Source organism: Streptomyces sp. NPDC058685, assembly GCF_042714725.1.
GTDB lineage: Bacteria > Actinomycetota > Actinomycetes > Streptomycetales > Streptomycetaceae > Streptomyces.
In genome coordinates, this window is record NZ_JBHXSL010000001.1 from 1 (window position 1) to 56,424 (window position 56,424).

The 56,424-nt window shown below is 70.5% G+C and carries 52 protein-coding genes (1 of these 52 only partly in view); 32 read left to right on the plus strand and 20 right to left on the minus strand.

Annotation, left to right across the window (positions count from 1 at the left end):
* Positions 1–389: 389 nt before the first annotated feature.
* On the minus strand, positions 390–1,184 hold the full coding sequence (locus ACFWU3_RS00005; RefSeq protein ID WP_384428824.1) for a C40 family peptidase: 795 nt from the start codon (positions 1,182–1,184) through the stop codon (positions 390–392).
* A gap of 688 nt (positions 1,185–1,872) precedes the next feature.
* Here ACFWU3_RS00005 and ACFWU3_RS00010 point away from each other — a divergent pair.
* The 14 genes from ACFWU3_RS00010 (at position 1,873) to nuoN (ending at position 18,037) form a co-directional block, all read left to right on the plus strand.
* Positions 1,873–2,232, plus strand: coding sequence for an NADH-quinone oxidoreductase subunit A (locus ACFWU3_RS00010; RefSeq protein WP_313944764.1), 360 nt, complete (start codon positions 1,873–1,875; stop codon positions 2,230–2,232).
* Positions 2,233–2,249: 17 nt separating this feature from the next.
* On the plus strand, positions 2,250–2,804 hold the full coding sequence (locus ACFWU3_RS00015) for an NADH-quinone oxidoreductase subunit B family protein (RefSeq protein WP_313944763.1): 555 nt from the start codon (positions 2,250–2,252) through the stop codon (positions 2,802–2,804).
* A 91-nt stretch (positions 2,805–2,895) separates the two neighbouring features.
* Complete coding sequence (locus ACFWU3_RS00020) at positions 2,896–3,624, plus strand: NADH-quinone oxidoreductase subunit C (RefSeq protein ID WP_313944762.1); 729 nt, start codon at positions 2,896–2,898, stop codon at positions 3,622–3,624.
* Complete coding sequence (locus ACFWU3_RS00025; protein WP_384428828.1) at positions 3,621–4,997, plus strand: NADH-quinone oxidoreductase subunit D; 1,377 nt, start codon at positions 3,621–3,623, stop codon at positions 4,995–4,997. The genes ACFWU3_RS00020 and ACFWU3_RS00025 overlap by 4 nt, the downstream gene beginning before the upstream one ends.
* A gap of 26 nt (positions 4,998–5,023) precedes the next feature.
* A complete protein-coding gene (nuoE, locus tag ACFWU3_RS00030) occupies positions 5,024–5,836 on the plus strand; it encodes an NADH-quinone oxidoreductase subunit NuoE (RefSeq protein ID WP_384429543.1) in 813 nt (270 codons plus the stop codon).
* Positions 5,836–7,206 (plus strand): NADH-quinone oxidoreductase subunit NuoF, encoded by a 1,371-nt coding sequence (gene nuoF / locus ACFWU3_RS00035; protein WP_313944760.1) that lies wholly within the window; start codon positions 5,836–5,838, stop codon positions 7,204–7,206. Before nuoE ends, nuoF begins: the two co-directional genes overlap by 1 nt.
* Positions 7,203–9,716, plus strand: coding sequence for an NADH-quinone oxidoreductase subunit G (locus ACFWU3_RS00040; protein WP_384428832.1), 2,514 nt, complete (start codon positions 7,203–7,205; stop codon positions 9,714–9,716). Before nuoF ends, ACFWU3_RS00040 begins: the two co-directional genes overlap by 4 nt.
* Positions 9,717–9,775: 59 nt before the next feature.
* A complete protein-coding gene (gene nuoH / locus ACFWU3_RS00045) occupies positions 9,776–11,116 on the plus strand; it encodes an NADH-quinone oxidoreductase subunit NuoH (RefSeq protein ID WP_384429546.1) in 1,341 nt (446 codons plus the stop codon).
* The gene (gene nuoI / locus ACFWU3_RS00050) at positions 11,109–11,741 is read left to right on the plus strand and encodes an NADH-quinone oxidoreductase subunit NuoI (RefSeq protein ID WP_313944758.1); all 633 of its coding nucleotides are present in this window, start codon (positions 11,109–11,111) and stop codon (positions 11,739–11,741) included. The genes nuoH and nuoI overlap by 8 nt, the downstream gene beginning before the upstream one ends.
* Positions 11,738–12,568 (plus strand): NADH-quinone oxidoreductase subunit J, encoded by an 831-nt coding sequence (locus ACFWU3_RS00055; protein ID WP_313944757.1) that lies wholly within the window; start codon positions 11,738–11,740, stop codon positions 12,566–12,568. The genes nuoI and ACFWU3_RS00055 overlap by 4 nt, the downstream gene beginning before the upstream one ends.
* Positions 12,565–12,864, plus strand: a complete 300-nt coding sequence (gene nuoK, locus ACFWU3_RS00060; RefSeq protein WP_069927518.1) for an NADH-quinone oxidoreductase subunit NuoK — start codon at positions 12,565–12,567, stop codon at positions 12,862–12,864. Before ACFWU3_RS00055 ends, nuoK (ACFWU3_RS00060) begins: the two co-directional genes overlap by 4 nt.
* Positions 12,865–12,876: 12 nt before the next feature.
* The gene (gene nuoL / locus ACFWU3_RS00065; RefSeq protein ID WP_384428837.1) at positions 12,877–14,799 is read left to right on the plus strand and encodes an NADH-quinone oxidoreductase subunit L; all 1,923 of its coding nucleotides are present in this window, start codon (positions 12,877–12,879) and stop codon (positions 14,797–14,799) included.
* A gap of 5 nt (positions 14,800–14,804) precedes the next feature.
* Positions 14,805–16,376, plus strand: a complete 1,572-nt coding sequence (locus ACFWU3_RS00070; RefSeq protein ID WP_384428840.1) for an NADH-quinone oxidoreductase subunit M — start codon at positions 14,805–14,807, stop codon at positions 16,374–16,376.
* Entirely contained in the window at positions 16,373–18,037 is a 1,665-nt protein-coding gene (gene nuoN, locus ACFWU3_RS00075) for an NADH-quinone oxidoreductase subunit NuoN (protein ID WP_384428843.1), read from the plus strand. The genes ACFWU3_RS00070 and nuoN overlap by 4 nt, the downstream gene beginning before the upstream one ends.
* Positions 18,038–18,134: 97 nt before the next feature.
* On the opposite strand, the gene ACFWU3_RS00080 is transcribed toward nuoN, so the two are convergent.
* The 8 genes from ACFWU3_RS00080 to ACFWU3_RS00115 all read right to left on the minus strand — a co-directional run bounded on the left by ACFWU3_RS00080 (position 18,135) and on the right by ACFWU3_RS00115 (position 28,517).
* Positions 18,135–20,840 (minus strand): fumarate reductase/succinate dehydrogenase flavoprotein subunit, encoded by a 2,706-nt coding sequence (locus ACFWU3_RS00080; RefSeq protein WP_384428846.1) that lies wholly within the window; start codon positions 20,838–20,840, stop codon positions 18,135–18,137.
* Between the two features lie 11 nt (positions 20,841–20,851).
* Positions 20,852–21,634 (minus strand): ABC transporter ATP-binding protein, encoded by a 783-nt coding sequence (locus tag ACFWU3_RS00085; RefSeq protein ID WP_384428849.1) that lies wholly within the window; start codon positions 21,632–21,634, stop codon positions 20,852–20,854.
* Entirely contained in the window at positions 21,631–22,482 is an 852-nt protein-coding gene (locus ACFWU3_RS00090; RefSeq protein WP_384428852.1) for an ABC transporter permease, read from the minus strand. Before ACFWU3_RS00090 ends, ACFWU3_RS00085 begins: the two co-directional genes overlap by 4 nt.
* Entirely contained in the window at positions 22,479–23,849 is a 1,371-nt protein-coding gene (locus ACFWU3_RS00095) for an ABC transporter substrate-binding protein (RefSeq protein WP_384428855.1), read from the minus strand. The genes ACFWU3_RS00090 and ACFWU3_RS00095 overlap by 4 nt, the downstream gene beginning before the upstream one ends.
* Before the next feature lie 29 nt (positions 23,850–23,878).
* Positions 23,879–24,106, minus strand: coding sequence for a ferredoxin family protein (locus tag ACFWU3_RS00100; RefSeq protein ID WP_266533934.1), 228 nt, complete (start codon positions 24,104–24,106; stop codon positions 23,879–23,881).
* Positions 24,107–24,147: 41 nt separating this feature from the next.
* Entirely contained in the window at positions 24,148–24,918 is a 771-nt protein-coding gene (locus ACFWU3_RS00105) for a GntR family transcriptional regulator (protein WP_384428859.1), read from the minus strand.
* 258 nt (positions 24,919–25,176) lie between these two features.
* Positions 25,177–26,403, minus strand: coding sequence for a fumarylacetoacetase (gene fahA, locus ACFWU3_RS00110; RefSeq protein WP_384428862.1), 1,227 nt, complete (start codon positions 26,401–26,403; stop codon positions 25,177–25,179).
* A gap of 38 nt (positions 26,404–26,441) precedes the next feature.
* Entirely contained in the window at positions 26,442–28,517 is a 2,076-nt protein-coding gene (locus ACFWU3_RS00115) for a CocE/NonD family hydrolase (protein WP_384428865.1), read from the minus strand.
* Between the two features lie 219 nt (positions 28,518–28,736).
* Here ACFWU3_RS00115 and ACFWU3_RS00120 point away from each other — a divergent pair, with 219 nt between their 5' ends.
* The 5 genes from ACFWU3_RS00120 (at position 28,737) to ACFWU3_RS00140 (ending at position 34,398) form a co-directional block, all read left to right on the plus strand.
* Positions 28,737–29,747 (plus strand): polyprenyl synthetase family protein, encoded by a 1,011-nt coding sequence (locus ACFWU3_RS00120; protein WP_327681387.1) that lies wholly within the window; start codon positions 28,737–28,739, stop codon positions 29,745–29,747.
* Positions 29,748–30,005: 258 nt separating this feature from the next.
* Positions 30,006–31,007 (plus strand): CHRD domain-containing protein, encoded by a 1,002-nt coding sequence (locus tag ACFWU3_RS00125; protein WP_384428868.1) that lies wholly within the window; start codon positions 30,006–30,008, stop codon positions 31,005–31,007.
* 211 nt (positions 31,008–31,218) lie between these two features.
* Positions 31,219–32,451 (plus strand): outer membrane lipoprotein carrier protein LolA, encoded by a 1,233-nt coding sequence (locus ACFWU3_RS00130; protein ID WP_384428871.1) that lies wholly within the window; start codon positions 31,219–31,221, stop codon positions 32,449–32,451.
* A gap of 98 nt (positions 32,452–32,549) precedes the next feature.
* A complete protein-coding gene (locus ACFWU3_RS00135) occupies positions 32,550–33,488 on the plus strand; it encodes an ABC transporter ATP-binding protein (RefSeq protein WP_384428874.1) in 939 nt (312 codons plus the stop codon).
* Positions 33,475–34,398, plus strand: coding sequence for an ABC transporter permease (locus tag ACFWU3_RS00140; protein WP_384428877.1), 924 nt, complete (start codon positions 33,475–33,477; stop codon positions 34,396–34,398). The genes ACFWU3_RS00135 and ACFWU3_RS00140 overlap by 14 nt, the downstream gene beginning before the upstream one ends.
* A gap of 36 nt (positions 34,399–34,434) precedes the next feature.
* Here the strand turns inward: ACFWU3_RS00140 and ACFWU3_RS00145 are convergent, their stop codons facing one another.
* On the minus strand, positions 34,435–34,995 hold the full coding sequence (locus ACFWU3_RS00145) for a flavodoxin family protein (protein WP_384428880.1): 561 nt from the start codon (positions 34,993–34,995) through the stop codon (positions 34,435–34,437).
* 121 nt (positions 34,996–35,116) lie between these two features.
* Positions 35,117–36,445, minus strand: coding sequence for a M28 family metallopeptidase (locus ACFWU3_RS00150; RefSeq protein ID WP_384428883.1), 1,329 nt, complete (start codon positions 36,443–36,445; stop codon positions 35,117–35,119).
* Between the two features lie 354 nt (positions 36,446–36,799).
* Here ACFWU3_RS00150 and ACFWU3_RS00155 point away from each other — a divergent pair, with 354 nt between their 5' ends.
* Positions 36,800–37,006 carry a hypothetical protein gene (locus tag ACFWU3_RS00155; protein ID WP_384428886.1) on the plus strand — a complete coding sequence of 69 codons (207 nt, stop codon included), beginning with the start codon at positions 36,800–36,802 and terminating at the stop codon, positions 37,004–37,006.
* A 29-nt stretch (positions 37,007–37,035) separates the two neighbouring features.
* Here ACFWU3_RS00155 and ACFWU3_RS00160 read toward each other — a convergent pair whose 3' ends face one another.
* Positions 37,036–37,485 carry a VOC family protein gene (locus ACFWU3_RS00160; RefSeq protein WP_384428889.1) on the minus strand — a complete coding sequence of 150 codons (450 nt, stop codon included), beginning with the start codon at positions 37,483–37,485 and terminating at the stop codon, positions 37,036–37,038.
* A 21-nt stretch (positions 37,486–37,506) separates the two neighbouring features.
* Here ACFWU3_RS00160 and ACFWU3_RS00165 point away from each other — a divergent pair, with 21 nt between their 5' ends.
* Together ACFWU3_RS00165 and ACFWU3_RS00170 are read left to right on the plus strand one after the other, a co-directional pair.
* Positions 37,507–38,115: a CGNR zinc finger domain-containing protein gene (locus ACFWU3_RS00165; RefSeq protein ID WP_384428892.1), complete on the plus strand. Its 609-nt coding sequence runs from the start codon at positions 37,507–37,509 to the stop codon at positions 38,113–38,115.
* Positions 38,115–38,540, plus strand: coding sequence for an SRPBCC domain-containing protein (locus ACFWU3_RS00170; RefSeq protein ID WP_384428895.1), 426 nt, complete (start codon positions 38,115–38,117; stop codon positions 38,538–38,540). Before ACFWU3_RS00165 ends, ACFWU3_RS00170 begins: the two co-directional genes overlap by 1 nt.
* Positions 38,541–38,556: 16 nt before the next feature.
* Here ACFWU3_RS00170 and ACFWU3_RS00175 read toward each other — a convergent pair whose 3' ends face one another.
* The gene (locus tag ACFWU3_RS00175; RefSeq protein WP_384428898.1) at positions 38,557–39,018 is read right to left on the minus strand and encodes a winged helix-turn-helix transcriptional regulator; all 462 of its coding nucleotides are present in this window, start codon (positions 39,016–39,018) and stop codon (positions 38,557–38,559) included.
* 105 nt (positions 39,019–39,123) lie between these two features.
* Here ACFWU3_RS00175 and ACFWU3_RS00180 point away from each other — a divergent pair, with 105 nt between their 5' ends.
* A complete protein-coding gene (locus tag ACFWU3_RS00180) occupies positions 39,124–40,530 on the plus strand; it encodes an MFS transporter (RefSeq protein ID WP_384429549.1) in 1,407 nt (468 codons plus the stop codon).
* Between the two features lie 479 nt (positions 40,531–41,009).
* On the opposite strand, the gene rarD is transcribed toward ACFWU3_RS00180, so the two are convergent.
* On the minus strand, positions 41,010–42,062 hold the full coding sequence (gene rarD / locus ACFWU3_RS00185; RefSeq protein WP_384428901.1) for an EamA family transporter RarD: 1,053 nt from the start codon (positions 42,060–42,062) through the stop codon (positions 41,010–41,012).
* Positions 42,063–42,316: 254 nt separating this feature from the next.
* Positions 42,317–43,177 carry an SDR family oxidoreductase gene (locus tag ACFWU3_RS00190; RefSeq protein ID WP_384428904.1) on the minus strand — a complete coding sequence of 287 codons (861 nt, stop codon included), beginning with the start codon at positions 43,175–43,177 and terminating at the stop codon, positions 42,317–42,319.
* Positions 43,178–43,272: 95 nt separating this feature from the next.
* On the opposite strand from ACFWU3_RS00190, the gene ACFWU3_RS00195 reads away from it, so the two are divergent.
* A complete protein-coding gene (locus ACFWU3_RS00195; protein ID WP_384428907.1) occupies positions 43,273–43,665 on the plus strand; it encodes a winged helix-turn-helix transcriptional regulator in 393 nt (130 codons plus the stop codon).
* A 182-nt stretch (positions 43,666–43,847) separates the two neighbouring features.
* On the opposite strand, the gene ACFWU3_RS00200 is transcribed toward ACFWU3_RS00195, so the two are convergent.
* The 5 genes from ACFWU3_RS00200 to ACFWU3_RS00220 form a co-directional block, all read right to left on the minus strand.
* A complete protein-coding gene (locus ACFWU3_RS00200) occupies positions 43,848–44,909 on the minus strand; it encodes a 2-oxoacid:ferredoxin oxidoreductase subunit beta (protein WP_384428910.1) in 1,062 nt (353 codons plus the stop codon).
* Entirely contained in the window at positions 44,902–46,848 is a 1,947-nt protein-coding gene (locus ACFWU3_RS00205) for a 2-oxoacid:acceptor oxidoreductase subunit alpha (RefSeq protein ID WP_384428913.1), read from the minus strand. The genes ACFWU3_RS00200 and ACFWU3_RS00205 overlap by 8 nt, the downstream gene beginning before the upstream one ends.
* A gap of 249 nt (positions 46,849–47,097) precedes the next feature.
* On the minus strand, positions 47,098–47,757 hold the full coding sequence (locus tag ACFWU3_RS00210; protein WP_384429552.1) for a LuxR C-terminal-related transcriptional regulator: 660 nt from the start codon (positions 47,755–47,757) through the stop codon (positions 47,098–47,100).
* A gap of 188 nt (positions 47,758–47,945) precedes the next feature.
* On the minus strand, positions 47,946–49,280 hold the full coding sequence (locus ACFWU3_RS00215; RefSeq protein WP_384429555.1) for a sensor histidine kinase: 1,335 nt from the start codon (positions 49,278–49,280) through the stop codon (positions 47,946–47,948).
* An 831-nt stretch (positions 49,281–50,111) separates the two neighbouring features.
* Positions 50,112–51,296, minus strand: coding sequence for a sensor histidine kinase (locus ACFWU3_RS00220; protein ID WP_384428916.1), 1,185 nt, complete (start codon positions 51,294–51,296; stop codon positions 50,112–50,114).
* 179 nt (positions 51,297–51,475) lie between these two features.
* On the opposite strand from ACFWU3_RS00220, the gene ACFWU3_RS00225 reads away from it, so the two are divergent.
* The 8 genes in view from ACFWU3_RS00225 to ACFWU3_RS00260 are tightly spaced (each overlapping or abutting the next) and all read left to right on the plus strand, a layout consistent with a single transcriptional unit that may run on beyond the window.
* Positions 51,476–51,874 carry an NADH-quinone oxidoreductase subunit A gene (locus ACFWU3_RS00225; RefSeq protein WP_384428919.1) on the plus strand — a complete coding sequence of 133 codons (399 nt, stop codon included), beginning with the start codon at positions 51,476–51,478 and terminating at the stop codon, positions 51,872–51,874.
* Positions 51,865–52,485, plus strand: coding sequence for an NADH-quinone oxidoreductase subunit B (locus tag ACFWU3_RS00230; RefSeq protein ID WP_384428921.1), 621 nt, complete (start codon positions 51,865–51,867; stop codon positions 52,483–52,485). Before ACFWU3_RS00225 ends, ACFWU3_RS00230 begins: the two co-directional genes overlap by 10 nt.
* The gene (locus tag ACFWU3_RS00235; RefSeq protein WP_384428924.1) at positions 52,482–53,858 is read left to right on the plus strand and encodes an NADH-quinone oxidoreductase subunit C; all 1,377 of its coding nucleotides are present in this window, start codon (positions 52,482–52,484) and stop codon (positions 53,856–53,858) included. The genes ACFWU3_RS00230 and ACFWU3_RS00235 overlap by 4 nt, the downstream gene beginning before the upstream one ends.
* Positions 53,855–54,823 carry a complex I subunit 1 family protein gene (locus ACFWU3_RS00240; RefSeq protein WP_313944727.1) on the plus strand — a complete coding sequence of 323 codons (969 nt, stop codon included), beginning with the start codon at positions 53,855–53,857 and terminating at the stop codon, positions 54,821–54,823. Before ACFWU3_RS00235 ends, ACFWU3_RS00240 begins: the two co-directional genes overlap by 4 nt.
* Entirely contained in the window at positions 54,823–55,494 is a 672-nt protein-coding gene (locus ACFWU3_RS00245) for a NuoI/complex I 23 kDa subunit family protein (RefSeq protein WP_384428926.1), read from the plus strand. The genes ACFWU3_RS00240 and ACFWU3_RS00245 overlap by 1 nt, the downstream gene beginning before the upstream one ends.
* The gene (locus ACFWU3_RS00250; protein ID WP_384428929.1) at positions 55,491–56,048 is read left to right on the plus strand and encodes an NADH-quinone oxidoreductase subunit J; all 558 of its coding nucleotides are present in this window, start codon (positions 55,491–55,493) and stop codon (positions 56,046–56,048) included. Before ACFWU3_RS00245 ends, ACFWU3_RS00250 begins: the two co-directional genes overlap by 4 nt.
* Positions 56,048–56,419, plus strand: a complete 372-nt coding sequence (gene nuoK / locus ACFWU3_RS00255; protein WP_313944724.1) for an NADH-quinone oxidoreductase subunit NuoK — start codon at positions 56,048–56,050, stop codon at positions 56,417–56,419. The genes ACFWU3_RS00250 and nuoK (ACFWU3_RS00255) overlap by 1 nt, the downstream gene beginning before the upstream one ends.
* Positions 56,416–56,424: the start of an NADH-quinone oxidoreductase subunit L gene (locus tag ACFWU3_RS00260; RefSeq protein ID WP_384428932.1), read on the plus strand. The gene runs 1,998 nt beyond the window's last position; only the first 9 of its 2,007 coding nucleotides appear in the window; its start codon is at positions 56,416–56,418; its stop codon lies off the right edge, out of view. Before nuoK (ACFWU3_RS00255) ends, ACFWU3_RS00260 begins: the two co-directional genes overlap by 4 nt.

The following is a 56,424-nucleotide window of genomic DNA, read 5'->3' on the forward strand; positions in this document are numbered from 1 at the left end:
GGGGGCCGGGGGCCGGGCCCCGCCCCCCCCGGCCGTTGACCGTCAGGCGTTGACGATCTTCACCGCGTCACTGCCGCGCCTCGTCGATCGCCCCGCTGTGGCCGCGGGTCCGCGCCGACGGACCGGCGGACCGGGCGCCGCGCTCCGAGGTGCTGCCGCACGGCGGCGTGGGCGCTCACCGCGCTGGGCCCGAACTGGCGCCGACAACCGCCCACTTTGCGCCTTTTGTCATCGTCCACGCTGGACGCGGTCCGGACCGGGATGGCGGTGCCGCACAGCCTGACCCCTCTGGGACGGGCCCTGCTGGGCGCCTGAGGGCCGGAGACGGGATCGCCGAAGGGCCGTGGCTCCGGCGGGAGCCACGGCCCTTCAGAAGGCTGGTGCAGGTGTCAGAGAACCCGGACCGCACCGCTCGCCGGGTAGCCCGACAGGTCCTGGATGACGACGCCCTTGCTGGGGTTGGCGGCGTCGAGGTACTGGCCGTCGCCGATGTAGACGCCGACGTGGTACGCGCTGCCGGCGCCACCCCAGTACAGGATGTCGCCGATCTGGAGGTTGCTGGTGCCCACCTGGGTGCCCGCCACCGACTGGTCCTGCGAGACGCGGGGGAGGTCGACGCCGACCTGCCGGAACGCGGCCTGGACGAGGCTGGAGCAGTCCCACGAGTTGGGGCCGGTGGCGCCCATGACGTACGCGTCGCCGAGCTGGGCCTTGAGGAAGCTCACCACGGTCGCGGCGGAGCCGGTCGCGTTCGAGCTGTTGCTGCTGTACGCGGCGAGCGTGGAACGCTCGCTGGTACGGGAGGCGCGCTCCTGGGACGCGGCCTCGGCGCGCTGCTTCGCCTCGGCCTTCTCGGCCTCGGCCTTGCGGACCGCCTCGGCCTTGGCCTTCTTGGCGGCCTGCGCGGCCTTCGTGGCGGCAGCGTCCTCCTGGGCCTGCAACTCCTGGTCGAGAGCGACCTGCTGGGTCGCCTCGGCGGACTGCGCCACGGCTTGGGAGAGACCGGCGGTCAGGGTGGGCATCTCAATGGTCTCGGTGACCGGGTCGGCGTTGGCCGGTCCGGCGGCTCCGGCCACTGCGATCGTGCTGAGGACGCCACCGGCAACTCCGGCCCGGAGCGCCATCGTCGAGGCGCTGCGCCGGCGGGGCTTCCGGTGGCTGGGTATGTGAGCGGTGTGGGACATGGGACAACCGCTATCAGGGGGAGCCGGTTCCCTTCAAGAAACGTGTGTTGCGCCACAGTTACGACCGGAACCTTTCAATCCGCTCCAGTCGCCGCCTTATTGACGCCCTAACGGACAAACCGGGCATGCGTGATCACAGCTGTGATCATGGGCTTTCCGTAAAAGGTCCGAATTGCCTGGCGCTTACCACCGCTTCACACCGATGGCCAAGCCCGCTTTTGTTGAGAGTTTGAGCGAGTGGCGCAGGTCACAGAAAGGTCACCTCCCGGGCCCCCGGAAGTTCGTGAACGCGTGCACGCGTCCACCTTCGTCCGCGGAGGCGCTCGCCCGGGTGACGCGACGTCCTCTATCACCCGATGCGGTCCATCGCCAATTTGCCCGAAGAGGCCCCGCCTTGCTATGCCCGCACCCCTTCCACCAGCGGTAACGCATACAGATGTCACTTCTCGTGACCGCTCGGGCGCTTCGCGTATGAAGATCACCGCTCATCCGGCTTCATGATCCTTCGCCTGGTGGTGGAGATCACAAAGGCGTTGTCGTACCCCGTGTCGCAGATCACAGACCGGCAGGCATAGGATGCGGGGCAGTCGGGCTTGTGAACTGCCTCACATACACGCGATCTTCGAGGCGGCGAGACGAATGCCCGGTGCGGTCCAACGGTCAAGGACGACTGGAAGGAGCGAGGAGGGTGAATGCTTACGCGCCCATCCTTGTGCTCGGCGCCCTCGGGGCAGGGTTTGCGATCTTCTCCGTGGTCATGGCCACGCTTATCGGCCCGAAGCGCTACAACAGGGCGAAACAAGAGGCGTACGAGTGCGGCATCGAACCCACTCCCACGCCGGCCGGCGGCGGCCGCTTTCCCATCAAGTACTACCTGACGGCGATGCTCTTCATCGTCTTCGACATCGAGATCGTCTTCCTCTACCCCTGGGCGGTCACCTTCGACGCCCTGGGGCTTTTCGGGCTCGTGGAGATGTTGCTCTTCGTGCTCACCGTCTTCGTCGCCTATGCGTATGTGTGGCGGCGCGGCGGCCTGGAATGGGACTGAGGGGCTGAGGGGCACCAATGGGACTCGAAGAGAAACTGCCGAGCGGTTTCCTGCTGACCACCGTCGAACAGGCCTCGGGCTGGGTGCGCAAGTCATCCGTCTTCCCGGCCACGTTCGGTCTGGCCTGCTGCGCCATCGAGATGATGACGACCGGTGCCGGACGGTACGACCTGGCCCGGTTCGGCATGGAGGTCTTCCGCGGCTCGCCGCGCCAGGCCGACCTGATGATCGTGGCGGGCCGGGTGAGCCAGAAGATGGCGCCCGTCCTGCGGCAGGTCTACGACCAGATGCCCAACCCCAAGTGGGTCATCTCCATGGGCGTGTGCGCTTCGTCGGGCGGAATGTTCAACAATTACGCCATTGTGCAGGGCGTCGACCATGTCGTCCCTGTTGATATCTATTTGCCCGGGTGCCCGCCGCGTCCGGAGATGCTGATGGACGCCATTCTCAAGCTCCACCAGAAGATCCAGTCCTCCAAGCTCGGCGTGAACGCGGAGGAAGCGGCCCGCGAGGCGGAGGAAGCGGCGCTCAAGGCGCTTCCCCTGATCGAGATGAAGGGGCTGCTCCGGTGAGCGACGTACGCACGGCCGCCGTGCCGCAGATGACGAGCGAATCCGCACCCCCGAGCCGCACGGGCGGAGAAGCGATCCAGGGGGTGCAGCGATGACGGACCAGCCGAACCCCGAGAAGGAGCTCAGCGAGCAGAACCTTCCGGGGCAGCGTGGTGAGGGCGGCGAGGAGATCCGCGTCCAGCGCGGCATGTTCGGTGCCAACAACGGCGGCGACACCTCGGGCTACGGCGGCCTCGTCCGCTCCGTCCGGCTGCCCGGCCCGACGAACCGTCCCTACGGCGGCTACTTCGACGAGGTCGCCGACGAGCTCGAGGGCGCACTGGAGGAACAGGGTCTCGTCCCCGAGAACGTCATCGAGAAGACGGTCGTCGACCGCGGGGAGCTCACCTTCCACGTCGCGCGCGAGCTGCTGACGCAGGTGGCCCGCACCCTGAGGGACGACCCGGCCCTGCGCTTCGAGCTCTGCACCGGTGTCAGCGGTGTCCACTATCCCGAGGACAAGGGCCGCGAGCTGCACGCCGTCTACCACCTGCGCTCGCTCACCCACGGCCGGCTGATCCGCCTCGAGGTCTCCGCCCCGGACAGCGACCCGCACGTGCCCTCCCTCGTCGCCGTCTATCCGACCAACGACTGGCACGAGCGCGAGACCTACGACTTCTTCGGGCTCGTCTTCGACGGTCACCCCGCCCTCACCCGGATCATGATGCCGGACGACTGGCAGGGCTACCCGCAGCGCAAGGACTATCCGCTCGGCGGCATCGCCGTCGAGTACAAAGGCGCCCAGATCCCGGCTCCTGACCAGCGGAGGTCGTACTCGTGAGTACATCGCACCCCCACCCGTCGCCCGGCCACCACCCCTCACCGGATCCCTTCGGGACGCCCCTTGCAGATCCCCGCGAGACCACCGAGGGGACTGTATATACAGTCACCGGCGGCGACTGGGACGAGGTCGTGCAGAGCGCGGCCAAGGCCGACGACGAGCGCATCGTCGTCAACATGGGCCCGCAGCACCCCTCGACCCACGGCGTGCTCCGGCTGATCCTGGAGATCGACGGCGAGACGGTCACCGAGGCCCGCTGCGGCATCGGGTATCTGCACACCGGCATCGAGAAGAACCTCGAGTACCGGACCTGGACACAGGGCACCACCTTCGTCACGCGCATGGATTACCTGACGCCGTTCTTCAACGAGACGGCGTACTGCCTCGGCGTGGAGAAGCTGCTCGGCATCGAGGACCAGATCCCGGACCGCGCGACGGTCATCCGCGTCCTGCTGATGGAGCTGAACCGGCTCTCCTCGCACCTGGTGTGCATCGCCACCGGCGGCATGGAGCTCGGCGCCACCACGATCATGATCTACGGCTTCCGCGATCGTGAACTGATTCTCGACATCTACGAACTGATCACCGGCCTGCGGATGAACCACGCGTACATCCGCCCCGGAGGCCTCGCCCAGGACCTGCCGCCGGGCGCCGTGGACCAGCTCCGCGAGTTCGTGAAGACGATGAAGAAGAACCTGCCGGAATACGACAAGCTCGCCACCGGCAACCCGATCTTCAAGGCCCGTATGCAGGACATCGGGTACCTCGACCTCACCGGCTGCATGGCGCTGGGCGCCACCGGACCGATCCTGCGATCGGCGGGCCTCGCCCACGACCTGCGCAAGACCGACCCGTACTGCGGCTACGAGACGTACGACTTCGACGTCCCGACCGCCGACACCTGCGACTCCTACGGCCGCTTCCTCATCCGGCTGGAGGAGATGCGGCAGTCGCTGCGCATCGTCGAGCAGTGCCTGGACCGGCTGGAGCCGGGCCCGGTCATGGTCGCGGACAAGAAGATCGCCTGGCCCGCGCAGCTCGCGCTCGGGCCCGACGGACTCGGCAACTCCCTCGACCACATCAAGCAGATCATGGGCACCTCGATGGAGGCCCTGATCCACCACTTCAAGCTGGTGACCGAGGGCTTCCGGGTCCCCGCCGGTCAGGCGTACGCGGCTGTCGAGTCCCCCAAGGGCGAGCTCGGTGTCCATGTCGTCTCCGACGGCGGCACCCGCCCCTACCGGGTCCACTTCCGTGACCCGTCCTTCACCAACCTTCAGGCCATGGCGGCGATGTGCGAGGGCGGCCAGGTCGCCGACGTCATCGTCGCCGTCGCGTCCATCGACCCCGTGATGGGAGGCGTCGACCGGTGACCGCAAATCAAGAGGTGAGCCTGGGTATGCCCCAGCTCCCCGCCCCCGACTACCCGGCCGATGTGCGCGCCAGGCTCGAAGCGGACGCGAAGGAGATCGTCGCCCGCTACCCCGACAGCCGGTCCGCCCTGCTGCCGCTGCTGCACCTGGTGCAGTCCGAGGAAGGCCATGTCACCCGTACCGGCGTGCGGTTCTGCTCCGAGGTCCTGGAGCTGACCACCGCCGAGGTCACCGCGGTGTCGACCTTCTACTCGATGTACCGGCGCAAGCCCTCCGGCGACTACCAGGTCGGGGTGTGCACCAACACGCTCTGCGCGGTGATGGGCGGCGACGCCATCTTCGACGACCTGAAGGAACACCTCGGGGTCGGCAACGGCGAGACAACCGCGGACGGCAAGGTCACCCTCGAACACATCGAGTGCAACGCGGCCTGCGACTTCGCCCCCGTCGTGATGGTCAACTGGGAGTTCTTCGACAACCAGACGCCCGAGTCCGCCCGCCGGCTCGTCGACGACCTGCGCGAAGGACGGACCGTCGAGCCGACCCGCGGTGCGCCGCTGTGCACCTACAAGGAGACCGCGCGCATCCTCGCCGGCTTCCCCGACGAGCGCCCCGGCGCCGTCGAGGCCACCGGCGGAGCGGGTCCCGCCTCGCTGATCGGACTGCGCCTCGCCAAGGGCGAGACGACGGCGGCCCGGGTGGTCTCGCCGCGCGCCGAGTCCCGCCAGGACGCACCCCAGCCCGGTTCCGAGCACCTCAGCTCGCACGACGCACCGCAGAAGACCTCGGACTCCGACCCGGAGCACCCGGCCGGCCCGGTGACCGAGGAGGGGGAGTGATGACCGTGTCCACCGAATTCGGGGGCAGCGCCCAGGGCGAGAGCAGCCCCGAGAAGCTGCTCGCGCCGGTGCTGTCCGCCTTCTGGGACGAGCCCGAGTCCTGGACGCTGGAGACCTACCGGCGGCACGACGGCTACCAGGGTCTGCGCAAGGCGCTGGCCATGTCGCCCGACGACCTCATCGCCTACGTCAAGGACTCCGGTCTGCGCGGCCGCGGCGGCGCCGGCTTCCCCACCGGAATGAAGTGGCAGTTCATTCCGCAGGGCGACGGCAAGCCGCACTACCTCGTCGTCAACGCCGACGAGTCGGAGCCGGGCACCTGCAAGGACATCCCACTTCTCTTCGCCAACCCGCACTCCCTCATCGAGGGCATCGTGATCGCCTGTTACGCGATCCGCTCGAACCATGCCTTCATCTATCTGCGCGGTGAGGTCGTGCCCGTACTGCGGCGGCTGCACGAGGCCGTGCGCGAGGCGTACGAAGCGGGCTTCCTCGGCACGGACATTCTCGGCAGCGGACTCGACCTCGAACTCACCGTGCACGCGGGCGCGGGCGCCTACATCTGCGGTGAGGAGACCGCGCTGCTGGACTCCCTGGAGGGCCGGCGCGGCCAGCCCCGGCTGCGGCCGCCCTTCCCCGCGGTCGCCGGTCTGTACGCCTGCCCCACTGTGGTGAACAACGTCGAGTCCATCGCGTCCGTTCCCGCGATCCTCAACAAGGGCAAGGACTGGTTCAAGTCGATGGGCAGCGAGAAGTCCCCGGGCTTCACGCTGTACTCGCTCAGCGGGCACGTCACGAGTCCCGGCCAGTACGAGGCCCCGCTCGGGATCACCCTGCGCCAACTGCTCGACATGAGCGGCGGCATGCGGGCGGGCCACCGCCTCAAGTTCTGGACTCCGGGCGGCTCCTCCACCCCGATGTTCACCGACGAGCACCTCGACGTCCCGCTGGACTACGAGGGCGTCGGAGCGGCCGGCTCGATGCTCGGCACCAAGGCCCTCCAGTGCTTCGACGAGACCACCTGCGTCGTCAGGGCGGTGACCCGCTGGACCGAGTTCTACGCGCACGAGTCCTGCGGCAAGTGCACGCCGTGCCGTGAAGGCACCTACTGGCTGGTCCAGTTGCTGCGCGACATCGAGGCGGGCAAGGGCGAGATGGCCGACCTCGACAAGCTCAACGACATCGCCGACAACATCAACGGCAAGTCGTTCTGCGCGCTCGGTGACGGCGCCGCGTCCCCGATCTTCTCCTCGCTCAAGTACTTCCGCGAGGAGTACGAGCAGCACATCACCGGCAAGGGCTGCCCCTTCGACCCCGCCAGGTCGACCCTCTGGGCCGACCGGCACACCACTACGGAGGTGAACGCATGACGGTCACTACAAGCGCTCCCTCCGGGGGCGGGGAGGCGGCTGTGCCGCCCGAGGACCTCGTCTCGCTGACGATCGACGGCGTGGAGATCTCCGTCCCCAAGGGGACGCTGGTCATCCGCGCCGCCGAACTGCTCGGCATCGAGATCCCGCGGTTCTGCGACCACCCCCTGCTCGACCCGGCCGGCGCCTGCCGGCAGTGCATCGTCGAGGTCGAGGGCCAGCGCAAGCCGATGGCCTCCTGCACCATCACCTGCACCGACGGCATGGTCGTCAAGTCGCAGCTCACCTCGCCCGTCGCCGAGAAGGCGCAGAAGGGCGTGATGGAGCTGCTGCTGATCAACCATCCGCTCGACTGCCCGGTCTGCGACAAGGGCGGCGAGTGCCCGCTGCAGAACCAGGCGATGTCGCACGGCGGCGCCGAGTCCCGCTTCGAGGGAAAGAAGCGGACGTTCGAGAAGCCGGTGCCGATCTCCACCCAGGTGCTGCTGGACCGCGAGCGGTGCGTGCTCTGCGCGCGCTGCACCCGCTTCTCCAACCAGGTCGCCGGCGACCCGATGATCGAACTCCTGGAGCGCGGCGCGCTCCAGCAGGTCGGCACCGGCGAGGGCGACCCCTTCGAGTCGTACTTCTCCGGCAACACCATCCAGATCTGCCCGGTGGGCGCGCTGACCTCGGCGGCGTACCGATTCCGCTCCCGCCCCTTCGACCTGGTCTCCTCGCCGAGCGTGTGCGAGCACTGCTCGAGCGGCTGTGCGACCCGCACCGACCACCGGCGCGGCAAGGTCATGCGGCGGCTCGCGGCCGACGACCCCGAGGTCAACGAGGAGTGGATCTGCGACAAGGGGCGCTTCGGCTTCCGTTACGCGCAGCGCCACGACCGCCTGACCACCCCGCTCGTGCGCAACCCCGAGACCCGCGAGCTGGAACCGGCGAGCTGGCCCGAGGCACTGGCCGCCGCGGCGGCCGGGCTGACCGCGGCCCGCGGCCGGGCCGGCGTCCTGCTGGGCGGCCGGCTGACCGTCGAGGACTCCTACGCGTACGCCAAGTTCGCCCGGGTCGCCCTGGACACCAACGACGTCGACTTCCGTGCCCGGGTGCACTCCTCCGAGGAGGCGGACTTCCTGGCCGCCCGGGTCGCCGGCCGCGGCCGTGACCTGGACGGCAGCGGGCTCACCTACCGGACGCTGGAGAAGGCGCCCGCGGTCCTGCTCGTCGGATTCGAGTCCGAGGAGGAGGCCGCCGGGGTCTTCCTGCGGCTGCGCAAGGCACACCGCAAGCACGGCCAGCGCACCTTCTCTCTGGCCACCCACGCCACCCGCGGTCTGGAGAAGGCGGGCGGCGTCCTGCTGCCCGCGGCCCCCGGCACCGAGACCGAGTGGCTGGACGCGCTCAGCAGCAACGTCGGCCTGGAGGGCGACGGTTCGGCCGCGGCTGACGCGCTGCGCACCGAGGGCGCGGTGATCGTGGTGGGCGAGCGGCTCGCGGCCGTGCCCGGCGGACTCACCGCCGCCGTACGGACGGCGAGCGCGACCGGCGCCCAGCTGGTGTGGATCCCGCGCAGGGCGGGCGAGCGCGGCGCTGTCGAGGCGGGCGCGATTCCTTCGCTGCTGCCCGGCGGCCGTCCGGCCACCGACCCGCGGGCCCGTGAGGAGACCGCCGAGGTCTGGCGCGTACGCGAACTCCCGCACCGCTACGGCCGCGACACCGGCCAGATCGTCGAGGCCGCCGCCATCGGCGAGCTGGGCGCGCTGGTCGTCGCCGGCGTCGAGGTCGCCGATCTGCCGGACCCGGCGCGTGCACGTGAGGCGCTCGACTCGGTCGGCTTCCTGGTCTCCCTGGAACTGCGGCCCAGCGAGGTCACCGAGCGGGCGGACGTGGTCTTCCCGGTCGCCGCCGTCGCCGAGAAGTCCGGCACCTTCCTCAACTGGGAAGGCAGGGCACGGCTGTTCGAGGCCGCGCTCAAGCCGGAACAGATGACGCGCCGGCTGGCGCCGTCCGACGCGCGGGTGCTGCACATGCTCGCCGACGAACTCGACGTCCCCTTCGGACTGCCCGACCTCAAGTCGGCCCGCAGGGAGCTGGACCGGCTCGGTTCGTGGGACGGCCCGCGGGCCACCGAACCGATGGAGTCCGCGCAGTCGCTGCCCCGCGCCGGAGAGGGCGAGGCGGTACTGGCAGGACACCGGCTGCTGCTCGACCAGGGCCTGCTCCAGCAGGGCGACGAGGCGCTGGCGGGCACCCGCCACGCGGCGGTCGCCCGGCTCTCGGCGGCGACCGCGGCCGAGACCGGCGTCAAGGACGGCGACATCCTGTCCGTCTCGGGCCCGTCGGGTTCGGTCGGCTTCCCGCTCCAGGTGACGGCGATGCCGGACCGGGTGGTGTGGCTGCCGCTGAACTCCGCGGGCGGCGGCGTCACATCGGACACCGGCGCCGTCCCCGGACAGCTGGTCCGCATCGGCCCGGCCGCGTCCCCGGCCGTCACCACCGAGGTACCGGAGGTGCGAGCGTGAGTGCCCTCGCTCATTTCGCGGAAGCCCAGCAGAGCGTCCTCGCCGCCGAGGATCTCTCGATGTTCGGGCGCGACCCGTGGTGGCTCGTCGTCATCAAGGCCGTGTTCTGCTTCGCCTTCCTGATGATCACCGTGCTGTTCTCCATCGTGTGGGAGCGCAAGGTGGTGGCCTGGATGCAGCTGCGCATCGGGCCCAACCGGCACGGCCCCTGGGGCATGCTCCAGTCGCTCGCCGACGGCATCAAGCTGATGCTCAAGGAAGACCTGATCGTCAAGCGCGCGGACAAGGTCGTCTACGTCCTCGCGCCGATCGTCGCGGCGATCCCGGCCTTCATGGCGATCGCCGTGATCCCGTTCGGCCCGTCCGGCAACGAGGTCTCGATCTTCGGCCACCGCACCACGATGCAGCTGACCGACCTGCCGATCGCGATGCTCTACATCCTCGCGGTCGCCTCGGTCGGTATCTACGGCATCGTGCTCGCGGGCTGGTCGTCCGGCTCCACGTACCCGCTCCTCGGCGGACTCCGCTCCTGCGCGCAGATGATCTCGTACGAGATCGCGATGGGCGCGGCGTTCGCCTCCGTCTTCCTCTACTCCGGGTCGATGTCGACCTCGGCGATCGTCGAGGCGCAGGCGGACCGCTGGTACATCATCCTGCTGCCGGTCTCCTTCATCATCTACGTGATCACGATGGTCGGTGAGACCAACCGGGCGCCGTTCGACATGCCGGAGTCCGAGGGCGACCTGGTCGGCGGCTTCAACACCGAGTACAGCTCGATCAAGTTCGCGATGTTCATGCTGGCCGAGTACGTCAACATGGTCACCGTCTCCGCCGTCTCGGTCACCCTCTTCCTGGGCGGCTGGCGGGCTCCCTACCCGATCTCCACGTTCTGGGAGGGCGCGAACCACGGCTGGTGGCCGATGCTCTGGTTCGTCATCAAGGTCCAACTGCTGCTGTTCTTCTTCATCTGGCTGCGCGGCACGCTTCCCCGTGTCCGCTACGACCAGCTGATGAAGCTCGGCTGGAAGGTCCTCATCCCCGTCTCGGTGGTCTGGCTGATGCTGGTCGCGACCGTGCGGGCGCTGCGGAACGAGAACTACGACTTCCAGCAGATCGTGCTCTACGTCGGCGGCGCGGTCATCGCCGTACTGCTGCTCTCCTTCGTCTTCGACATCTTCCGAGGCAAGAAGGAGAAGGAGGCGGAAGCCCAGGCGGCGAAGGAACCGCCCGCGGCCTTCGACCCGATGGCGGGCGGGTTCCCCGTACCGCCGCTGCCGGGACAGGAGTTGCCGCCGGTGCCGCGCAGGCGTCCGCGCCGGGAGCGCGAGCTGATTGTCAGTGGTGGACCCGATACTCAGGGTGACGGACCTCGTGACGGAAAGGAGGCTGACGGTGTCTGAGGGATCCGAGAACAAGTTCCAGAATCCGGTTGCCGGCTTCGGCGTGACCTTCAAGGCCATGTTCAAGAAGCGGCTGACCGAGCAGTACCCGGAGGAGCAGAAGGTCACGGCGCCGCGCTTCCACGGCCGGCACCAGCTCAACCGGCACCCGGACGGCCTCGAGAAGTGCATCGGGTGCGAGCTGTGCGCCTGGGCCTGTCCGGCGGACGCGATCTATGTGGAGGGCGCGGACAACACCGAGGAGGAGCGCTACTCCCCGGGCGAGAGGTACGGCCGCGTCTACCAGATCAACTACGCCCGCTGCATTCTCTGCGGGCTGTGCATCGAGGCCTGCCCGACCCGGGCGCTGACGATGACGAACGACTTCGAGCTGGCCGACAGCTCCCGCGAGGCGCTCATCTACACCAAGGAGCAGCTCCTCGCCGGACTCGAGGAGGGCATGGTCGACTCGCCCCACTCGATCTTCCCCGGCACGGACGAGCAGGACTACTACCGGGGTCTGGTCACCGAGGCCGCTCCCGGCACGGTCCAGCAGGTCGCCCTCTCCAAGCAGGAGAAGCCGCAGGAAGGCGCCTCCACCTTCGGTGACGGGGAACCGGCTTCGGGGAAGGTGGCCGGATCATGAACGCCCTCGCCGCCACCACCACGTCGACGGGTGAGGCCGTCCAGTTCTGGGTGCTCGGCACCGTCGCCGTGATCGGCGCCCTCTGCACGATCCTGATGCGGCGGGCCGTGCACAGCGCGCTCTGCCTCGCCGGGACCATGATCGTCCTGGCGGTCTTCTACCTCGCCAACGGCGCCTACTTCCTCGGTGTCGTGCAGATCGTCGTCTACACGGGCGCGATCATGATGCTGTTCCTCTTCGTCGTCATGCTGGTCGGCGTCACCGCCGCCGATTCGCTCAAGGAGACGCTGAAGGGCCAGCGCTGGCTCGCCGCGGCCTGCGGACTCGGCTTCGGCATCCTGCTGATCGCCGGCATCGGCAACGCCTCGCTGAAGAACTTCAACGGACTCGGCGCGGCCAACAGCGTCCACGGCGGCAACGTCGAGGGACTCGCCGCCCTGATCTTCACCAAGTACGTCTTCGCCTTCGAGATCACCGGCGCGCTGCTGATCACCGCGACCGTCGGCGCGATGGTGCTCACCCACCGGGAGCGCACCGAGCGGGCCAAGACGCAGCGGGAGCTGTCCGAAGAGCGGGTCCGCGAGGGCAAGCACCTGCCCCCGCTGCCGGCTCCGGGTGTCTACGCCCGGCACAACGCCGTGGACATCGCCGGTCTGCTCCCGGACGGCACGCCGTCCGAGCTCACGGTCATGCAGACGCTGCGGCAGCGCGGCCAGATCCGCGACGTGTCGGACGAGGCGCTGGCGGACCTCAAGGCGCTGGAGCGGCGCTCGGAGGACCGGCTCGGCCGTGACCACGACGAGCACGAAGAGGAGGTCGCGAAGTGAATCCCGTCAATTACCTGTATCTCGCAGCGCTGTTGTTCACCATCGGCGCGGCCGGGGTGCTGATCCGGCGGAACGCGATCGTCGTCTTCATGTGCGTCGAGCTGATGCTCAACGCCTGCAACCTCGCGTTCGTCGCCTTCTCCCGTATGCACGGCAACCTCGACGGCCAGATCATCGCGTTCTTCACGATGGTCGTCGCCGCCGCGGAGGTCGTGGTCGGGCTCGCGATCATCGTGTCGCTGTTCCGTTCCCGTCACTCGGCCTCGGTCGACGACGCCAGCCTGATGAAGCTGTAAGGGGCCGCCGGCATGGAGAACCTGATTGGGCTGCTCATCGCGGCGCCACTGCTCGGAGCGGCGGTCCTGCTGTGCGGCGGGCGGCGGCTCGACCGCACGGGCCACTGGATCGGCACCGTGCTCGCCGGTGCGTCGTTCGTGCTCGGCGTGGTGCTGTTCGCGAACATGCTGGGCAAGGGCGCCGAGGAACGCACCTTGAACAGCACGCTGTTCACCTGGATCCCGGTCGAAAGCTTCCAGGCGGACGTCGCCTTCCAGCTCGACCAGCTGTCGATGACCTTCGTCCTGCTGATCAGCGGCGTCGGCACACTGATCCACATCTACTCCATCGGGTACATGGAGCACGACGAGCGGCGCCGCCGCTTCTTCGGCTATCTGAACCTGTTCCTCGCGGCCATGCTGCTGCTGGTCCTCGCCGACAACTACCTGCTGCTGTACGTCGGATGGGAGGGCGTCGGCCTCGCCTCGTACCTCCTCATCGGCTTCTGGCAGCACAAGCCCAGTGCGGCGACCGCGGCGAAGAAGGCCTTCCTCGTCAACCGCGTCGGCGACATGGGCCTGTCGATCGCGATCATGCTGATGTTCACCACCTTCGGAACCTTCGCCTTCGGGCCGGTCCTGGAGGCGACGGGTGAGGCGAGCGAGGGCAAGCTGACGGCCATCGGCCTGATGCTGCTGCTGGCGGCCTGCGGCAAGTCCGCCCAGGTGCCGCTGCAGTCCTGGCTCGGGGACGCGATGGAGGGCCCGACCCCGGTCTCGGCCCTGATCCACGCGGCGACCATGGTGACCGCGGGTGTGTATCTGATCGTCCGCTCCGGCGCGATCTTCAACGCCGCGCCCGACGCCCAGCTGGCCGTCGTGATCGTCGGCGCCGTCACGCTCCTGTTCGGTGCGATCGTCGGTTGCGCCAAGGACGACATCAAGAAGGCCCTCGCCGGCTCGACGATGTCGCAGATCGGCTACATGATCCTCGCGGCCGGTCTCGGCCCGATCGGATACGCCTTCGCGATCATGCACCTGGTGACGCACGGCTTCTTCAAGGCCGGTCTGTTCCTCGGCGCCGGTTCGGTGATGCACGGCATGAACGACGAGGTCGACATGCGCAAGTACGGCGGCCTGCGGAAGTACATGCCGGTCACCTTCGTCACCTTCGGGCTCGGCTACCTCGCGATCATCGGAATGCCGCCGTTCTCCGGCTTCTTCTCCAAGGACAAGATCATCGAAGCGGCCTTCGCGTACGACGACGGCATCCGCGGCTGGATCTTCGGCGGAATCGCGCTGCTGGGCGCCGGTATCACCGCGTTCTACATGACGCGCGTGATGATCATGACCTTCTTCGGTGAGAAGCGCTGGCAGCCCACAGAGTCCGACAGCGACTCCGCCGCGGGGTCGGGCCACGAGCCGCATCCGCACGAGTCGCCCAGGTCGATGACCATCCCGATGATCGCGCTCGCCTTCGGGTCGGTCTTCGCCGGCGGGTTCTTCAGCATCGGCGACCGCTTCGTGGACTGGCTGGCTCCGGTCACCGAGTTCGAGCATCCGCACCCGGTGATCAGCGTGCCGACGATCACGGCCTGCACCATCGCCATGCTGCTGATCGGCGTCGCCATCGCCTGGGTCATGTACGGACGCAAGCCGGTCCCGGTGGTTGCCCCGCGCGCCTCGCTGCTCACCCGGGCCGCCCGCCGCGACCTGTACCAGGACGACATCAACCACGTGGTCCTGGTCCGCGGCGGCGAACACCTCACCCGCTCCCTGGTCTACGTCGACCACACCCTGGTCGACGGCGTGGTGAACGGCACGGCCGCCTCGGTCGGCGGGCTCTCGGGCCGGCTGCGCAAGCTGCAGAACGGCTACGCCCGCTCGTACGCCGTCTCGATGTTCGGAGGTACGGCGGTGCTGATCGCCGCGACCCTGCTGATGAGGGCGGTGTAACTGCTATGTCCTTCCCGCTCCTTACGGTGACGGCGGCACTTCCGGCAGTCGGTGCGATCGCCACCGCCGCGGTGCCCGCCGCGCGGCGGACCGCAGCCAAGTGGCTGGCGCTGCTGTTCTCGCTCGCCACACTCGTGCTCGCCGCGATCGTGCTCGTACGGTTCGAGCCCGGCGGCGACCGCTACCAGCTCACCGAGTCGCACGCCTGGATCAAGGACTTCGGCGTCCGGTACGAACTGGGCGTCGACGGCATCGGGGTGGCGCTGATCGCGCTCACCGCGCTGCTCATCCCGTTCGTCATCGGCGCCGGATGGAACGACGCCGAGCCCCAGGAGACCGGCAGCAAGCGCTGGCGGCCCACCCAGGGATTCTTCGCGCTGATCCTCATGGTCGAGGCGATGGTGATCCTCTCCTTCGAGGCCACCGACGTCTTCCTCTTCTACATCCTGTTCGAAGCCATGCTCATCCCGATGTACTTCCTCATCGGCGGCTTCGGCGACCGGGCCCACGCGGGTGGGGACGAGGCGGCGGCGACCCAGCGGTCGTACGCGGCCGTGAAGTTCCTCCTCTACAACCTGGTCGGCGGACTGATCATGCTGGCCGCGGTCATCGGTCTCTACGTCGTCGCGGGGAGCTTCTCGCTCTCCGAGATCGCGGAGGCCCGGGCCGGCGGTCAGCTGGAGATGGCGACCAACACCGAGCGGTGGCTGTTCCTCGGCTTCTTCTTCGCCTTCGCGATCAAGGCGCCGCTGTGGCCGCTGCACACCTGGCTGCCGAACGCGATGGGGGAGGCGACCGCTCCGGTCGCCGTGCTGATCACCGCGGTCGTCGACAAGGTCGGCACCTTCGCGATGCTCCGCTTCTGTCTCCAGCTCTTCCCCGAGGCATCCAAGTGGGCCACGCCGGTGATCCTGGTGCTGGCGCTGATCAGCATCGTCTACGGCGCGCTGCTCGCGGTCGGCCAGCGCGACATCAAGCGGCTGGTCGCGTACGCCTCGATCTCGCACTTCGGCTTCATCGTCCTGGGCATCTTCGCGATGACCTCCCAGGGCCAGTCGGGCGCGACGCTCTACATGGTCAACCACGGGATCTCGACGGCCGCGCTGATGCTGGTGGCCGGCTTCCTGATCACCCGGCGGGGCTCGCGGCTCATCGCGGACTACGGCGGAGTGCAGAAGGTCGCGCCGGTGCTCGCCGGCACCTTCCTGATCGGCGGCCTCGCGACCCTCTCGCTGCCCGGACTGGCGCCGTTCGTCAGTGAGTTCCTGGTCCTGGTCGGCACGTTCGCGCGCTATCCGGTGGCCGGCATCATCGCCACCTTCGGCATCGTGCTCGCCGCGCTCTACACCCTCGTCCTCTACCAGCGGACGATGACCGGGCCGGTGAAGGCCGAGGTGCGGAGCATGCCCGACCTCAAGGCCCGTGAGCTGGCGGTGGTGGCGCCGCTGATCGCGCTGCTGATCTTCCTCGGCGTCTTCCCGAAGCCGCTGACGGACATCGTGAACCCGGCGGTCGAGCACACGATGTCCGATGTCCAGGAGAAGGACCCCCAGCCCGAGGTGGAGGCGGCCAAGTGAGCGCTACAGCTGTCCACAGCCTGTGGACGACGGCGGCCGCGGCCGCACCGACGCCGCCGATCGACAAGATCCCGGCCCCTCACATCGAATACGCCCAGCTGGCACCGGTGCTGATCGTCGTCGGCGCCGCCGTCCTCGGTGTGCTGGTGGAGGCGTTCGTACCGCGCAAGGCCCGGTACCACACCCAGCTGTTCCTGACCGTCGTCGCTCTCGCCGCCGCGTTCGCCGCGATCGTCGGGCTCGCCGCCGGGGGATACGGCACCACCAAGGCGCACATCGCCGCGATGGGCGCGATCGCCGTCGACGGTCCCGCGCTGTTCCTCCAGGGCACCATCCTCCTGGCGTCGATGGTCGCGGTGTTCACCTTCGCCGAGCGCCGGCTCGATCCGGAGGCGCACGGCAACCGCGTCGACTCGTTCGCCGCACAGGCCGCCTCGGTGCCCGGCAGCGACAGCGAAAAGGCCGCGGTCAAGGCCGGGTTCACCACCACGGAGGTCTTCCCGATCGCGCTGTTCGCGATCACCGGCATGCTGGTCTTCCCGGCCGCCAACGACCTGCTGACCCTCTTCATCGCGCTCGAGGTCTTCTCCCTCCCGCTGTATCTGCTGTGCGCGCTCGCCCGGCGAAAGCGGCTGATGTCGCAGGAGGCCGCGGTGAAGTACTTCCTGCTGGGCGCCTTCTCCTCCGCGTTCCTGCTCTTCGGCATCGCCCTGCTCTACGGGTACGCGGGCTCCGTCTCGTACGCCCGGATCGCTGCCGTCGTCGACGGCAGCGTCCGCACCATCGACCCGGCGCTCGCCGACACCATGGGCAATGACGCGCTGCTGCTCATCGGCGCCGCGATGATCCTGATGGGACTGCTCTTCAAGGTCGGCGCCGTCCCGTTCCACATGTGGACGCCGGACGTCTACCAGGGAGCGCCGACGCCCATCACCGGCTTCATGGCGGCGGCGACCAAGGTGGCCGCGTTCGGTGCGCTGCTGCGACTGCTGTACGTGGTGCTGCCGGGGCTGCGCTGGGACTGGCGGCCGGTCATGTGGGCCATCGCCATCGTCACCATGCTGGGCGGCGCGATCGTGGCGATCACGCAGACCGACATCAAGCGGCTGCTGGCGTACTCCTCGATCGCGCACGCCGGCTTCATCCTGGCCGGTGTCATCGCGACGACGCCCGACGGCATCTCGTCCGTCCTGTTCTACCTGGCGGCCTACTCCTTCGTGACGATCGGCGCGTTCGCGGTGGTCACGCTGGTGCGGGACGCGGGCGGCGAGGCGACACACCTGTCCAAGTGGGCGGGTCTGGGCCGTCGTTCACCACTCGTGGCGGCCGTGTTCGCCGTGTTCCTGCTGGCCTTCGCCGGCATTCCGCTGACGTCCGGCTTCTCGGGCAAGTTCGCGGTCTTCAAGGCGGCGGCGGAGGGCGGCGCGGGTGCGCTGGTCGTGGTCGGTGTGATCTCGTCCGCGATCGCCGCGTTCTTCTACATCCGGGTCATCGTGCTGATGTTCTTCAGCGAGCCGAAGGCGGACGGCCCGACGGTGGCCGTGCCGTCGGTGCTGACGACGACGGCGATCGCCGTCGGTGTCGCGGTGACGGTGGTGCTGGGTGTGGCCCCGCAGTACTTCCTGGACCTGGCGAACCAGGCCGGGGTGTTCGTGCGGTAGCCGTGCGCCACATGGTCCACGAAGGGCCCGACTCCCTCGGGGGAGCCGGGCCCTTCGTCCGTGCCGTGCGGGGCACCTGTCGGCGGGGCCGGGGGCCTCAGGCGCGGGCCGCGTAGGCCCTGACGTCCGCGTCCGGGTCGTGCACCGCCGTCGCCAGGGCCGCGCGGGCCTCCTCGGCGGACGGATGACGGAGCAGGGCGAGAACCGCCGCCTTGCGGACATCCGCGGAGGCGTCGCCCAGTGCCTTGGCCAGCGCCGGAACCGCCGTACCGGAGGCCGCCCCGCCGAGCGCGGCCGCGGCTCCGGCGCGGACCTGCCAGGCAGGGTCGTCCAGCGCCCCCACGGCCGCCTCCGCCACCTCCGCGGGGCAGCCCGTCGCGCCGAGCGACTGGAAGGCGGCCGCGCGCACGAGGACATCGGGGTCGCCCAGGAGCCGGGTGAGCGGGCCGAGGACGTCGGCCGGGGGAGCCGTCACCGCCGCAAGGCCCTTCGCCACGGTGACGCGGACCTCACGAGCCGCGTCGGCGGCGGCCGCCGTCAGCTCCCGGACGGCGTCCACGGAGACGAGCGCACGGACCGTCTCCACCCGGACACCGAGATCGGGATCGTCCAGGCCCGGGGCGAACAGGGCCGTGCTCCCCAGCCGCAGGGCGCGCAGGAGGTCGAGCGCCGCGGCCCGGACCACCGGGTCGGCCGAGGAGAGGCCCGCGACCAGCGGGGTGCGCAGCGCCGGCTCCGGCGGCAGGGTCTCGACCAGTTCACGCAGAGACTCCGCGGCCACCGCCCGCACGCCGGTGTCGGGGTCCGCGAGCGCGGCGGCGAGCGCCGGACCCGTGCCGTCGGGGGCGGTCTCCGTCAGTGTGGCCACCGCCGCCCGCCGTACCGCCGGATCAGGATCCGCCAAGTAGGGGGAGAGCGACGCCAGTTCGGGCTGACCGTCGGCGAGCGCCACGAGCTCCAGGATGCGCGGCGAGTCGGTCGCCGCGCGCTCCGGGGCGCTGGTGCGGGCGGCGATGCGCGAGCCGGTCGGGGCGGCCTCGCGCGGCCCCGCCGTCGCCACCTGCTCCGGCCTGACCTCCCCGATATGGCGGGAGGCACCGCCGACCGGAGTGAACTCCTCGACCGGTACCAGATACGGCTCCACCGGCCGCGCCGTGAACTCCATCGCTCCCGAGGGCGCCTTGCGCAGATCCAGATGGTGCAGCCAGCCGCTGTCGTCGCGCTGCGGATGGTCCGTGCGCTCGTGGTAGAGACCCCAGCGGGACTCCGTACGGGCGAGCGAGGAGCGGGCCGCCATCTCCGCGCAGTCCCGGATGAAGCTCACCTCGGCGCAGCGCATCAGCTCGTGCGGCGTCGTGGCGCCCATCTCCGCGATCTCGGCGCGCATCCGCTCGAAGTGGTCCACGGCGAGCGACAGCCGGGCACCGGACTTGGGCGGCGCCACATAGTCGTTCACGAACCGGCGGAGCTTGTACTCGACCTGCGGCTGCGGCGGGCCGTCCGGATTCCGCAGCGGCCCGTAGGCCAGTTCGTGGGCCTCCGTCAGCTGGTCCGCCGGGAGTTCACCGGTGTACGCCCGGTACTGCGCCGCGTCCTCACCGGCCAGATCGCCGAAGACGAACGCTCCGATCATGTAGTTGTGCGGCACGCACGCCAGATCGCCGGCCGCGTACAGCCGGGGCACGGTCGTGCGCGCATGGTCGTCGACCCGCACCCCCGACGCCGAGTGGCCCCCGCACAGTCCGATCTCGGAGATGTGCATCTCGATGTCGTGGGTCCGGTAGTCGTGGCCCCGGTTCGCGTGGAAGGTGCCCCGGGTCGGGCGTTCGGTCGTGTGGAGGATGGACTCCAACGCGGCGACCGACTCCTCGGGCAGATGGCTGAGCTTGAGATAGACCGGCCCGCGGTCGGAGGCGAGTTCGGCGGCGAACTCCGCCATCATCCGCCCCGACCAGTAGTCGGAGTCGACGAACCGCTCGCCGTGCCGGTTCACCTGGTAGCCGCCGAAGGGATTGGCGACATAGGCGCAGGCCGGGCCGTTGTAGTCCTTGATCAGCGGGTTGATCTGGAAGCACTCGATGCCGGTGAGTTCGGCGCCCGCGTGGTAGGCCATGGCATAGCCGTCACCGGCGTTCGTCGGGTTCTCGTACGTGCCGTACAGATAGCCGCTCGCGGGCAGACCGAGGCGGCCGGCGGCGCCGGTCGCGAGAATGACCGCACCCGCGCGGACCGTGACGAACTGCCCGGTGCGGGTGTTGAAGCCGGCCGCGCCCACAGCCCGGCCCTCCGCGGTCAGCACCCGGACCGGCATCACCCGGTTCTCGATGCGGATCCGCTCGCGCATCTCACGGCGGCGCAGCCTGCGGTAGAGGACCTTCTTGACGTCCTTGCCCTCGGGCATCGGCAGGACGTACGAGCCGGAGCGGTGGACCTGGCGCACCGCGTACTCGCCGTGCTCGTCCTTCTCGAACTTCACGCCGTACGACTCCAGCCGCTGCACCATCGCGAAGCCGCGGGTGGCCGTCTGGCGGACGGTGGACTGGTCGACGATGCCGTCGTTGGCGCGGGTGATCTCGGCGACGTAGTCGTCGGGTTCGGCACGGCCGGGGATGACGGCGTTGTTGACGCCGTCCATGCCCATGGCGAGGGCCCCGGAGTGGCGGACGTGCGCCTTCTCCAGCAGGAGCACGTTGCTGCCGTGCTCGGCCGCGGTGAGGGCGGCCATCGTGCCGGCCGTGCCGCCGCCGATGACGAGGACGTCGCAGGAGAGCTCCTCGGCGTCGGTGAGAGCGGGGATCTGCACGGTCGTGCCTTTCACTGGGATCCGGTGCTGCCGAGGGACGCGAGGACCTCGCGGCGCAGTGCCACGGTCGCCGGGTCGCTGTGCGCTTCGCGCTCGCGGGGACGCGGTACGTCCAGGACGCGGCCGGTGCCGAGGAGCGCGAGCCGGTCGCCGAGGAACACGGCCTCGTCCACGTCGTGGGTGACGAAGACGACGGTCGCGCCGGTGTGCCGCAGCACGTCGACCAGCAACTGCTGCATCCCGGAACGGGTCTGGGCGTCCAGCGCGCCGAACGGCTCGTCCATCAGCACCGCGCGGGGCTCGCCGGCGAGCGCGCGGGCGAGCTGCACCCGCTGACGCTGGCCGCCGGAGATCCGGTGCGGGAAGGTGGGCCCGTACCCGGCGAGGCCGACGCGCTCCAGCCACTCGTCCGCGGTCCTGCGACGCACGGCGCGGGCGACCCCCTGGATGGCGAGGGGCAGTTCGACATTGGCGCGCACGGTACGCCAGGGCAGCAGCGCGTCGTCCTGGAAGACCAGCGCACGCTCGGCGCGGGGGGCGGAGATGGGCCCGCCGTCCTGGGTCACCTCGCCGCCGAGCGGCGGGAGCAGCCCGGCCAGGGTGCGCAGCAGCGTCGACTTGCCACAGCCGGACGGCCCGACGACGGTGAGGATCTCACCGGGCGCGACATCGAGATCGACACCGTCGAGCACGGCGGTCCCGTCCCGGCCGAGCGCGACGGAGCGGAGCGTGAGCCGGGCTCCGGGATGTGCGACAGGGGCCGGGGCGAGGGCGGTTTCGGGGGGTGTGGTCACGGGGCGACGCCTCCTCGGAGAGAGTCCGGCCGCGCCGCCCGTCGCAGCGCGGGAGTGCGGGTCCGGGGGCGGGACACGGTGTCGCCGGCGGGCCGGGGCAGCCAGCGCGTCAGACGGCGGCCCAGCACCTCCACGGCCGTCGAGGTGAGCCAGCCGAGCAGGCCGATGGTCGCCATGCCGACGAAGACCCCCGGGTAGTCCACGACCGTGTAGTCCTGCCAGGTGCGGTAACCCACCCCGTATTCGCCGGAGATCATCTCCGCCGAGATCACACAGATCCACGAGACGCCGATGCCGACCGACAGTCCGCCGAGAATCCCCGGCAGCGCGCCCGGCAGTACGACCGAGCCCAGCACACGGGCGCGGCCGCCGCCCATCGTGAGGACCGCTTCCTCCCAGACCGGGGTCAGGGCGCGTACGGCGTGCCGGGTCGAGACCATCACCGGGAAGAACGCCGCGGTGAAGGTGATGAAGACGATTCCCTGCTCGTTGCTCGGGAAGAGCAGGATCGCCACCGGCACGAGCGCGATCGCCGGTATGGGGCGCAGGACTTCGAGGACAGGGCCGAGCAGATCCGCGGCGAGCCGTGAGCGGGCGATCGCCGTACCGACCGCCACGCCCGCGACCGCCGCCAGCACGAATCCGGTGACGATGCGGGTGAGGCTGTCGGTCAGGTCCTGCCAGTACGTCCCGTTGCCGACCCGGTCCCCGAAGGCGCGCGCGACGTCCGTGACGGTGGGGAACTGGTCGAAGCGCAGCCACAGATCGACGTCGTACGCCGTGAGCAGTTGCCACAGACCGAGCGCGCCGGCCAGGGACAGGGCCCGCAGCGCGTGCCGCGAGGTCATGACACCTGCTTCAGGGCGTCGGCGTACGGCAGGGTCCGCGCCCCCGGGTGGCCGGCGATGTACGCCGAGGCCGCCGAGGGGGTGACGAAGGGCAGCAGCCGGGGGCCGTCCGCCACCCAGACCGCCTTGTCCGCGAACCAGAGAGTGCCGGTCGTCGTGTCGGGGACGTACGCGGCCCGGACCGCGCCGGTGTCCGCGGCGATGTGGCGCAGCAGTTGGTCGGGGGTGGCGAAGGACCGCGTGGTGCCGCTCCTGAGCCACACCTCGCTGCGCGCGGGAGCGGCTGTCGCGGCGAGCGCCCGCGCGTACCGGCCGCCCAGCGCCCGCTTGACGTACCGGTCGTCGACGAAGGCGTCCACGTCCACATCACCGACCAGCCGGGCCGACTTCAGTACCGGAACGTCCTTCTTCAGGGCCGCGACCAGGGCGGGCTTGACGGTCGGGTCGAAGGTCGCGATGCCATTGGCGCCGTTGTAGAGGTAGACGACCTCGGGCGGCAGACCGGTGGCCTTCGCGACCGATTCCGCCGCCGCGACGGGCCGCTCCCGCAGATACTCGGTGGCCTTCTCCTGCGCGCGCAGGAAGTCCTCCAGCACGGCCGGCCGCTTCTTCGCGAACTCCTCGCGCACGGTGACGCCGTGGAAGGTCGGCAGGTTCAGTTCGGCGCCGTCGTACAGGGCCTTCGCCCTGCCCTGGAAGGCGAGCAGCCCCGGCCAGGCCACGAACTGCGAGAGCGCGTCCGCGCTGCCCGCCTGAAGGGCCGACGCGCCCACCGCAGGCTGCTGGTTGAGCTTGCGGATGTCCTTCTCCGCGTCGATGTCCGCCCGCTGGAGCGCCCGGACGAGCGTGCCGTCGGCAGCGGATCCCACCGAGGTGGACACCTTCTTGCCGCGCAGGTCGGCGAGCGACGACAGCCGGGAACCGGGCGCCGTGACGATGGTGTTGAGGCCGCCGCGCAGGTTGTAGCCGGTGACGGAGACGAGCCGGGTCGGCCGGTTGAGCTGCTTGCCCCGAGCCGCGTTGATCAGCAGCGGGAAGTCGCCCATCGAGCCGATGTCGATCTTCCCGGCGGTCATCTGGGCGGTGATCGGCGCTCCGGTGGCGTAGTCCTGCCACTTCACCTTGTAGGTGATCCCGTCCCGGGCGCCGCGCGCCTTCAGCTCCTGCTCGAAGTAGCCCAGCGAGCGCAGCAGGGTGCCGGCGGTGACGGTGTTGATGGTCTTGGACTGGTAGCCGACGGTCACGGTGACGGTGCCGGAGTCGCCGGCGTTCGCGTCGCCGCCGCACCCGGTGGCGAGCGGGACGACGAGGGCCGCGGCGAGGGCGGCGGGAAGTGCGGTGCGTGGCAGAAGCGCTGTGCGTGTCATGGGAGTTCGGACCTCTCGACCGTGCCGGCTCACCGGAGCAGATAGGGCATGTTGACCGTGACCGCGTCGGTGGGGCAGCGGGCCGCGCACGGGCCGCAGTACCAGCACTCGTCCACGTGCATGAAGGCCTTGCCGCTGTCCGGGTTGATGGCGAGGGAGTCGAGCGGGCACATGTCGACGCAGAGCGTGCAGCCGTCGATGCACTTGGACTCGTCGATGGTCACGGGCACGTCGGCGCGCTGGGGTGCCAGAGGCATGGCTGTCTCCAGGAAACGGGTGCGGAGGGTGGGAGTGCGGGTCAGAGGGCGCGGTGGAGCAGCCCGCTCATGGCGATGCGGTCGCCGCGGAAGCGGATGAACTCCAGGTCCACGGGCCGGCCGTCGGCGAGATGGGTGAGCCGCTCCAGCATCAGCACGGCGGAGCCGCGCGGCGCTTCGAGCACGGCGGCGGAGTGCGCGTCGGCGTTGACGGCCTCCAGGGTGATCTCGGCGGTGCCGAGCGGCTGTCCGGCCAGGGTTTCGAGGAGCCGGAACACATCGGTGTGCTCCAGGTCGCAGCCGAGCAACCCGGTCCCGAGGTCCATCGGGACGTAGGTGAGGTCGAGTGAGAGGGGCAGGCCGTTCAGCCGGCGCAGCCGCTCGATGCAGAGGACGTCGCTGTGTTCACGGAGCCCGAGCCGCCGCGCCACGGGTGCGGGCGCGGTGACGGGGCCGACCGTACGGACTTCGTTGGTGACGTCGCCGTGTTCGTGCAGGGTCTCGGCGAGACCCTGCAACCGGTCCAGGCCGTGCGAGTACTTCTCGGACACCACGACGGTGCCGACGCCCGGCTGCCGTTCGATGAGCCCTTCCGTGCGCAGCAGGTCGAGTGCCTGCCGGACGGTGTTGCGCGATACGCGGTACTCCTCGCCGATCGTGCCCTCCAGCGGCAGGGCGCCGCCGGGGAAGCCGCCTGTGCGCACCTGGTGGCGCAACAGGTCGGCGAGCTGTCGTGCCCGGTCCGCGCGCAGCAGCCGCCGTCGTGCGGCGGCGACCGGCACGGCGTGTTCACGGATGCGTTCGGCTGGCATGCGGTGGACGATACCGACGGAGTGTCGACGGTGGTGTTGCCAGAGTGTTGCGCCATGCCCGGGACCGGGAGCACCGCGTTGACCTGCGATTTTTCGAGGCCTCGGGGAAGATCTGCCACCGGGCGGCGCGCGGCGGGGCGGGAATGTGCCGCCCCCGCCCCGCCGTTTCAGCCGGTGCCCCGCGCCCTCTCCGGCCGGGTCGTGCCCCGCCGGTGTCGGCCGGTGCGCCGTGCCCCGCTCGGGTCGTGCTCCGTCCGGTCAGGCCGAGGGGACGATCCTGCCGGACACCTCGCCGAGCCCCACGCGTACGCCGTCCGGGCCCGGAGCCCAGGCGGTCATCGTCACCACGTCGCCGTCCTCCAGGAAGGTCCGCTTGCCCTCGGGGAGTTCGAGCGCGTCCCGGCCGTTCCAGGTCAGCTCGAGCAGCGAACCGCGCTGGCCGACCTCCGGGCCGCTGACGGTGCCGGAGCCGTAGAGGTCACCGGTGCGCAGGGACGCGCCGTTGACCGTCATGTGCGCCAACTGCTGTGCGGCCGTCCAGTACATCGTGGCGAACGGCGGCTCGGCGATCACATGTCCGTTGACCGCCACGCTGATGCGCAGGTCGAAGCCGCCCTTCTCGTCCTCGGCGGAGTCGTCGAGGTAGGGCAGCAGTTCGCGGTCGCGGGCCGGCGGATCGGTCCGCGCGGCGTCCAGGGCCTCCAGCGGTGTCACCCAGGCGGAGACGGAGGTGGCGAAGGACTTGCCGAGGAACGGGCCGAGCGGCACGTACTCCCAGGCCTGGATGTCCCGGGCCGACCAGTCGTTGAGCAGCGACAGACCGAAGACGTGGTCGCCGAAGTCGCCGAGGGCCACCGGCGTACCCATCGCGGAGGGGGTGCCGACGACGAAGCCGACCTCCGCCTCGATGTCGAGCTTCACGGACGGCCCGAACACGGGAGCGGCGTCGGCCGGTGCCTTGCGCTGGCCCGAGGGGCGTACGACATCGGTGCCGGAGACCACGACGGTGCCCGAGCGGCCGTGGTAACCGATCGGAAGGTGCTTCCAGTTGGGGGTGAGCGCGTCCCCGTCCGGCCGGAAGATCCGGCCGACGTTGGTGGCGTGGTGCTCGCTCGCGTAGAAGTCGACGTAGTCGGCGACCTCGTAGGGAAGGTGCAGCGTGACCGCGTCCAGCGGGTGCAGCAGCGGCTCCATGTCCGCACGGTGCCCCGGCACGGTCACCCAGGCGGTGATCGCGCGCCGCACATCGCGCCAGGCGGTACGGCCCGCCGCGAGCAGGGGGTTGAGGGTCGGCCTGGCCAGCAGGGCCGCGTAGGGCGAGCCGAGGGTGTGGGCCGCCGCACCGGCATCGAGCACATGGTCCCCGATGCGTACGCCGACCCGGCGGTGACCGGGGTCGTCCGCCGTGCTGAAGACGCCGTACGGGAGGTTGTGCGGGCCGAAGGGATCGCCCTCGGCCAGATCGAGCGGGCTCTGCTCGGACATCGGTGCCTGCCTCGCTTTCCACGGGTGTGGGTGACACGTTACGTGGACGCGTACCCGCCCCGGCAGGGCGTTCGGCCGGCCTCACGCGGAAGCCGTTTCTCCCAGGTCCGGTGGAAGACGATCTCCTCGCCGTCGCGGCACACCACCTCGTCCTCGACGAGGAAGCCGGCCGCGTCGCAGCTGATCCCGCAGCGGCTCTCGACCGTCACGTCCCAGGCCCGGTCGGGCCGGTGGAGCCGGGCGGTCCACTCGGCGCGGACACGGGCGGAGTGCGGGTCGTGCTCCAGGATCGTGCATGTCTCCCGCGCCTCCTCGGTGAGTTCGAGGCCGTCCGGGTGGATACGCCGGCCGCCGGGCCGGGGGTCGGTCTCCACGCGCCATTCGCCCCGGGCGACGTCACGCACCACCAGGCGTTCGGGGCGTTCCTCGTCGAGTGTGGCCGGTGAGCTGACACCGAGCGGCTCGTAGGGGTCGGGCTCCCCGAAGACGACCGGGTCATCGGTCGTGGGGAGCACTTCGCGCACCGGGAGTTCGAGGAAGGAGCCCTCGGGGTCGAGGGTGAAGCCCGCCGAGTCGCCCGCGGGCCAGATCCACGGCCAGTACGCGGAGGAGACGGCGAGCCGGACGCGGTGCCCGGGCGGGAAGGAGTGGCCGGCCGTGCCGAGTTCGAACGTCACGTCCTCCGCCCTGCCGGGGGTCCACGTGTCGCGCCGGCCGGCGCGGTGGGCGGTGAGGTCGACGCCGCCCCGGGCGACGAGCGTGGACGAGCCGTCGGGCGCGATGTCGCACAGCCGGGCGACGGCCTGACCGTGCGGGCCGTCCGGGCGCAGCCGCAGAAGGACCTGTGCCCGGCCCAGGATCTCGACCGGCTCGTCCGTGACGGGGAAGTCGAAGCAGGCGGAGTGTGCGTCCTCCGCGCGCTGGTCGGGCGGCGGATCGGCGTCGTTGCCGGTGGGCACGGGGCGGCCCGCGTCCAGCCCGGTGTGCTGGGGCGAGTCGACGACGAGGGGCGCGCCGCCGAGCGCGTACGCGACGGTGCGGATGTGCGGTGACGGCAGGCCCGGTTCGGCGACCCAGTGACCCGAGGGGTGGGGGAGGTGCGGCGTGCTGATCCAGGCGCGGAGCAGCGGCTCTCCGGCGGGCGCCCGGCCGCCCGCGTCCTTCAGATGGCGGTCCCACCAGGCGAGCGTCTCGCGGAGGAAGGCGATCGCCGGTCCCGGGTGGTCGGCGTGGTCCGGATAGCGGTGCGGCCAGGGGCCGATGAGTGCGCGGACGCGATCGGGCGGCAGGTGCGTCACCAGCCGCAGGACGGCGTCGCGGTAGGGGTCGTACAGCCCGCCGACGGCCAGGACGGCGGCGGTGATGCCCGCCGTGGCGTCCCCCGTGCTGTCCGCCCGGGCTGCGCCGGTGTCCTCCCGCGGCCGGTCCGTCTCCCGCGCGTCCGTTTCGCGGGACCGGTCCGTCTCGCGCGCCCGGGGCGCGAGCCAGGCGTGGGCGGGCGGCTCGACGGCCTCCAGGCGCTTCAGCCACATGTCGCGCCACTCCTTCCCGGCGAAGAGCGGATCGGGTGGGCGGCAGAGGGCGGACACCATCGCGGCGGACCGGCTGAGCAGTCCTTCGGCGAGGACCGAACCGCCCGGGTGGTACGCACCGTTGTCGTCCGGATCGTCGGTGGCGCACACCGTCACGACCGCCTTCAGCGGTTCCGGGGCGAGGGCCGCCACGCGCAGGGTCAGGGTGCCGCCGGAGCCGATCCCGAACATGCCGACCCGGCCCGTGCACCACGGCTGCGCGGCCAGCCATCCGATCACCTCGGCGCCGTCCGCCACCGCGCCGGGATCGCCCTCGGGGCCGGGCAGACCCTCGCTGTTGCCGTGTCCGCGGACATCCACACGGACGGACGCGTAGCCGTGGGCGGCGTACCAGGGGTGACGCTGGGCGTCACGCGCGGCGGTCGTATCGGTCAGCCTTTCCGGCGAATACTCGAGCAGGACCGGGACAGGCGCATCGGTGTACGGCCGCCACAGCCGTGCGTACAGCCGAGTTCCGTCGGTCAGCGGAATCCGGACGTCCTCGTGGCTGGTTTCATACGGGGCATGCTGGTGCTGGTCCATGGCGGAGACCTCGGTGCACGGGGTGCGCCGGTCACGTCGGAACCGGTCGCCGAACCCGGCGAAAGGGCTCACCCCTGGGCGTACGTGCTGATCACGAACATACCGGCGGCAGCGGGAAGCCGCCCATGGTGATCGAAAGGCGACCGGATACGCTGACTTGAGTGAATCGAGCGACACATCGACAATCCGTGTGATCGTCAGCAGACAGGAGACCCCCTCGTGAGCGTCGTCGGGCCGTTCGGGCTGAGCGTGCGGGACCAGGCTCTTGAGGCCGATGTCCAGACCGGACTGTCGGCCGTCGAGGCGGGTCTGCTCGATGCCACCAAGAGCGAGGTGCCCTTCATCACGGAGGCCGCGCAGCATCTCGTCCGGGCCGGAGGCAAGCGGTTCCGGCCACTTCTGGTGATGCTGGCGGCCCAGTTCGGCGACCCCCACGCGCCCGGTGTGGTGCCCTCCGCCGTGGTCGTGGAGCTCACGCATCTCGCGACGCTCTACCACGACGACGTGATGGACGAGGCGGACGTACGGCGCGGTGTGGACAGCGCGAACGCCCGCTGGGGCAACTCGGTCGCCGTCCTGACCGGCGACTTCCTCTTCGCCCGGGCCAGCCACATACTGGCCGACCTGGGTCCGGAGGCCGTACGCATCCAGGCCGAGGCCTTCGAGCGACTGGTCACCGGCCAGATCCTGGAGACGGCGGGTCCGCGTGACGGCCGTGACCCCGTGGAGCACTACCTCGACGTCATCGGCGGCAAGACGGGCTCCCTGATCGCCGTCTCGGGCCGGTTCGGCGCGATGATGTCGGGTGCCGACGAGGGCGTCGTGGACATCCTGACCCAGTACGGCGAGCGGCTCGGCGTGGCGTTCCAGCTGGCCGACGACGTCCTCGACATCGCCAGCGACTCGCACGAGTCCGGCAAGACGCCGGGCACGGACCTGCGAGAGGGCATTCCGACGCTTCCCGTGCTGCATCTGCGCGCGCGGGCCGAGGCACAGGGGCTCCCCGAGGACCTGGAGCTCGTCGCGCTGCTGGAGGGCGACCTCTCGGACGACGAGCTGCACGCCGACGCGCTGCGCCGGCTGCGGGTGCACCCCGCGCTGGAGCAGGCGCGGCGCGACACCGTGCGCTACGCGGAGGAGGCGCGGGCGATGCTCGCGCCGTTGCCCGAATGCGATGCGAAGGCGGCGCTCGTGGAGCTCTGCGACCTGGTCGTGCACCGCGCGGGCTGACGCACCCCGCCGGACCCCTCCCCACCTGCACAGACGCCCGGACGGGCGGCGCTTCGATGCGCCCGCGGGCGATACGCGTACCTCTACGGGAAACCGGTAGGGCATCCTCCGTACACCGTGCGGACGAGGGCTCGCGCCGCCTCCTCGCGGTGTGACCGGCATCACAGAATTGGATTGGGTCCAATCTGAGATCAGCTCCGTACTCCAGTGCAGAAGCTGACGCACAGGGCGTTGGCATCGGTACGGGGAGACTTACTGATGAAGCGCACCAAGACCATCCTTGTCGGTACCACCGCGGTCGTCGCCGCCGCGGGCGTCGCCCTCGCCGTCCTGCCGGCCTTCGCGGCCGACGGCGGCCGCTCCGCCGGGCGCGGCGGCAGCGGTTCGGACCTGGCCGTCCAGAGCGGCGCGGACGGTGCGGGCCGCAGTGCCTCGCTCTTCGTGGCGAGTCTCAACGGTGCCAACGAGGTTCCGGTGCAGGGAGGACCCGCCGTCGGTGACCGCGGCGGCGCGGCGCTCCAGTTCGTCGAGGTCCAGGGGGACAGGGTGTCGGTCGCGGTGAAGTTCCGCGGCACCGACAAGCCGACCGCCCTCCACATCCACCAGGGTGCGAAGGGCACGAACGGAGGCATCAAGATCGACTTCACCGGGCTGATCGGCAAGGGCCGGGCCAAGGCCGCCGGCTGGACGGGCGCCGTCACCGGCAGCGTCAAGGTCACGGACAAGGCCGTGCTCGACGCGTTCAGGACGGACCCGAACGCCTTCTACGCCAATCTGCACACCGCCGCGTTCCCGGGCGGCGCCGTCCGGGGCCAGTTCCACAAGGTGACCGGGTCCTTCCCGTTCGACCGGGCGCTCGGAAACTTCCAGGCGTCGGTCGTCAAGGGCAAGCAGATCTACGAGTGCAAGAAGGCCGCCGACGGCACGCTCTCCTTCCAGCAGCGCGATGTCCGCGCCGTGCTGGGTGGGAACATCGCCCACTCCTTCATCGCTCCCAACTCCGGTACTCCGCAGTGGATCGCTCCCGACCGCAGCGCCGTCACCGGCGCACTGATCAGCAGGACGCCGAACGGCGAGGCGAACATCCCCGAGCTGGACCTCAAGGCCAGTCAGTCCGGCAAGAAGCGGGGCCTGTTCGCCCACACCCAGGAGATCTTCCGGCTGAACACCGTGGGCGGCGTCGCCCCGGCCGGCAGCTGCGACCAGGGTGCGATCGTCGGCGTCCCGTACGGCGCGGACTACGTCTTCGTCCAGAAGTAGGCGGACCCGGATCGGCGCATCGGACAGGAACTTCCGCACAGCTCTTGCCTCACGGGCGCGGCGCTTCCCCTACTGGATGGGGGAGGCGTCGCGCCTCTGCGTCATCCCAGAGCAGTACGACAAGTTGCTCCCGGGGTCTGACGCCTGAGTGCGGCCGATTTGGTCAGATTGGTAGTACCAGGCCTGACCAACCACGGAGGTAGGGCACACCATGGCACCGAACGACAGCGCACAGACCACCGAAGAGGCCAAGGACCTCGCAGTGGGCCGCCGCAAGGCCGCTCGCTACATCGTCCCGGTCGCGGTGGCCGGGGTGGCGGCGGCGACCATCGGGCTCGTCCCGGCGCTCGCTGCCTCCGGTGACCCCGATCTGCCGAAGATCAGCGCGCAGGAGCTCATCGAGAAGATCGCCGCATCGGACACCCAGCAGCTGTCCGGCACCGTCAAGGTCAACACGGACCTGGGCATCCCGGCCATCGGCGGTCTCGCCGACTCCTTCGCGCCCAAGGGCGGCGACCGCGGGGACGAGCAGGGCTCGTCCGCCGCCCCCGACGGCAAGCTGATGGAGCTCGCCACCGGCTCGCACACACTGAGGGTCGCGGCCGACGGTCCGGACCGGCAGAAGGTGTCGATCCTGGAGGACGCGGCCGAGTACAGCCTGATCCACAACGGCGACGAGGTCTGGGCCTACGACAGCGCGACCAACGAGGCGTACCACTCCAAGGACGCGGCGAAGGGCGCCGCCGAGGAGCACGGCAAGGACCAGGCGAAGCCCGAGGATCTGCCGTCCACGCCCAAGGAGTTCGCGGACGAGGCTCTCAAGGCGGCCGGCGACACCACGTCCATCACCGTCGACGGCACCGCCCAGGTGGCCGGCCGCGACGCCTACCAGCTGCTGATCAAGCCCAAGCAGAGCGGTTCCACCATCGGCTCGATCAAGGTGGCGGTGGACGCGAAGACCGGCACCCCGCTGAAGTTCACGCTCACGCCGAGCGGCGGGGGCAAGGCCGCCGTCGACGTCGGCTTCACCAAGGTCGACTTCTCCAAGCCGGCCGCGTCCACCTTCGACTTCAGCCCGCCCAAGGGGGCGAAGGTGACCGAGGCCGACGAGCTGGGCAAGGACCAGGGAGCCCCGAAGCACGAGAAGGACCTCAAGGGCTTCGAGGAGTTCCAGGGCCTGAACGTCATCGGTGAGGGCTGGACCTCCATCGCGAAGATCGAGGGTCCCGCCGGCGAGGGCTCCGCCGCCCCGAAGGAGGGTGACGTCCCGCCGGAGGCGCAGGGCTTCCTGGACGCCCTGGGCGACCCGGTGAAGGGCAAGTTCGGCTCGGGCACGGTCTTCAAGACCCGGCTCGTCAACGCCCTGATGACGGACGACGGCACCGTGTACGTCGGAGCGGTCACCAAGGACGCACTCGTGAAGGCAGCCGACGCAGGCAAGTAGCCCGAGCACGGGCGTACAGCCCGATCGTGGTTGTCGACCGCCCCGCCGTACGCTCCGTACGGTGGGGCGGAAGCCTGAGCGAGTGAACGGGGGCCGGTATGGCAGCTGTGATCGAGACGCACGGACTCACCAAGCGCTACCGCGGCGGCCAGCTCGCCGTCGACCGGCTCGACCTCGCCGTGCCCGCCGGCAGCGTCTTCGGCTTCCTCGGCCCCAACGGGTCGGGCAAGACCACCACCATCCGGATGCTGATGGGCCTCATCGAGCCCACCGCCGGCAGCGCGACCGTCCTCGGCGGCACCATGCCGCGTGCCGTGCGGACGGTTCTGCCGCACGTGGGCGCGTTGATCGAAGGGCCGGCGCTGTACGGCTTCCTGAGCGGCCGGGACAACCTGGTGCGGTACGACTCCGCCGACCCGAACGCCGATCCCCGCACCCGTGCGGCGCGCGTCTCCTCCGCGCTGGACCGGGTCGGGCTGACCTCGGCCGCCGGCAAGAAGGCCAAGGCGTACTCCCTCGGCATGAAACAGCGGCTCGGGCTCGCGGCGGCGCTGCTCCAGCCACGCAAGCTCCTGGTGCTCGACGAGCCCACCAACGGCCTCGACCCGCAGGGCATGCGGGAGATCCGCGCCCTGGTCCGGGCGCTGGCCGCCGACGGCACCACCGTCTTCCTCTCCTCGCACCTCCTCGACGAGATCGAGCAGGTCTGCACCCACGCGGCCGTCATGGCGCAGGGACGGCTGCTCATCCAGGGCCCGGTGGCCGACCTCGCCGCCGGGGCCAGGGGGCGTCTGGTCGTCCTCACCCCCGACACCGGCGATGCCGCCCGGCTCCTCAAGGAGCAGGGAGTCGCCGGCGTGAACGTCGAGGACGAGCGGGTGACGGGCGAGCCGCCGGGGCCCGATGTGGACCTGGCCGAGCTCAACGCCTCCCTGGTCGGGGGCGGTGTGCGGGTACGGGGGTTCGGTGTCGAGCGTGCCTCCCTGGAGGACGCGTTCGTCGCGCTGACCGGAGAGGGATTCGATGTCGCAGGCTGAGGTGATCGGGACGGGCGGGACGGACGGCGCCGACCGGCCGGGCGGGGCCGGCGGAACGGCCGCCGGACCGCGGGCGCTGGGGACCCTCGGGCTCCTACGCTCCGAGCTGTTCACCACGCTGCGCCGCTGGCGGACGCTCGCCCTGCTCGCCGTGCTGGCCGCCGTACCGGTCCTGATCGGTATCGCCGTGAAGATCGAGACCGGCGACGGGGGCTCCTCCGGCGGAGGCGGCGGCGAGGGCCCCGCCTTCATCACCCAGATCACCAACAACGGCCTGTTCCTGGTCTTCGCGGCGCTCGCCGCGACCCTGCCCGTGTTCCTCCCGATGGCGGTCGGGGTCGTCGCGGGCGACGCCATCGCGGGTGAGGCCAACGCCGGCACCCTGCGCTATCTGCTGGTCGCACCGGCGGGCCGGACTCGGCTGCTCCTCGCCAAGTACGCGACCGTCCTCACGTTCTGTCTGGTGGCCACCCTGGTGGTGGCCGCGTCCGCGCTCGCCGTCGGGGCGGTGCTCTTCCCGCTCGGCGATGTCACGACGATCTCCGGCACCACCATCTCGTTCGGGGACGGTCTGCTGCGGGCCGGCCTGATCGCGGTCGTCGTCGCGGCCTCGCTGGCCGGCCTCGCGGCCCTCGGCCTGTTCGTCTCGACGCTCACGGGCAGTGGCATCGCGGCCATGGCCACCACGGTCGGTCTGCTGATCACCGTGCAGATCCTGGACACGATCCCTCAGCTGGACGCGATCCACCCGTATCTCTTCCCGCACTACTGGCTGTCGTTCTCGGACCTGTTGCGGGAGCCGCTCTACTGGGACGAGGTGCAGAAGAACCTGGGGCTCCAGGCGTTGTACGCCGCGGTCTTCGGGTCCGCGGCCTGGGCGCGCTTCACGACGAAGGACATCACGGCGTAGGCGCCGCGGCCACGACTCCCGAAGCCGGGAGGCGCGTCACTCGGTCACCGCGGCGAAGAACCGCTTGGCGTCCCTCACGGCCGCTTCGTCGTTCAGCACGTCACCGGGCCGGGAGCCGTTGCCGAGGAGCACGCCGCCCCGCTCCATCTTCAGATAGGCGGCGATGGTGTCGAGCGTGCCCACCAGAGGGTCGGCCGCCGCGCGGTCCGCGTCGGCGAGCGCGGTGACGCCCCACAGCGTGCGTCCCGCCATCCGGGCCCTGAAGTCCACGCCCGGCACCCGCATCCAGCCCGACCAGTGATCGAGGTAGCGCTTGGTGGAGGTCGAGAGGGTGTACCAGTACAGCGGTGAGGCGATGACCAGGTCGGTCGCCTCCAGGGTGGCGTCCAGCAGGGTCGCGCCGTGCCCGGTGGGCGCGGGATAGGCGCCGTCGTCCTCGTGCCGGGCGTCCTCGAAGTCCGGCAGCGGGAGGTCGGCCAGATGGAGCCAGCGCTGTTCGGCGCTCGCGGGCAGTTGCTCGGCCGCGAGCCGGGCCAGTGCCTCGGTGTTGCCGTCGGTGCGGCTGCTGCCCAGCAGGAACAGGAACTTCCGGGTCATCGCGTTCTCCCCCTCGTGTCGCGGACCGCCGTCCGCGAACGTGACTGCATGCGTGCGCAGTATATGCACACGCATGCAGTCGGTGGGGGGTGGCGGTCTTGGGGACAGCCGGATCAGCCGGTCAGAAGGTCAGCTTCCAGCTGTTGATGTAGCCCGTGTCCTGCGCGGCGACGTCCTGCACCCGCAGTTTCCAGGCGCCGTTGGCCGGCTCGCTCGACGCGTTCACGGTGTAGGTGGCGACGACGTTGTCCGCCGAATCGTTGCTGCTGGAGTTCTTCAGCCGGTACGCGCTGCCGTCGGGGGCCACCAGGTCCACGACCAGGTCGCCGCGCCAGGTGTGCCGGATGTCGACGCCCACCGAGAGGGCGGCCGGGGCGTTGCCCGTGCGGCCGGTGACGTTGACCGTGGAGGTGACGGCCGCGCCGTTGTCGGGGATCGCCACGTCGGCGGTGTTCTCGTACGCCTCACCGGGCGGGACGGTCGTCCCTGTCGAGAGCGTCCAGACGGCGTGGGCGAGCGCGTCGCTGTTGCGGTCCAGGGCGGTGTCGTTGATGTTCGCCGTGGTGTCGCACGAGGAGTGGTAGCAGCGGTCGAAGGCCTGGCCGGCTGTGCCGCCCCACTTCTGGACCTGTGCCGCGGTCTTGGTGCGCCCGGCGCCGGTGAACAGGCCGCCGACGGGGATGCCCACGTTCTTGAACGAGGCGTGGTCGGAGCGGCCGTCGCCCTCGGTCTCGATCTCGGTCGCGACGCCGAGGCCGGCGAAGTAGTCCTTGAGGACCTTCTCGATCGCCGGGTCGTCGTCGTAGACGAAGTAGCCCGGGTTGGGCGAGCCGATCATGTCGAAGTTGAGATAGCCGGAGATCTTCGAACGCTCCGCGGCGGGAAGGTTGTTGACGTAGTACTTCGAGCCGACCAGGCCCAGCTCCTCGGCGCCCCACCAGGCGAAGCGCAGATGCTTCGTCGGCTGCAACTGGGCGCGGGAGACGGCGAGCGCGGTCTCCAGGACACCCGCGGAGCCCGAGCCGTTGTCGTTGATGCCGGCGCCGGAGGTGACGGAGTCGAGGTGCGCGCCGGCCATCACGATCTGGTTGGCGTCTCCGCCGGGCCAGTCGGCGATGAGGTTGTACCCGGTGGCGCCACTGGAGGTGAACTGCTGGATGGTCGTGGTGAATCCGGCCGCGTCCAGCTTCGCCTTCACATAGTCGAGGGACGCCTTGTACCCGGCCCGGCCGTGGGCGCGGTTGCCGCCGTTGGCGGTGGCGATCGACTGGAGCTGGGTGAGGTGCGCCTTGACGTTGGCGAGCGGTATGTCGGGGGCGGCCAGTGCGGACGTCGGGGCTGCCGGCGCGGCCGGTGCCGCCGTGGCCGCGGGAGCGGCGGAGGCGAGCAGACCGGCCAGGGCTATCGCGGCGGCCGCGGCCGTGCGTCTGGAAAAGGCGGAGAACTTCATGTGGGGGCTCCGGATTCCGTACGGGGACATGACGGAACGTGCGAGACGCCCCGGAACGGCTCGTTCCAGGGCGTTGGAGCAGTGGCGCTGAACAGGAGGAGGGCGCTGCGGGCGGGTGGGCATGCGGTGGTGTTGCTGCGGTACGGGTGGCGCGGTGTGCGTGCTGAGAGTTCAGCGAGACTTTGACCTACCGTCAAGGGCGGAAATCGGTCAGCCGCGTTCGTATATAGGACTTCGGCTCCGTCACGGAACGGCCAACGCCGCGGCGCCTTTCGGGCACAACTGCCGCACGGCGGGCGTCAACGGTGTGACAGGGGTTCAGGCTGTGGCCATCGCCGAGCAAGGGTGCGCCGTATGAACCTGGATCCGTTCCTGCTGCTGGACGCCGCGATCAGGTTTCTGCTGCCCGTGGGGGTCGCCACGCTGTTCGCGACCGCGGCCGCGATGGCCCTCCTCGTCGGCGTGTTCGCCCTGCTGACACGGCGCGCGCGCCGGCGGTACACGGCGGCGGAGGAGGAGGGCCACGGGCTCGACTTCTTCACCTGGCGGGATGCGGACTAGAGCCTGCCCGGCGCTCCCCGAACGCGGTCCTACTCCACGCAGAACTCGTTCCCCTCGGGGTCCGCCATGGTCGTCCACACGCCGATCGGCTGGTCCTGCCGGTAGAGGACGGTCGCACCGAGCGCCTCCAGCCGCGCGACCTCCGCCTCGCGCTTCTCCGGACCCACGTGCAGGTCGAGATGGAGCCGGTTCTTGACCGTCTTCCCCTCGGGCACGCGCTGGAACAGCAGTCGGCGGCCGAGACCGATGTCGGTGTCCTTCTCGAACTCGTCGTCCGGATGCCGGACGGCGGTGTAATCGAGCCAGGCGTCCCGGCCGTGGGCCTGGGTGGTCGAGCCGTCCGGCAGTTGTCCCGCTTGCCGCAGGCTTTCGATCAGCGCGCTGTGGTCCTCTCGTCGGTACTCCAGCGCCGCGGCCCAGAAGTCGGCCTGCACGTGCGGGTCGGAGCAGTCCACCACAAGTTTCCAGTGCACGGTCATGTAACCACTTATAATGGTTACATGAGCGAGGCCGCAAGAGGACTGACCCTGCGTACGCCGGATGGGCGTCCCTATCGTTTCGACCCCGGCGCGCTCTGCCTCGAGCTGCTGCCGACCGGAGGGCCCGGAAGCTACGCGCGGTGGGAGGTGCTGCACGAGCCCGCCGACCTGGTGCGCTGGGCGCAGGCGAGCCGGCTGCCCGCCGGGCTGGAGCCGGTCGTGACGCCTGACGAGGTCATGGGAGCGCGGGCGCTTCGCGACGCCCTGTGGCGGCTGGCCGCCGGCCGGGTACGCGGCGGACCGCTGTCCCCGGCGGACCTCGCCGTGGTCAACGACGCGGCGGCGAAGGCCCCGCCGGTCCCGCGGTTCACCGAGCACGGGGGCCACGGCTGGGTCCCCGGGGCCACCGGCACCCAGTTGCTGTCCGCCGTCGCGCGCGATGGGGTGGACCTGTTCACCGGGCCCTACGCGCATCGCATCCGCGAATGCGGCGCGCACGACTGTTCCCTGCTCTTCGTCGACACGTCCCGGCCGGGTCGCCGCCGCTGGTGTGCGATGGAGAACTGCGGCAATCGCAGCAAGGTCAGGGCGCACCGCGCCCGCCACACCGAACCGGAGGGAGACGAGTGATGACGAGCGAACCGAACCGTCAGGAGCCCGGCGACACGACGGGGCTCACCCAGGACGCGGGCTGGGAGATCGGCGTCTCGAAGACGCTGCCCCTGCCCGTCGCCGCGGTGTGGGACTTCGTCGTGAGCCCGGAGGGTGTCGCCCTCTGGCTCGGGAAGGGCGTCGAGCTGCCCACCGGGAAGGGCGAGGAGTACGAGACGGACGAGGGCGTCAGGGGTGAGCTGCGCAGCTACCGACCGGGAGACCGCGTCCGGCTGACGTACGGCGCCACCACGCTCCAGGTCGCGGTCTCCGCGTCCGGCTCCGGAAAGGCCGTCCTGCGTTTCCATCAGGAGCATCTCGCCGACGCGGTGGACCGCGAGCGGCAGCGGGCCCACTGGAAGGCCGTGACGGCCGAGGTGGTGCAGGCTCTGGGGGTGTCCTGACAGGCGCGGTTCTCGCTCAGCGGACGCCGGCCGGTGCGTCCTCCTCGGCGGCCGCCCTCGCGTCGTAGTCGGCACGGGCGGCCGCGATCTCGTTCTGGTGCTCCTCGGTCCAGGTCACGAGTGAGCGGATCGTGGTGTGCAGGGTGCCGCCGAGTGCGGTGAGTTCGTACTCGACGCGAGGCGGGACGACCGGATGGACCGTACGGCGCACGAGGCCGTCGCGCTCCAGCTGCCGCAGGGTGACGGTGAGCATCCGCTGGCTGATCCCGTCGATCTCGCGGCGCAGCTCGGTGAAGCGCAGGACACGACGGTCGAGCAGGGCGATGACGAGCAGCGACCACTTGTCCGCGACCCGGTCGAGGATCTGGCGCACCTCGCAGTCCTCGCGGGTGTCCCACTGGAAGGGATCGGTGTCTCCGCCCTCGGCCGGCTCGGTCACTCGGCAGTTACTCGGTGACTTCGAAGTGCCTTCTTCCATGGAACGCCATGCTGCCGGAGGATCGAGGCGGTTACAAGAGGGAACCGACCCCCTGGCCGGTAACCGACCCGTCTCTCCGTTGTGGAGTCAGCCATGTCCACTGCCATGCCCGCCCGCGCCTGGGCGCTCCTGCTCGTCCTCTGCGGCACGATCTTCCTGGAGGGCATCGACGTCGCCATGCTCGCCGTGGCGGTGCCCACGATCAGATCCGACCTCGGCCTCTCCACCGGCACCGCGGCCTGGGTGCTCAGCGCATACGTCCTCGGCTACGCGGGTTTCACCCTCCTCGGCGGCCGCGCGGCCGACCTCCTCGGCCGCCGCCGCATGTTCCTGGCCTGGCTCACCGTCTTCCTGCTCTTCTCCGGCCTCGGCGGCTTCGCGACCGAGGGCTGGATGCTGATCGTCGCGCGCTTCGTGACGGGAGTCGCGGCGGCCTTCATGACGCCCGCGGCGATGTCGATCATCACCACCTCGTACGAGGAGGGCCCTCAGCGGAACAAGGCGCTCCTGGTCTTCGCGGGCACCGCGGCGGGCGGCTTCTCCCTCGGCCTGGTGATCGGCGGCCTGCTCACCCAACTCGGCTGGCGCTGGGTCTTCTTCGCCCCGGTCCTGCTGGCGGGGCTGATTCTGCTCGCCGCGATCCGGCTGATCCCCGCGGAACGGACCCCCGTCCGCACGCACGGCTTCGACCTCGCGGGCGCGATGACCGCGGCGGGCGCGATGCTGCTGCTCGCCTACGGGATCGTCCGCCTCGAACACGGCCTCGCGGGTTGGGGCGCGACGGCGGCGGCGATCGGCGGCGGCCTGCTTCTGGTGGGCCTGTTCATCCTGGTGGAACGCCGCTCCTCGGCCCCCCTGGTCCGCCTCGGCATCCTGCGCCGCGCTTCGATGGTCAGAGCGGATCTGGGGGCGCTCCTCTTCGTGGGGTCGTTCATGGGCTTTCAGTTCGTGGTGACCCTCTACCTCCAGGAACTGCGCGGCTGGTCCTCCCTGGAAACGGCACTGGCGCTCCTGATCATGGGCTCGGACGCGATCCTGGCCCCGACGCTCACCCCCGTCCTGGTCAACCGCTTCGGCAACGCGCGGGTGATCCTGGGCGGCTTCCTGCTGGCGATCGCGTCGTACGCGCTGTTCCTGCCGGTGGGCCCGGACTGGACGTACGCCGCGATGCTCCCGACGCTCGCCCTCACGGGCACGGCGTTCGCGCTCGCCTACGGCCCTCTGACGATCGCGGCCACGGACGGCATCGCACCCCACGAACAGGGCCTGGCGGGCGGACTGCTGCACACCTCGACGCAGTTCGGCTCGGCGGTGGGCATCTCGGCGGTGACGGCGGTCTACGGCCTGACCCGCACGGACGCGGCCTCCACCCTGGACGCGTTCCGCGCGGCGCTCACGGTCCCGCTGGCGATGGTGCTGCTGGGGGCGGCGATCACGGTGACGGGCCTGCGGGACAGGAAGACGCCGCAGCGGGCCCCGGAAGAGTCGGCGCGGATGCCGCAGACGCAGTAGCGGCTGCGCGCCCGCAGGGTCGACCGCACCTGCTCGGTGCGGGGGAGTGGGTTTGTGGGGCCGCCCCACGGCCCCAGGCCCCACCTGCGGTGCAGGTGAGAAGAGGGAGTGGTTGGGGGGAGCCCGGGCCCCCTCGCCTGCGGCGGCTTCGCGCCACAGGCCCTGCATCAGAACGGGCTCGGCGTGTGCCCGCAACCGCCACCGGTCGCGTCCTCGGCCCCCGGACCCGACGCGGGACAGGGACCCGACGCCCCAGGCATCCGCCCTCGGCCGCCGGGAGGGGGCGTGCAGGGTCGTCCCCGCAGGGGATCGGCGGCAGGACCCGGGTGCTCAAGACAATGCAGCTGTTGGCCGCCGACCCCGAGGAGTCGAGCCCGGAGGGCCCCCGGACCCGACGCCCGACAAGAACCCGACGCCCCAGGTGCCCAGGCCCCGGCCCCCGCAGCCCGCACCGCGCAAGAACCCGAGGCCCAGCGACCTCAGGACGTCGGCTTCACCGGAGCCGCAGCCGCAGCCGGAGCCGAACCCGGAGCCGCAACCGGAGCCGCAGCCGAACCCGGAGCCGAACCCGCAGGCGAACCCGTCGTCGGCGCCACCCCCGTCACCCTCAGCGCCGCCTCCCTCGACAGCCTCGCCGCCTCCGCCCTCGTCCTCCTCGCCGTCCTCAACGCGTCCCACGTCAAGCAGCTCAGCGCCAGCCACACCAGCCCGAACCCCGCCCACCTCTCCGCCGGCATCGCCTCGTGGAAGTACAGGATCCCCAGCAGGAACTGGAACATCGGCGCCAAGTACTGCAACAGCCCCAGCGTCGACAGCGGAACCCGGATCGCCGCCGCGCCGAAGCACACCAGCGGCGCCGCCGTCACCACACCCGTCGCGGCCAGGAGCGCCGCGTGCCCCACCCCGTGCGCCCCGAACGTCGCCGCCCCGTCCGCCCCGAGCCACAACAGAAACCCGAGCGCCGGCAGGAACTGGATCGCGGTCTCGGCCGCAAGCGACTCCAGCCCCCCGATGTTGACCTTCTTCTTCGCCAGCCCGTACGTCGCGAACGAGAACGCCAGCGTCAGCGAGATCCACGGCGGCTGCCCGTACCCGATCGCCAGCACCAGCACCGCCGCGAACCCGGTGCCGACCGCCACCCACTGCGCGGGCCGCAGCCGTTCCTTCAGCAGCAGGACGCCCATCGCGATGGTGACCAGCGGGTTGATGAAGTAGCCGAGGGACGCCTCGACGACATGGCCGGAGTTCACGGCCCAGATGTAGACGCCCCAGTTGACGGTGATGACCGCCGCGGCGACGGTGATCAGCCCGAGCTTCCGGGGGCTGCGGATCAGCTCCCGCACCCATCCCCAACGCCTCACCACCAGCAGGGCGACAGCCACGACGGCCAGCGACCACACCATGCGGTGGGCGAGGATCTCCACCGCGCCCGAGGGCTTCAGCAGCGGCCAGAAGAGGGGGACCAGGCCCCACATCCCGTAGGCCCCGATCCCGTACAGCAGTCCTGCCCGCTGTTCACCGTCCGACGTCACTGACCCTCCCGCCCTGCGCGGTACACCTCGTCGAAAGGTACGCGCCGGAGGCGGGGCCTGTCATGCCCGTATCGCCATACGGTCATGACGAACATCGGGGCAACGCGCCGCCCATCGGAACCATGCGCCGCCCGCCCGGAGAAACGCGCCGCCCACCCGGAGGAACGCGGCGGCCCGCCCCGGAGCGACTCGGCGGTCACCCGGCACGGCGCAGTGCTCACCCCAGAACCACGCGCCCCCCGACGCCCCCACCCTCAGGCCGCAGCCAGCGCCACCCTCACCGAGTCCGCCAGCGGCGTCGTCGGACGCCCGGCGAGACGCGACAGGTCACCGCTCGTCGCGGCGAGCAGCCCTCGCCCCACCGCCGCGTCGACGTCCACGAGGATCTCGGCGAACGGCGCGGGCACCCCCGCCCCGGTCAGGATCTCCAGATGCGTGGCGGCCGGGACGTCGTTGTACGCGATGGTGCGCCCGCTCTGCGCGGACAGCTCCGCCGCGTACTCGGCGAAGGACCACGCGACGTCCCCGCTCAGCTCGTACGCCTGCCCGAGGTGCCCCTCGCCGGTCAGCACCGCGGCGGCCGCGGCGGCGTAGTCGGCGCGGGAGGCCGAGGCGACCCGGCCCGTGCCGGCGCTCGCGACGACGGCGTCGTGCGCGAGGACGGGCGCGAGCTGCTCGGTGTAGTTCTCGGTGTACCAGCCGTTGCGCAGGAAGGTGTACGGCAGACCCGAGTCGAGGATCAGCTGCTCGGTGACCTTGTGCTCGGAGGCGAGCAGGAAGTCGGCGGCGGGTCCGCCGAGGACCCCGGTGTAGGCGAGTTGCGCGACGCCCGCGGTCTTCGCGGCCTCGATCACGGCGGTGTGCTGCGGTACGCGCCTGCCCACCTCGCTGCCCGAGATCAGCAGGACCCGGTCGCCCGCCCGGAAGGCTTCGGCGAGTGTCGCGGGCTCGTCGTAGTCGGCGATCCGCAGTTCCACGCCCCGCGCGGCGAGGTCCGCGGCCTTCTCCTTGTCGCGGAAGACGGCGACCACCTGTGCTGCCGGGACCTTCGTCAGCAGCTCGTCGATGACGAGTCGGCCGAGGGATCCGGTGGCTCCGGTGACGACGATGCTCATGGTTGTTTCCGTTCGTAGGGTGCGTCAGGCTTCTCACTCACCCTAGGAGTGGTACTAACCAAGCGAAAGTACCCACTTTGACGTAAGGTACTGGCATGAACGTAAGCTGGACGCCCGATGTGAACGACAAGATGTGCCCCTCCCGCATCGTGCTGGAGCACGTCACCAGCCGCTGGGGCGTCCTCGTCCTGGCCGCGCTGCTGGAGCGTTCGTACCGCTTCAGCGAGCTGCGCCGGACCGTGGGCGGTGTCAGCGAGAAGATGCTCGCGCAGACGCTGCAGACCCTGGAACGCGACGGGTTCGTGCACCGCGACGCCAAGCCCGTCATCCCGCCGCGCGTGGACTACACGCTGACCGAGCTGGGCAGGGAGGCCGCCGAGCAGGTGTGGTCGCTGGCGCGCTGGACGGAACGGAAGCTCGAAGCGGTCGAGCGGGCGCGCGCCGAGTACGACGAGGCGAAGACATCGCTCCAGGCGGAGCCGGCCTGACGGGCACGGGGGCCACGACCGGTCCAACGGGCACGGGGGCCCACGGTGCTGGGTGCGGACCACAGCGCTGGGCGCAGCCGGACAACCGCGGCCCCGCACGAGGACGTACGGCAGACCCGGCGAACAGCAGGAGGGGCCGGGGCCTCAGCGACCCCGACCCCTCCGCGAACCTCGACCGCGGGTCAGCCCCCGACCGTCCAGGTGTCGTTGCCCGCCAGCAACGCGCCCAGATCCCCCTTGCCGTCCCGCTCGATCGCCGTGTCGAGCTGGTCCGACATCAGCGTGTCGTAGACCGGCCGTTCGACGCTGCGCAGCACGCCGATGGGCGTGTGGTGCAGGGTGTCCGGGTCGGCCAGCCGGGACAGCGCGAACGCCGTGGTCGGGCTGGTGGCGTGCGCGTCGTGGACGAGGATCTGCGATTCGTTCGCGGGTGTCACCTCGACCACCGCGAGGTCCCCGGTCGCGGGATCCCGGACCACGCCCTTGGTGTTGTCGGTGCCGAAGAGGATCGGCTGCCCGTGTTCGAGGCGGATGACCGCCTCCTCCGCCTGCTGCTTGTCCTTGAGGGCCTCGAAAGCGCCGTCGTTGAAGATGTTGCAGTTCTGGTAGATCTCGACGAGCGCCGTGCCCTGGTGGTCGGCGGCCTGGCGCAGCACCTCGGTCAGGTGCTTGCGGTCGGAGTCGACGGTGCGGGCCACGAAGGATGCCTCGGCGCCGATCGCCAGTGACACCGGGTTGAAGGGCGCGTCGAGCGAGCCCATCGGCGTCGACTTGGTGATCTTGCCGACCTCGGAGGTGGGGCTGTACTGGCCCTTGGTGAGGCCGTAGATCCGGTTGTTGAACAGCAGGATCTTCAGGTTCACATTGCGGCGCAGAGCGTGGATCAGGTGGTTTCCGCCGATGGAGAGCGCGTCTCCGTCACCGGTGACCACCCAGACGCTCAGGTCCCGCCGCGAGGACGCGAGCCCGGTGGCGATCGCGGGCGCGCGGCCGTGGATGGAGTGCATCCCGTAGGTGTTCATGTAGTACGGGAAGCGGGAGGAGCAGCCGATCCCGGAGACGAAGACGATGTTCTCCTTCGCCAGGCCCAGTTCGGGCATGAAGCCCTGCACGGCGGCGAGGATCGCGTAGTCACCGCAGCCGGGGCACCAGCGCACTTCCTGATCGGACTTGAAGTCCTTCATGGACTGCTTGGCTTCGGCTTTGGGAACCAGGGAGAGAAGACCGGACACCGTCTCAGTCATTGATGGCCTCCTTGAGCGCCGTGGCCAGCTGCTCGGCCTTGAACGGCATGCCGTTGACCTGGTTGTAGCTCTTCGCGTCGACCAGATACCGCGCCCTGATCAGGGTGGCGAGCTGGCCGAGGTTCATCTCCGGTACCACTACCTTCTGGTAACGCCCCAGCACGTCCCCGAGATTCCGCGGGAACGGGTTGAGATGGCGCAGATGGGCCTGGGCGATGGGGATGCCCGCGGCCCGCAGACGCCGTACGGCGGCGGTGATCGGTCCGTACGTCGAACCCCAGCCCAGCACCAGCGTGCTCGCCTCGTCCGGATCGTCGACCTCGACGTCGGGCACCTCGATGCCGTCGATCTTGGCCTGACGGGTGCGGACCATCAGGTCGTGGTTGGCGGGGTCGTAGGAGATGTTGCCGGTGCCGTCCTGCTTCTCGATGCCGCCGATCCGGTGCTCGAGTCCGGGCGTCCCCGGAACCGCCCAGGGACGCGCGAGGGTCTGCGGATCACGCTTGTACGGCCAGAACACCTCCGTACCGTCCGCCAGCTCGTGGTTCGGACCGGTCGCGAACTGCACCCGCAGATCGGGGAGTTCGTCGATGTCGGGGATCCGCCAGGGCTCCGAGCCGTTGGCGAGGTAGCCGTCGCTGAGCAGGAAGACGGGGGTGCGGTAGGCCAGGGCGATCCGGGCCGCGTCCAGAGCCGCGTCGAAGCAGTCCGCGGGGGTGCGGGGCGCGACGATCGGCACCGGCGCCTCGCCGTTGCGGCCGAACATGGCCTGGAGCAGGTCCGCCTGCTCGGTCTTGGTCGGCAGACCGGTCGAGGGGCCGCCCCGCTGGATGTCCACGACGAGCAGCGGCAGTTCCAGGGAGACCGCGAGACCGATCGTCTCCGACTTGAGCGCCACGCCGGGGCCGGAGGTGGTGGTCACGGCGAGCGCGCCGCCGAAGGCCGCCCCCAGCGCCGCCCCGATGCCCGCGATCTCGTCCTCGGCCTGGAAGGTCCGCACACCGAAGTTCTTGTGCTTCGACAGCTCGTGCAGGATGTCGGAGGCGGGGGTGATGGGGTACGAGCCCAGGTAGAGCGGCAGGTCCGCCTGCTTGCCGGCGGCGATGAGCCCGTAGGACAGGGCGAGGTTCCCGGAGATGTTGCGGTAGGTGCCGGCCGGGAAGGCGGTGCTCGCCGGGGCGACCTCGTAGGAGACGGCGAAGTCCTCGGTCGTCTCCCCGAAATTCCATCCCGCACGGAATGCCGCGATGTTCGCGTCGGCGATCTGCGGCTTCTTGGCGAACTTGCTCCGCAGGAATTTCTCGGTGCCCTCGGTGGGACGGTTGTACATCCAGGACAGCAGCCCCAGCGCGAACATGTTCTTCGAGCGCTCGGCCTCCTTGCGGGGGAGACCGAAGTCCTTGAGCGCCTCGATGGTCAGGGTCGTCAGCGGCACGGGGTGGACGTGGAAACCGTCCAGCGAGCCGTCCTCCAGCGGCGAGGTGGCGTAGCCGACCTTGGCCATGGCCCGCTTGGCGAATTCGTCCGTGTTGACGATGATGTCGCCGCCACGCGGCACATCGGCGATGTTGGCCTTCAGCGCGGCCGGGTTCATCGCGACCAGCACGTTCGGCGCGTCGCCGGGGGTGAGGATGTCGTGGTCGGCGAAGTGGAGCTGGAAGCTGGAGACGCCGGGGAGGGTGCCGGCAGGCGCCCGGATCTCGGCGGGGAAGTTCGGCAGCGTGGAGAGGTCGTTCCCGAAGGTCGCGGTCTCCGAGGTGAACCGGTCACCCGTCAGCTGCATGCCGTCGCCCGAGTCACCCGCGAAGCGGATGATGACCCGGTCCAGTCGGCGGACTTCCTTCGGCTCCGTGGGCACCCGCTGCCCGCCGACGAGTGTCGTATCGCCCTCGTCGGCCTCATCGGCATTCTCGGCTGGGCTACTGACCTGGCTGGTCACTGAACTGGACCTCCTTCGAGGCGGCTGCTCGGGCCCGGCCGGCCCACCGGCCGTCCCACGTGCCACCCTACGACCGTGAGGGTGGCCTTCCTCGGACCGCTCACATTTCGGACGTCCGTGTGAGACGCCGTGGTGCCCTCGTGTGCCTTCATGCGTTCGCCCCCCGAATGCTGGTGGTAAGACGCTCCCCGCTCATTGTTCGGTTCTGGGGCTGGAGCCCCGCTCAATATCTGACAGACTGTCAGACAATTATGAGTTCAAGTAGGTCAGCACCGCCAGAACACGCCGGTGATCCCCGTCGCTCGGGGACAGCCCCAGTTTCTGGAAGATATTGCTGACGTGCTTCTCGACCGCTCCGTCACTCACCACCAGCTGCTTGGCCACCGCCGAGTTCGTCCGGCCCTCGGCCATCAGACCGAGAACCTCCCGCTCACGGGGGGTGAGACCGGCCAGCACGTCCTGCTTGCGGCTGCGGCCCAGCAGCTGGGCCACGACCTCGGGATCCAGTGCCGTACCGCCACGGGCCACCCGCACCACGGCGTCCACGAACTCGCGCACTTCGGCTACCCGGTCTTTCAGCAGATAGCCCACCCCGCGGCTGCTCCCCGCCAGAAGTTCGGTGGCGTACTGCTCCTCCACGTACTGGGAGAGCACCAGCACCCCGATGCCGGGGTAGTCCTTGCGCAGCCGCACCGCCGCCCGGACGCCCTCGTCCGTGTGTGTCGGCGGCATCCGTACGTCGGCGACGACCACATCCGGCAGCTGCTCCTGCGCGGCCAGGTCCCCGATCGTCTTGATCAGCGCCTCCGCGTCGCCCACGCCTGCCACGACGTCGTGCCCGCGGTCGGTCAGCAGCCGGGTCAGGCCCTCCCGAAGCAGCACTGAATCCTCGGCGATGACGACCCGCACTCTGTCCTCCACTGCCCTGCAGCCCCCCTGTCGATCCGCTTCCACCCCTGTGTTCACCAGCATCGCAGTATTGGCTCCGCGGTGCGGCCAGGCTCTGGGAATAGACGGCAAACGGGGGTGGGGCGTTGAGCGGGTGGGGGTACGCGTCTCCTGCCCGAGTCAGTCGCGGGGTGCTGCCCGCCCGACGTTCAGCCGCGCCAGGGCAGCTCCGCCGTCACCGTGGTCGGGCCGCCGCGCGGTGAGTCCAGGGCCAGGATTCCGTCCACCGCGTCCAGCCGTTCGGCGAGTCCCGCCAGGCCGCTGCCCGCACTGAGGTCCGCGCCACCCGTGCCGTCGTCCGTGACCTGGAGCATCAGCCGGTCCTCGGACCGCCAGACGTCCACGGTCGCCCGACGGGCCCGGGCATGCTTGCTGACGTTCTGCAGCAGCTCCGACACGGTGAAGTAGGCGATTCCCTCGATCGCCGGGGCGGGGCGTGACGCCAGGTCCACGTCGACGGCCACCGGGACGGTGCAGCGGGACGCGACGGCCGACAGCGCCGCGTCCAGGCCGCGGTCGGTCAGGACCGCCGGGTGGATCCCCCGCGCGAGGTCCCGCAGCTCCTGGAGCGCCGTCTTCACCTCGCCGTGTGCCTCGTCCACCATGCGTGCCGCGGCCTCCGGGTCCTCGTTCAGCTTCTCCTTGGCCAGACCCAGGTCCATGGCGAGGGCGACCAGCCGGGCCTGGGCGCCGTCGTGCAGATCGCGTTCGATGCGGCGGAGGTCGGCGGCGGCGGTGTCCACGACGACGCCGCGGTCCGACTCCAGCTCGACGACCCGCGTGGCCAGGCTGGACGGCCCGAGGAGTCCGCCGATCATCAGCCGGTCGACATACGCGAGGCCGCGGATCAGCCACGCGGTCGCCATGACGACGACCAGGCCCGCGGCGGCGGTCATGCCGATCTCGAAGGAGGTGTCGAGGTAGAACTGCGTCCCGGTGCTGTCGCCGTAGAGCGAGATGCCCGGCTGGTCGAGGTACGTGGGGAAGGTCCACTGCCACAGCGGGTACAGCAGCAGGGACCAGCCCGTGACCCAGAAGGTGAACGCGACGGTGAACGCGGTGATCGCCCACGGGAAGTGCACCACCGCGTACAGCAGGTGCCGCCATGACGTACCGCTCTTGAGGACGGCGCCGACCCACGACATCAGCCCGTTGGTGCGGGGGCGGACCGGCTCGGGGTTGTCGACGTCGAGACGGAGCAGCGAACGGGCCCGGGTCCGCTCCAGCGCGCCGAAGGCACGGCAGCCGGCCAGACCGGCGGCGAGAACGGGGATGCCGAGGAAGGTGACCAGCAGACCGGCGCCTAGCGAGATCGTCACGATGGCGAAGGTGAAGAAGATGATGCTGATCGGCAGGCTCAGCATCAGATACCCGAACTCACGCCAGGTCCGCCCCTCGAGGGGCGCACGCAGGGCCGCGGGAAGGCTGTGGTCCCGCGCGTCGTACCGGTCGTGCTGCTGCTCCGGTCGGTATTCGGTGGCCATCGGCGTCGTCCGTTCTGCGCTACGGGCTGTCATGAGACCAAGCCTGCTGCGACGGGAGGCGGCGCACCATGAGGGGGGTTGCCCTCTTGGGCGGGGGGTTTTCCCCACCATGGGGGTGGGTGCGGGTGCGGGTGCTTGGGCGTCGGGTGCTTGAGCCTCGGCTGCTTGTCGGGCGTCAGGTCCTGCGGGGTGGGTGCCTGGGGCGTCGGGTTCTTGTCGGGCGTCGGGTCCCTGGGGCGGGGCCTGGGTGCTTGGGCGTCGGGTTCTTGTCGGGCGTCGGGTCCGGGGGCCCTCCGGGCTCGACTCCTCGGGGTCGGCGGCGTACAGCTGCGTTGTCTTGAGCACCCGGGTGTTGCCGCCGATCCCCTGCGGGGACGACCCTGCACGCCCCCTCCCGGCGGGCGAGCACGTGCCTCGTTGCGGTGCGGGCACACGCGAAGCCGAGCCCGTTCGGGCAGCCGGGGTGGGATGCGGCGCGAAGCTGCCGCAGCTAGGGGGTGTGGGGGCACAGCCCCAAAGGATCACCTTTCCACCCGCACCGGACAGTGCGGGTCACCCCGCCCGGGCGGAGCCGCACACCGGCAGGAACGCACCCGGCGCCGCCCAGCTGCCGCAGGCAAGGGGACGTGGGGCGCAGCCCCACAGGAACCTGTTCCCATCCGCACAGGCGGGGTGCCGTTACCCAAGCCGCGCGAAGCTCCCGCAGGCACCGGGGCCTGGGGGCGCAGCCACCAAGACCTTTCCCACCCGCACCGGACAGGTGCGGTCAGCCGGGCGTGGGGCGCCGGCCCCACAGAACATTCCACCCGCACCGGGCAGGTGCAGGCACCCTCAGTGCGGCGTGCGCGAACGCCAGGGAACTTCCACCGTCACCGTCGTCGGTCCGCCCTCCGGCGACTCCAGGACGAACAGTCCGTCCACCGCCCCCAGCCTCTCCGCCAGCCCTGCCATCCCCGTACCGCCGTCCAGCCGCGCGCCGCCCTTGCCGTCGTCCGTGACCTGGATCAGCAGGCGGTCCCGTGTGCGCCAGACATCGACCGTCACGCTCTTCGCCTGCGCGTGCTTGCTGACGTTCTGCAGCAGCTCGGACACGGTGAAGTACGCGATGCCCTCGATCGCCTCGGCCGGTCGCTCCAAGAGGTCCACCGTCACCTTCACCGGTGCCGTGCAGCGGGAGGCGACCGAGGAGAGCGCGGCGTCGAGGCCGCGGTCGGTCAGGACCGCGGGGTGGATGCCGCGCGCGAGGTCGCGCAGCTCCTGGAGGGCGAGCTTCACCTCGCCGTGCGCCTCGTCGACCATCGCCGCGGCCGCCGTCCTGTCCAGTTCGTCGCCGCTGAGCTTCTCCTTGGCGAGGCCGAGGCCCATGGCGAGGGCGACCAGCCGGGCCTGGGCGCCGTCGTGCAGATCGCGTTCGATGCGGCGGAGGTCGGCGGCGGCGGTGTCCACGACGACCCCGCGGTCGGACTCCAACTCGGCGATCCGCTGCTCCAGTTCGTCGGACGGCGAGAGCAGCCCTCGTGCCATCGCGCGGTCGGCGTTCGCGAGTCCGCGCGCGATGAAGGGCAGTACGGGCCACAGGACGAACAGGCTGACCAGCGTGGTGGAGAAGGTGAGGACCCCCCACGGCAGCCGGATGAAGCAGTACAGGACCGTGCGCCAGGCGACCGGGTCCTTGAGGGTCGCCCACAGGCGGGGGAACATGCCGCCACTGCGGTGCATCCCCGACAACTTGCTGGGTTCGTCGATCCGTACGCCGAGCAGCGCCCTCGTCCGCGCGCGCTCCGCCCTGCCGAGCCCGCGCGCCCCCATGAGACCGAGGGCGAGCAGCGGCAGGCCGATGACCGTGACCGACAACAGCACACCGTTGAAGATCAGCAACGTCACGTAGACGAAGCCGACCAGCGACACCGGCAGATTGCAGAGGAGATGCGCGATCTCCTTCCAGGTGTGACTGCCGAACGCGAATCGCGCGGGTGGCGGCCGGTCATGGTCGGATGCGGTGCTGCTCACGGTCATACGGGCCAGCCTGCCGAACCGCGCCGCCGCGCGCCATGGGGTGGATGGGTGGGATGAAGTAGGGATAACCCCACCCGCTGCGCGACGCGACTTCTTACGGTCCCTTTAACGGGCCTAGACTCCCGTGCATACAGATCGTCGATCAGATCGCCAACGACGTCAGGGAGCGAGGGGCGGACGTGCCGGAACCGACCGTGGCCGTGCTCGCGGCGGACTACTTCGAGAGCTATTCGGTCGTCGGACTGCTCGCGCTGATCGGCGTGCTGTTCGTCGCCGTGGCGTTCGGAGCGGGCCGGCTGCTGAGGCCCGTGGTGCCCACGCCGGAGAAACTGCTGACGTACGAATGCGGCGTCGACCCCGTCGGCGAGGGCTGGGCGCACACCCAGGTCCGCTACTACGTGTACGCCTTCCTGTACGTGATCTTCGCCGTCGACTCGATCTTCCTCTTCCCCTGGGCCACGGTGTTCGCGGCGTCGGGATACGGCGCGACGACGCTCGTGGAGATGTTCATCTTCCTCGGCTTCCTGGCTGTGGGACTGCTCTACGCATGGAAGAAGGACGTCCTGACATGGACGTGACCCCGACCCCCACCTCGCATCCGGCCCCACCCGCGGACACGGAGCTGCTGCCGGAGCCCCGCCGACTCGGTGTTCTCTCCCGGCTGGCGCCCGAACCGATGAAGGTGGTCCTCAACTGGGGCCGCCGCTACAGCCTGTGGGTCTTCAACTTCGGACTCGCCTGCTGTGCCATCGAGTTCATCGCCGCGTCGATGGCCCGGCACGACTTCATCCGCCTCGGGGTGATCCCGTTCGCGCCCGGCCCGCGGCAGGCGGACCTGATGGTCGTCTCCGGCACGGTCACCGACAAGATGGCGCCCGCGGTCAAGCGGCTCTACGAGCAGATGCCGGAGCCGAAGTACGTGATCTCCTTCGGCGCCTGCTCCAACTGCGGCGGTCCGTACTGGGATTCCTACTCCGTGACCAAGGGCGTCGACCAGATCATCCCCGTCGACGTCTACGTCCCGGGCTGCCCGCCGCGGCCCGAGGCACTGCTCCAGGGGATCCTCAAGCTCCAGGAGAAGATCGCACGGGAGTCGCTCGGCGAGCGCTACGGCACCGCCCGCCCCTCCGTGGGCGAACTGCGCAGCCCTCTGGTGACCCCGCCGGCCGCGCCGGGAGGCGACCGGTGACCGCATACGACCGTCTCCCGGACGCCGTCACGGACATCTTCGGCGAGGAGGCCACGGCCGAGCTGGCGTACGAGCTGCTCACGGTCGACGTGCCCGCGGAGTCGTGGATCCCGTCCCTGGAGATCGCCCGTACGCAGCTGGGCTGCACCTACTTCGACTGGCTGAGCGCGGTCGACGAGCCCGGCACCGGCTTCCGGGTCTGCGCGCACGTGGTCTCCCTGGAAGCCGGCCGGGTCCGCCGGCTGCTGCTGCGGACGACGGTCCCGCACGAGGCGCCCGTCCTCGCCTCCGCCGTGACCGTGTACGCGGGAGCGGCCTGGCACGAGCGCGAGACCCACGAGATGTTCGGCGTCGGGTTCACCGGCCACCCGCATCTCGTACCGCTGCTGCTGCCGGAGGAGTTCGAGGGCCATCCGCTGCGCAAGGACTTCGTCCTCGCCGCCCGGGTCGCGAAGGCCTGGCCGGGTGCCAAGGAGCCCGGAGAGTCGGAACACGGCGGCCCCAAGCGCCGCCAGATGCTCCCGCCGGGCGTGCCCGACCCCAACGAGTGGGGCCCGCTCAAGGGCCAGCTCCCGCCCGCCCCGAGCCGCCCGGCCCGTACGCCCCGAGCGGCAGGCGCAGCCGGAGCCGCGGCCGGTGCGACGGACCGCCCGGCCCGTCGCACCCGTACGGCGGGGGAGGGCTCGGCGAGCCAGACAGCGGCGGAGGGTGCTCCCGTACGGCGTTCCCGCAGTGTGAGCGAGGGGTCGGCGAGCCAGGCGGGCGGCGAGGGTGCTCCCGTACGTCGTTCGCGGAGTGTGAGCGAGGGCTCGGCGAGCCAGGCGGCTGCGGAGGCCACGCCCCCGGAGGCACCTCAAGACCCGGCGCCCGAGACACCTGCGCCCGAAACGGCAGCTCCCGAGGCATCCGCGCCCGAGGCACCCACGCCCGAAGCCGCTGCGGCGAAGACCCCGGCAGCCACCACCGCACCGGCGGATGAATCGGCTTCCGGAGAGGCCAAGCCCCGGCGCCCCGGCAGCTCCGACGCCCCCTGGCACCACGCCCGCCCGGCATTCGAAGAGCCGGACGCGGCTGCGGAAGCCGCCACAGGCGCGGGCGCCGACTCCGAAACGGCCCCAACGCCCGAGCCGCGTACGGACCCCGGCACGGGCACGGACCCCGACACGGGCACGGACCCCGACACGGGCACGGGCCCCGGCTCGGACACCGGGCCCCGCACAGAGCCCGCGGACGGCAGCGCCGGCGACGACACCGCCGCCGAGCCCGACGCCCCGTCCGACGGCACCGACGGCAACGAAGACACCCGCACCCCCCGCCCCCCGGACAGGCCCGAGGGCGGGCCCCATGAGACCGCCGGAGGCGACCCCGCGTGAACGACGCTCTCGACGTCGCCTTCCGGCTGCTCGTCGTCTTCGCCGTCTTCCTCGTCCTTCCCCTCGTCATCGGGCAGACCGAGCACAAGGTGATGGCCCATATGCAGGGCCGCCTCGGCCCCATGTACGCAGGCGGGTTCCACGGCTGGGCCCAGCTCGTCGCTGACGGCGTCAAGTTCGCGCAGAAGGAGGACGTGGTCCCGGCCAACGCCGACCGCCGCATCTTCCAGCTCGCCCCCGCCGTCGCCCTCCTCCCGTACCTCCTCGTCCTGGTCGCCATCCCGATCGGCCCGAGTGAGGGCGCGGTCGGTGAGGTCGTCGACGCGGGCATCTTCTTCGTGCTCGCCGTGATGGGCGTCGGCGTGCTCGGCTCGCTGATGGCGGGCTGGGCGTCCGCCAACAAGTTCTCCCTTCTCGGTGGTCTGCGGACCGCGGCGCAACTGCTGGCGTACGAACTGCCGATGCTGCTCACCGCCGCCTCCGTCGCGATGGCGGCCGGCACGGTCTCGCTGCCCGGCATCCTCAATGCCTTCGAGTGGTGGTGGCTGCCCTGGCAGATCGTGGGCGCTCTCGTCTTCTTCATCGCCGGACTCGCCGAACTCCAGCGCCCGCCCTTCGACATGCCGGTCGCCGACTCCGAGATCATCTTCGGCGCCTACACCGAGTACACCGGGCTGCGGTTCGCACTGTTCCTGCTCGCCGAGTACGCGGGCATCGTCGTGCTCTGCGGCCTGACCACCGTCCTGTTCCTGGGTGGCTGGCACGGCCCGATGGGCGCCGACGGACTCGGCTGGGTGTGGACCCTGCTCAAGACCGGTGTGCTCGCGTTCGTCGTCATCTGGCTGCGCGTCACCTATCCCCGGATGCGCGAGGACCAGTTGCAGAAGCTCGCCTGGACGACGCTCGTCCCGCTCGCTCTCGCCCAGATCGCTCTCACCGGCATCGTGAAGGTGGTGATCCAGTAATGCCGCCGATTCCCGGATCCGGCCTCGCCAAGGGCCTGGCCGTCACACTGCGGACGATGACCAAGAAGACGGTCACCCACCAGTACCCGGACGCGCAGCCCGAACTCCCGCCGCGCTCCCGCGGTGTGATCGGCCTGTTCGAGGAGAACTGCACGGTCTGCATGCTCTGCGCCCGTGAGTGCCCCGACTGGTGCATCTACATCGACTCCCACAAGGAGACGGTCCCGGCCGCCACCCCCGGTGGCCGGGAACGCAGCCGCAACGTCCTCGACCGTTTCGCGATCGACTTCTCGCTCTGCATGTACTGCGGTATCTGCATCGAGGTCTGTCCTTTCGACGCGCTGTTCTGGTCACCGGAGTTCGAGTACGCGGAGACCGACATCCGCGAACTCACCCATGAGCGGGACAAGCTCCGCGAGTGGATGTGGACGGTGCCCGCACCGCCCGCCCTCGACCCGGGTGCCGAGGAGCCGAAGGAGATCGCGGCGGCCCGCAAGGCCGCCGAGAAGCTCGCCGCGGCGCAGGCGCAGGCAGGGGAGCAGGCACAGGCGGGCGACCCTGCTCCCGGCGCTCCCGGCGCTCCCGGCGCTCCCGGCGCTCCCGGCGCTCCCGGCGCTCCCGGCCCGGAGCGTCCGGCATCGCCGCCCCCGGGTGAAGGAGGCACGGCATGATGCTCGCCGCCGCACCCCAGGGCTTCCTCTCGCCGACCGGTGTCGAGATCGCCTTCCTGCTCGTCGGCCTCGCCACCCTCGGCGCGGCCGTCATCACGGTCACCACCAAGCAGCTGGTGCACGCCGCGCTCTGGCTGGTCGTGGCGCTCGGCGGCCTGGCCGTCGAATACCTGCTGCTGACGGCCGAGTTCATCGCCTGGGTGCAGGTCCTCATCTACGTCGGTTCCGTCGTCGTCCTCCTTCTCTTCGGGCTGATGCTCACCAAGGCCCCCATCGGCCGCTCCCCGGACGCCGATTCGGGCAACCGCTACGTGGCTCTGGCCGTCGCCGGCGTCGCCGCGGCCGCCCTGGTCTGGGTGGTCGTGGACGCCTTCCGCGCCACCTGGATCAACCTGGACGGGCCCGCGCAGGGCTCCACCAAAGTGTCCGGCGAATACCTCTTCCGGCACTGGGTGCTGCCCTTCGAGGCGCTCTCCGTCCTGCTGCTCGCCGCGCTCGTCGGCGCCATCGTCCTGTCCCGCAAGGGCTCCAAGGCCCCCCAGGGGGAGAGCTGATGCACCTCGCCTATCCCGCCGTGCTCGCCGTCCTCCTCTTCTGCGTCGGCCTGTACGGCGTGCTCGCCCGGCGCAACGCGATCCTCGTCCTGATGTCGGTCGAGCTGATGCTCAACGCCGTCAATCTCAATCTCGTCGCCTTCGACGTCTGGCTGCGCGACACCGTGCACGCCGGACAGGCGCTCACCCTTTTCACCATCGCCATCGCAGCCGCGGAGATCGGCATCGGTCTGGCGATCGTCCTGATGGTCTACCGCAACCGCGGGTCCTCGGACGTCGACAGGCTCCGCGACACCGCCGAAGGCCACGACGGCAGTTCCGACGAACCTGACGCCACCGCTTCGGCGCAGAAGGCTGAGGCCACCGCGTGACGACC

Excerpts from the sequence above, each read along its gene's own strand:
- ACFWU3_RS00165 (WP_384428892.1), top strand. The coding sequence starts at position 37,507 with ATGAGCGAGGCCGCAAGAGGACTGACCCTGCGTACGCCGGATGGGCGT.
- ACFWU3_RS00135 (WP_384428874.1), top strand. The coding sequence starts at position 32,550 with ATGGCAGCTGTGATCGAGACGCACGGACTCACCAAGCGCTACCGCGGC.
- ACFWU3_RS00140 (WP_384428877.1), top strand. The coding sequence starts at position 33,475 with ATGTCGCAGGCTGAGGTGATCGGGACGGGCGGGACGGACGGCGCCGAC.
- ACFWU3_RS00015 (WP_313944763.1), top strand. The coding sequence starts at position 2,250 with ATGGGACTCGAAGAGAAACTGCCGAGCGGTTTCCTGCTGACCACCGTC.
- ACFWU3_RS00070 (WP_384428840.1), top strand. The coding sequence starts at position 14,805 with ATGTCCTTCCCGCTCCTTACGGTGACGGCGGCACTTCCGGCAGTCGGT.
- ACFWU3_RS00245 (WP_384428926.1), top strand. The coding sequence starts at position 54,823 with ATGCCGCCGATTCCCGGATCCGGCCTCGCCAAGGGCCTGGCCGTCACA.
- ACFWU3_RS00200 (WP_384428910.1), bottom strand. The coding sequence starts at position 44,909 with ATGACTGAGACGGTGTCCGGTCTTCTCTCCCTGGTTCCCAAAGCCGAA.
- ACFWU3_RS00170 (WP_384428895.1), top strand. The coding sequence starts at position 38,115 with ATGACGAGCGAACCGAACCGTCAGGAGCCCGGCGACACGACGGGGCTC.
- ACFWU3_RS00130 (WP_384428871.1), top strand. The coding sequence starts at position 31,219 with ATGGCACCGAACGACAGCGCACAGACCACCGAAGAGGCCAAGGACCTC.
- ACFWU3_RS00195 (WP_384428907.1), top strand. The coding sequence starts at position 43,273 with ATGAACGTAAGCTGGACGCCCGATGTGAACGACAAGATGTGCCCCTCC.
- ACFWU3_RS00125 (WP_384428868.1), top strand. The coding sequence starts at position 30,006 with ATGAAGCGCACCAAGACCATCCTTGTCGGTACCACCGCGGTCGTCGCC.
- ACFWU3_RS00160 (WP_384428889.1), bottom strand. The coding sequence starts at position 37,485 with ATGACCGTGCACTGGAAACTTGTGGTGGACTGCTCCGACCCGCACGTG.
- ACFWU3_RS00145 (WP_384428880.1), bottom strand. The coding sequence starts at position 34,995 with ATGACCCGGAAGTTCCTGTTCCTGCTGGGCAGCAGCCGCACCGACGGC.
- ACFWU3_RS00095 (WP_384428855.1), bottom strand. The coding sequence starts at position 23,849 with ATGACACGCACAGCGCTTCTGCCACGCACCGCACTTCCCGCCGCCCTC.
- nuoE (WP_384429543.1), top strand. The coding sequence starts at position 5,024 with ATGCCCCAGCTCCCCGCCCCCGACTACCCGGCCGATGTGCGCGCCAGG.
- ACFWU3_RS00005 (WP_384428824.1), bottom strand. The coding sequence starts at position 1,184 with ATGTCCCACACCGCTCACATACCCAGCCACCGGAAGCCCCGCCGGCGC.
- ACFWU3_RS00020 (WP_313944762.1), top strand. The coding sequence starts at position 2,896 with ATGACGGACCAGCCGAACCCCGAGAAGGAGCTCAGCGAGCAGAACCTT.
- fahA (WP_384428862.1), bottom strand. The coding sequence starts at position 26,403 with ATGTCCGAGCAGAGCCCGCTCGATCTGGCCGAGGGCGATCCCTTCGGC.
- ACFWU3_RS00100 (WP_266533934.1), bottom strand. The coding sequence starts at position 24,106 with ATGCCTCTGGCACCCCAGCGCGCCGACGTGCCCGTGACCATCGACGAG.
- ACFWU3_RS00150 (WP_384428883.1), bottom strand. The coding sequence starts at position 36,445 with ATGAAGTTCTCCGCCTTTTCCAGACGCACGGCCGCGGCCGCCGCGATA.
- nuoK (WP_313944724.1), top strand. The coding sequence starts at position 56,048 with ATGCACCTCGCCTATCCCGCCGTGCTCGCCGTCCTCCTCTTCTGCGTC.
- ACFWU3_RS00250 (WP_384428929.1), top strand. The coding sequence starts at position 55,491 with ATGATGCTCGCCGCCGCACCCCAGGGCTTCCTCTCGCCGACCGGTGTC.
- ACFWU3_RS00230 (WP_384428921.1), top strand. The coding sequence starts at position 51,865 with ATGGACGTGACCCCGACCCCCACCTCGCATCCGGCCCCACCCGCGGAC.
- ACFWU3_RS00175 (WP_384428898.1), bottom strand. The coding sequence starts at position 39,018 with ATGGAAGAAGGCACTTCGAAGTCACCGAGTAACTGCCGAGTGACCGAG.
- ACFWU3_RS00105 (WP_384428859.1), bottom strand. The coding sequence starts at position 24,918 with ATGCCAGCCGAACGCATCCGTGAACACGCCGTGCCGGTCGCCGCCGCA.
- ACFWU3_RS00090 (WP_384428852.1), bottom strand. The coding sequence starts at position 22,482 with ATGACCTCGCGGCACGCGCTGCGGGCCCTGTCCCTGGCCGGCGCGCTC.
- ACFWU3_RS00055 (WP_313944757.1), top strand. The coding sequence starts at position 11,738 with ATGAACGCCCTCGCCGCCACCACCACGTCGACGGGTGAGGCCGTCCAG.
- ACFWU3_RS00155 (WP_384428886.1), top strand. The coding sequence starts at position 36,800 with ATGAACCTGGATCCGTTCCTGCTGCTGGACGCCGCGATCAGGTTTCTG.
- ACFWU3_RS00190 (WP_384428904.1), bottom strand. The coding sequence starts at position 43,177 with ATGAGCATCGTCGTCACCGGAGCCACCGGATCCCTCGGCCGACTCGTC.
- nuoL (WP_384428837.1), top strand. The coding sequence starts at position 12,877 with ATGGAGAACCTGATTGGGCTGCTCATCGCGGCGCCACTGCTCGGAGCG.
- ACFWU3_RS00040 (WP_384428832.1), top strand. The coding sequence starts at position 7,203 with ATGACGGTCACTACAAGCGCTCCCTCCGGGGGCGGGGAGGCGGCTGTG.
- ACFWU3_RS00220 (WP_384428916.1), bottom strand. The coding sequence starts at position 51,296 with ATGACCGTGAGCAGCACCGCATCCGACCATGACCGGCCGCCACCCGCG.
- ACFWU3_RS00180 (WP_384429549.1), top strand. The coding sequence starts at position 39,124 with ATGCCCGCCCGCGCCTGGGCGCTCCTGCTCGTCCTCTGCGGCACGATC.
- nuoF (WP_313944760.1), top strand. The coding sequence starts at position 5,836 with ATGACCGTGTCCACCGAATTCGGGGGCAGCGCCCAGGGCGAGAGCAGC.
- nuoH (WP_384429546.1), top strand. The coding sequence starts at position 9,776 with ATGTTCGGGCGCGACCCGTGGTGGCTCGTCGTCATCAAGGCCGTGTTC.
- ACFWU3_RS00115 (WP_384428865.1), bottom strand. The coding sequence starts at position 28,517 with ATGGACCAGCACCAGCATGCCCCGTATGAAACCAGCCACGAGGACGTC.
- ACFWU3_RS00215 (WP_384429555.1), bottom strand. The coding sequence starts at position 49,280 with ATGGCCACCGAATACCGACCGGAGCAGCAGCACGACCGGTACGACGCG.